The organism is Microbispora sp. NPDC049125 (assembly GCF_040802045.1).
Lineage (GTDB): Bacteria > Actinomycetota > Actinomycetes > Streptosporangiales > Streptosporangiaceae > Microbispora.
Window position 1 is genome coordinate 54,587 of record NZ_JBEZDW010000014.1, and the last position, 55,111, is coordinate 109,697.

A 55,111-nucleotide genomic window follows, 5' to 3' on the forward strand; every position below is an offset into this window, starting at 1 on the left:
TACACCCGGAACGCCCTCCATCAATTGCCGGATTTCTTCAAAACGATCGCGCTGAGCCGCATCTCCGGTCTGCTGCGGCCGGGTGGAGTCCTGCGCTTACATGACCTCATTTACGATTTCCAACCGGCCGAGGCGGAAGAGGTCCTCGACCGGTGGTTCGCCGGCGCGGCCACGGACCCGGCGGAGGGGTACACCGCACAGGACTACGCCGAGCACGTGCGTACGGAATTCAGCACCTTCCGCTGGCTGCTCGAGCCGATGATCGAGGCCGCGGGTCTGCAGATCGTGGAGTCGGTGTTCCACGGATCGCTGTTCGGCACATATACCTGCGTCAAGCCATGAGGATGAGGCGCCTGTCCGGCGTTGGGGCGTCCAGCCTGCGCGGATACACCCGCGTCCCGCAGGCCGCTGGGCGGCTTTTCACCCAGGGCCACCGCGTCGGAGGGCCGCGTCAGGTGTAGTACCCCTCCACAGGAATACGCGCCTCGTCGAAGAGGGCGGGGCCTTCGGCCGGAGCGTCGCGGAAGCCGGTGCCGGGCGGCTGAAGGCCGGCGAGCTGCTCGCCCGACAGGGCGTAGACGACGCGGCCGAGGCCCGAGCGCGCGATGGCGCCGGCGCACATCCCGCAGGGCTGGCAGCTGGTGTAGAGGGTGGTCGCGGCCGCCGTGGCGGGGTCGAGTTCCCGTGCCGCCCAGCGGGCCAGTTTCAGCTCCGGGTGGGCGGTGATGTCGCGGTCGGTGAGCGAGGTGTTGTGGTCTTCGGCCAGGACGGTGCCGTCCGGCCCGGCGAGCAGCGAGCCGAACGGCGGGTTCCCCCCGGCCCGTGCCGTCGCCGCCAGCTCGATGGCCCGGCGCAGGTGCTTCTCGTCGTCGTGGGTCACGGTTGCTCCTTTGCTCCTCGGGTTACTTTACGGAGTGGGAGAAAGCGCCGAATCAAGGGGAGACATGCTCATGAACTTGTCTGCTGACAACGTGAGCAATGGTCGCTCCAGCGGAGAGCCGCGGACATCGCAGTCCGGGTGTCGCACAACGCGCTGCTCCCACTGGCGGTGATCGTCTTGTTCGGCTTCCACGGTGAGACGAACGACGACGCGGCGCCCGGCTTCACCTTCGGGCTCGCCTGGCTGGCGCACATAGCCGTCCACCGGGCGCCGGCCCGGCCGCCGAGCATCCAGCCCGAGCCCTCCGAATAGCGAAATCAGCCGGCCCGGAACGAGGCCGTCCGCCGTGTCCTCCAAATCGCCGGACAAGGCGGTACGGTGGAAGCCCGCGAAAGGAAATCGTGATGCTCACGATTCTGCTGATTTTCGCTCCCCTCATCGCTCTGATCGTCTGGGCCGCCGTATTCGACCTGAAGAGACGCCGCCGTGGCACGCCCCTCTCCGGCCACGACATCGGTTCCGCGGCCTGGCGGGCCCGAGGGGACGCCGAAGGACGTGGCGGGGGCGTCGACAATGCGGGCGGGAGTGCCGTCGGCCCCTGAAGCCGCTGGAAAGCCCGGCCGAGGGCCTTCCGGGCGGCGCGAAAACGGCTTGACCACCTGGCGGCAGGCCGGATAGAACTACTCGCTGTCCCCGGCCGCCGATGGCCGGGCCTGAGCTGCGAGAGGAGGGATAAGCCGATGCGTGCCATGACCATTGTGCCCACTCCCTCCTGGGGTACGGCGGACCGCTGACCTCGGGACGGGCGGGCACACCTTGCGTGAAGGAAAGTGCCTTGACCCAGAACGACCTGATCATGCGCCCGATCACCGGGCGTGAAGAGCTCGATCTTTTCCGCCGCCTGCCGTACGTCCTCAACGACGAGCTGGCGGACGATCTCGACGCCGGCCGCCGGAGGCCGGAGTGGATGTGGATGGCTCTGCGGGGCGACCGTCTCGTCGCCCGGCTGGCCTGGTGGGCGCGGAACGCCGGCGACCCGCCGTTCATACTCGACACGCTCGACCTCGACGAGGCCGTGCCCGCGTCCGAGCGCCTCGACATCGGCGCCGGGCTGCTTGAGACGGCGATGGCGGCGGTCCTCCCGGCGGGCCATCATCCGCCGGAGTACAGCCGGTTCATCCCGCCGGGATGGCGTGACGACGAGGTGGCCAGGCGCGTCGTCGACGATCGCATGGCCGTCCTCGAACGGACCGGCGCCCGGCTGTTCGTCGAGCGGCTGCGCCTTGAGTGGCGTTCCGGTACGCCGGTTCCCCGGCCGAGCGGACGCCTGACGTTCCGGCCGGTCGGCGCCCGGGAGGAGCTGGTCGAGCTGATGACCCGCGTCCTCGACGGCACCCTCGACGCGCACAGCCGGGCCGAGCTGGCGGCGATGCCGGCAGCCGCCGTGGCGGCCGAGCAGTACGACAGCGAGCTTTCGCAGTACCCCACCCCGCGCGACTGGTGGCGGATCGCGACGTCGGCCGCCGGCGAGCCCGTGGGGTTCGTCATCCCGGCGCGCAACAGCTACAACCCGATCATCGCGTACATCGGCGTCCTGCCGGAGCACCGCGGGCGGGGTCACATCGACGATCTGCTCGCCGAGGGGACCAGGATCCTCGCGGAGCAGGGCGTCCCCCGGATCAGGGCGTCCACGGACGTCGGGAACGTCCCGATGGCCCGGGCGTTCCAGCGCGCCGGCTACGTCAACTTCGAGCGGGAGATCAACATGTCCTGGAGCTGACCGGACCCCCAGTGGCGTGGCCGAAGTACCCATAGGGGCTCAAGCGGGCCCGTACCCCGTCGCCGACCGGCCGCGATGGCGGTGACGCTCGTCGGGAGGGCGGGTGTCGGCGAGAGCGTCGGCGACCGAGTCGAAGACCGGGAACAGGCGGGCCAGGTTCGTCCAGCGGAGGATCCGCAGGACCTGGCCCGTAGGCCCGATCAGCGCGAGGTCGCCGCCGCTGCCGCGCACGTAGTGCACCAGCCGCACGAGCAGGCCGACGCCGGTCGTGTCGATGAACCGCAGCTCGCTCAGATCGAAGGCGAGCCAGGGGCCGTGGGCCTCGACCAGTGCGAGAAGGGGCTCGCGGAGCCGGCGCACCGAGTGGAGATCGAGCTCTCCGCGCAGCCCGACCACGGTCCATCGGGTGTCGGAAGAGGTCTGTACCGTCCACGTTTCCACGGTGGTTCCCTTTCGCTTCCTCGCCGTGGACACGCTGACCGTGCCGTACGAGTCACGAAGCGCTCAGGGCACGGAAGCGCTTCGATCGACTGGCCCGGCCAGCGCCCGGATAAACGCTGGAGAGGCTATTTCTTGCTCAGGGTAACAACCTTTTTCCTCAGCGTCGATCGAGTCGCCGATCAAGAAAGGCCGTTCCACGCATTAGCGAATTGAGAGCTATCGTCACCATTTATGGGGATTAGTGGGGCGATTCGGGGGCGCCTCGTCCTGGCCGCGGTGGTGCTCGGGCTCGCCGCCGGCTCGGCGCCCGTGAACGAGGAACTGGCCAGGGTGGTGTCGATCGCCTACGCCGCGCAGGGGAGCATGCCGTACTCCTGGGGCGGGGGACACGCGACGCGGCCGGGGCCGTCCAAGGGGACCTGCCGGGGCTACCACGGCGCGATCACGCCGTGCCCCGCCGCGCGCACGCGCGGGTTCGACTGCTCGGGCTTCACCCGATGGGTCTACGGCCTGGCCTTCGACGGTGACGTGCTCGGCAGGGGCAACACCGACGACCACATCAGAAGGCTGCGCCGCGTCGACGTCGCGCAGCCCGGCGACCTCGTCTTCTACGGCAACCGGCGGAGGACCCACCACGTCGGCGTCTACGTCGGCGGCGGCAAGATGATCGACGCGTTCGCCACCGGAACGCGGATCAGGATGGACGACGTCTCCGCGCTTCCCGACCTGCTGGGCTACTACCACTATTCCGGGTGAGCGAAGTCCGCAGATTCTGTCGCCGTCTGATGCCACGCTCACTGCGGAGGAACGGTTGGCGTTCGCCAGGTGTGGTCATGAACCCGATCCGTATGGGACTGGTGTCATTTTGAGATAGCCATGGGAAAATCCGATAGCTTGTTCCCCTATGGACAGGCGATGGGTGGGGCCCGACGGGTACGAGATCGTGCCGGCCGAACGCGGCGGTCGCCAGGTGCTGCGAGTGCGGCGGGACGGCTGGCTCGTCGCCGACTGCGTGTCGGTCGAACAGGTCGCCCGTTATGTCGACCTCGCGGATCTTTGTGAGGTCGTCACGCTGCCCACGCGCGAACGCGAGGTGCGAAGCGCCGCCTGGTAACCCAGGTCAGAGGCGTAACTCCGCCGGGCTCTGGGCACCAGTGTGCTGTGGGGGAACCGATGCGCCTGCCCGACGCGCCCGACGCGTGCCCGCCCGTGCCGTCCCGAGGGCCGGCTCCCGGACCGGCGAACAGGCCGGTGAATGGGCCGGTGAACGGGCCGGCAGACCTGACACCAGAACCGGCGAGCGAACCGGCAGGCCCGACATCCGAACCGGCACGTGATCCGGCGCCGCCCGTATGGGGACGTGGGGTGGCACCGATCACGGCGATCCGGTCTCTGACGGCTGTGTCCCTGCTCGGGCTGGCGGTGGCCGCCTGCGGCGCGCCGCAGGCCACCATGGCCGACCGGCCGCCCGGAGCCGCGCCCGGCGAAGCACGGCAGGCCGCGCCCGTGGAGCAGGGCGGGGTGGTGCCCGGCCAGCCGCCCGTCTACGTCCTCAACCTTCACGGCGCCGAGAAGAGCGGCAGGCCCGACCAGCGCCCCGCGAGGCTGGTGCTGTCGGAGTTCAGCTCGATGAGCGGGGTCACCTGGCACACCTGGGGTCCCACGAGGGCCACCGGCGCGGGCAAGCTCAGCGGCACCTGGTGCCTCCCTCAATGCATGGACACGCCGTACGACGCGGAGGTGACGTTGAGCAACGTCATGCCGGTCAAGGGCAAGGGCTACTTCACGAGGTACCGGATCGAGAGCGATCTGCCTCAGGCGCAGCGGCCTGACGCGGATCTGAGCGGCGTCCTGCCGACGCCGTGAGGCGGGTGGCACGCGCTCGCGGAGGGGAGCTCGGCGCCGCGATTTGATTTCGCATCGGTCCGCGTGGCCGTGTATGGTTACACCTGTCCGCGACGCGCGAGCGGCGGACACGCCCCTATAGCTCAGTCGGCAGAGCGTCTCCATGGTAAGGAGAAGGTCAACGGTTCGATTCCGTTTGGGGGCTCTGGTCGGAGAGTCCTGTCTGAGGTGTTTCGGACGGGGCTTTTGGCTTGGTGGGGGGTCCTCACCCTCACTGGAACACCGATCTCGATCATGGCCGATCCCGCTGCGCGGAGAGCCGTCCGGGTCGGGTATCCTTGCGAGGCCGGTCCCTGTTTTCCCGGTCCAGGCGGAGTAGCTCAGTCAGGCAGAGCAAGCGGCTCATAATCGCTGTGTCGCCGGTTCAAGTCCGGCCTCCGCTACCACCCTTGCCAGGCGCCTGCCGAAGGCGGCCCTGGTCTGGGTTGTCCAGTAGTCCCGAACGCAGAAAGGCACTCCCACGTGGCTGCCACAGACGTTAGGCCGAAGATCACGCTGGCCTGCCAGGAGTGCAAGCACCGCAACTACATCACGCGGAAGAACCGGCGCAACGACCCGGATCGGCTTGAGCTGAAGAAGTACTGCCCGAACTGCAAGACCCACCGCGCGCACCGCGAGACCCGCTAGGTCCCGGCCGGGCGGCGCTTCGCACCGCCCGTCGCGCGGCGCCCCGCGTTCGCGGGTGCTGTTCAGCGTCACTTCAGGGCATCTCCGTACGTACGACCGGCGTTCCTTCGTGGGACGCCGGCTTGTCGTGTCCGCACAGACCGGTGACAGGTGTGCGCCGGCATGGATCGACAGGCCGCGGTCGCCCCGCGCCCGCTACGGTGGAATCTCGCCGGAGGCGGCGGTCGCCGTGCGACGACGGCCGAACCAGCTCTGTTACCGTCGGCCTCGACAGCACTTCCGCGCGCGAAGGAGCAGGGGCCCGATGGCTTTGAACCGTGATTTCGTCGGGCGGACGTATGAGGCGTCCGCATCCTACGAGGTCAGCCGCGTCAAGATCAGGGAGTTCGCCGCCGCGATCGGCGACCAGAACCCGATCTACCACGACAGGGAGGCCGCCATCGCGGCCGGGCACCCGGACGTGGTCGCGCCTCCCACCTTCCCCATCGTGTTCAGCCTCGGGAACACCGGAGGCGCGCTCGCCGACCCCGAGCTCGGGCTCGACTACTCCATGGTGGTCCACGGAGAGCAGCGGTTCGAGTACCAGCGGCCGATCTACGCCGGGGACGAGCTGATCTGCACCTCGACCATCACCGAGATCCGCGGCGTCGGCCGCAACGAGTTCCTGACGTTGCGCAGCGACATCACCACCGTCTCCGGCGAGCCGGTCTGCCGGACCTACAACACGATCGTCGAGCGCGGAGGGGCTGCGTGACCATGGCGGCTACGGTGAAGTACGACGAGGTGGAGGCCGGTCAGCAGATCCCGGCCGTCGAGTACCAGGTCCGCCGGGTGAACCTCGTGATGTACGCGGGCGCCTCCGGCGACTTCAACCCCATCCACTGGAACGAGCGGTACGCCAAGGCCGTCGGCCTTCCCGACGTCATCGCGCACGGCATGTTCACGATGGCCCAGGGCGGCCGGTTCGTCACCGACTGGGCGGGCGACCCCGCCGCCGTCGTCGACTACGGCGTCCGCTTCTCGTCCATGGTCGTCGTCCCCGACGACGACAGTGGCGCGACCATCGTCGTCAGCGGGCTCATCGAGGAGAAGCTCGAAGACAAGCGTGTGGTGGTCGTGCTCACCGCCAAGTCGGGCGACGCCCGCGTCCTGTCCAAGGCCCGCGCCGTCGTTCAGCTCTCCTGAGCGCCTCGCGGCGACCAGGAACCGCGTCCACCGCGCCCGCCGGGGTGGCTCTGGTTCGACGCGTTCTCCGGCCGATTGACCTCGGCGTCAATGGGTAGCGGTCGGAACGTGAGCGAGCGAATCAATGACACCAACCGGCTCGATGGCGAGACCGAGGGCGCGGTCGACGAGCCGGTCACCACTCAGGGGGAACGCGGCGACACGGCCGGGACGGCGGCGCAGAGCCAGGCGCCCGAGTACGCCCATGACGCCACCGGACCCGCGGTGCCGCCGCCTCGGGCGGAGAACGCCAGGGACGCCGCCGGCGCGGCGGGAGAAGACACCATCACCGAGGCCAAGCAGGACATCGCGCCCGGCGGCACGATCGAGACGGCGCTGACCCCGTCGGGGACCGCGTCGATGGTGGCCTCGCAACTGCTGTGGGACGGCAGCTCGGCGACGTCGAGAATCGACGAGTCCATCGCGGCCGCGCTGCCCGACGAGGAGGCGAACTCCGACAAGGACGCGAACCCCGAGGAAGGGCCGCGCTGACACACCTCCCAGCCGGGGGAGGAGGACCCCGCCGGACAGGGCCTTCCCTGCCGGCATTCGGCGGCCGTCCCGCTCTTCCGGCGGGACAAGGCGCGGCGGGACGAGACCTGCCCCGCCGGGCCGTTCCGGATGCGCGAGCTCGCAGGAGCGGGCGATGGCCCGGAGGAGTTCAGAGGGCCTGCGCATCGGCGACGTCGTCGCGACGGGGGGTGAGCCGGCGGCCCGCCCAGCCCGCGGCGGCGGCCAGCGGCCACAGCCGGGTGGCGAGATTGCGCGCGGCGATGCCCCTCCAGGTCGCCGGAATGAGCAGTGCGGCCCCCCGGGTGACGTTCTGCTGCTTCGGCTCGGTCAGGACGCTGTGCCTCGTCTGATACCGCCGGAAGGCCGACTCGTGGTCGTCCGGCGCGGCCCCCATCTCGGCGGCGAGGGTGAAGGCGCCCGCCATGGCGAGGGTGGATCCGTCGCCGAACAGGGACACGCATGACGAGGCGTCGCCGAGCAACGCGACCCGGCCGTTCCACCACTGCCGCACGGTCGCCTTGCTCACCGAGTCGAAATAGAGCTCGTCGGCCTCCCGTACGCGCGCCAGCAGTTCGGGCACCCGCCACGCGGCGGAGGCGTACGCGGCGGCCAGCAGCCGTTTGTGCTGCTCGACGTCGCCGTGGCGGAAGTCCGGCACCTGCGGGCTGCGATACATGAAGGCCGCCACGCCGCCGTGCGAGGGGTGGACGGCGACGGCCCGGCCGGGCGTGTTGTACATGACCATCTCCTGCCCGTGACCGGCCGAGCCGTCGAGGGGCAGCGTCGCGACGTACAGTCCCATGTGCCGCACGAAGTCCTGCTCGGGTCCGAACGCCAGCCGGCGCACGGTCGAGTGCAGCCCGTCCGCCCCGACGACCAGGTCGAAGCGGCGTGGCGCCGCGCGTTCGAAGGTGACGTCCACCCCCTCCGGATCCTGGCTCAGCGTGGCGATCGAGTCGCCCAGTAGCAGCTCGACGTCGTCGCGGGCCGCCTCGAAAAGGATGGTCGCGAGATCGCCGCGCGGGATCTCCACCTCACGGCTGCCGGTCGCCCGCCGCAGCGCGCGCGTGTCCACCCTGCCGACTCTCCTGCCCCTCCCGTCGACCAGCGTGATCCCGGTGACCCGCGTGGCCGCCTCGCGGAGGCGGGGCATGACGCCCATCCGGTCGGCGACCCCCACGGCGGGGCCTCTGACGTCTACCGGGCTGCCACTGGACCGGAGCGCCGCCGCGCGTTCGACCACGGTGACGTGGAACCCGTGCCGGGCCAGCCAGTACGCCAGTGTCGGGCCGGCGATGCCGGCTCCCGAGATCAATACCGTCCGCTGGTTCATGTGCCCTCCCGTTTCATACTGACCATCGGTCAGTTGAGACGGTACTTTACTGTCCATCGGTCAGGCAACTGCTAGGCTCTGAGCCGTGACGGAGGAGAGGGCCTCAGACACCCGCGCGCGCATCCTGGAGGTGGCGCTCGACGAGTTCGCGGCACGCGGCTACCACGCCACGTCGGTGCGGCGGCTCGCCGAACGGGTCGGCGTGACGAAGACAGCCGTGCTCTATCACTTTCCCGGCAAGGCCGACATCGTTGCCGCGCTGGCGGCGCCGTTGCTGGCCGACCTCGACGCGGCGATGGCGGCGGCGGATCTGCCCGACACCCGGCGGGCGCGATGGGCGGCGATCGAGGGTCTGCTCGAAGTGCTGCTGGCTCACAGGTATCTGCTGCGCATGAACCTCTACGACCTGGCCCTGGCCTCGTCCGGCTCGGTCTTCCAGCGCTTCCGTGACGGCATGATACGGGCGAACATCCTGGTGGCGGGGCCAGGGGCCGGCTTCACCGAGCGGGTGCGGGCCTCGCAGGCGATCGCGATGCTCGCCGATCCGGTGGTGCTGTTCGCCGACGTCCCGGACGCGCGCCTGCGCGCCGCCGTCCTGGGCGGTGTGCGCCGCTTCCTCGCTTCAAGCGGCCCAGGTCCGGACGACGGCCCGGACGACGGCCCGGACGGCCCGGACGGCCCGGACGGCTCGGACGGCTCGGACGGCGTGGCGAATGCCGCCACGACGGGTGGGGCTGCCTCGACTGACGGGCCCGCCGGGACCGGCGGATCCGTCGTGCGAGCCAAGCGCGCCAGGCGGGGGAGGCCCGGCGTCATGGACGCGGCCATGGCCGAGACGGCGCGGCGCATGTACGACGAGGGGAGCGGCGTCGCCGAGATCGCGTCGGCCCTCGGCGTCTCCCGTGCCACCGTCTACCGGCACCTTTCGCACACCGGCTAATTATGAGACATTTATGAGAGATTAATGAGACGCCGTCGGAGCCGTGTGTCTGTTCCGGGAGGCGTACACGTGCGGGAATGATCACCGCCTCTGGGGCGCGTCCTGACTATTGTGTTCGTCGGGACGTTCCGGATGCTCCGGGGCGGCATTTCACTGGCATCACCGGCCGCCGTCCCCGCGCATTCGCGGGAGACGCGGTGTCGCGGGAGACGCCGTGAGGACGCTGAGGAGATCGATGGCTGACCGGCTGACAGGGGTGCGGCTCGCGCCGTACACGACGTTGCGGGTGGGCGGCCCGGCCCGGGCGTTCGTCGAGGCGGACGGCCAGGACGACCTCGTCGGGGTCGTGGCGGAGGCCGACCGCGAGGGCGAGCCGGTGCTGGTCCTCGGCGGCGGCAGCAACCTCGTGCTCTCCGACGACGGCTTCGACGGTCTCGTTGTCAGGGTCGCCTGCCGCGGCGTGGACATCACCGGCGACGGCGACCGGGTCACGGTGACGGCTCAGGCGGGGGAGGACTGGGACGCCCTCGTCGCCCGCTGCGTGGCGGAGGGCCTGGCCGGGGTCGAGTGCCTGTCGGGCATTCCCGGTCTGGTCGGCTCGACGCCGATCCAGAACGTCGGAGCCTACGGACAGGACGTCTCCCAGACGATCACCACGGTGCGTGTCTACGACCGCATGACGGGGGAGACCGGCGACCTCACCGCGGCCGAATGCGGTTTCGCCTACCGGCACAGCGCGTTCAAGCAGGACCCGGGGCGGCACGTGGTGCTCGCGGTGACCTACGCCCTGGAGCGTTCGGAGCTGTCGGCGCCCGTGGCGTACGCCGAGCTCGCCGGGCGGCTGGGGGTCGACATCGGCGAGCGGGTGCCGCTGGCCGAGGCGCGGGACGCGGTGATCGAGCTGCGCCGGGGCAAGGGCATGGTGCTCGATGACGACGACCCCGACACTCGCAGCGCGGGATCGTTCTTCACCAATCCGGTCCTCGATTCCGAGCAGGCCGCCGAGCTGGAGCTGCGCGCTCCCGGCCATCCCCGCTGGGACACGCCGGACGGCATGGTCAAGGTGCCCGCCGCCTGGCTGATCGAGCACGCCGGGTTCCCCAAGGGGTACGAGAAGGGGGCGGTCCGCATCTCGACCAAGCACACGCTGGCCCTGACCAACCCGTCCGGCTCCGCTGGAGCGGCCGACCTGCTCGCGCTGGCCAGGGAGGTACGGGACGGCGTGCGCGAGAAGTTCGGCGTGCTGCTGGTGAACGAGCCCGTCATGGTGGGCATGGCCCTCTGACCCCCGTGAGCGCTCCCTGAGCTCCGGGTGAGGGCTCTCTGAGCTCCCGGTGATCGCCCCCGGCCCGGATGGGACCGCTGTGTGAGCCCGCGTACGTCGCCCCGGCGGAATCAGCACCAGGTGGCGGCCGTTAAACTGACACAGAAACACCGAAGGGGAGTAGTCCGAAATCCACTGATCGACATACTGGCCCGAGCCTTTCCCGCTCGAACGCCCGGTCGTGGAGCCCTCGTGGCGGACGAGACCTTCGGCCCGTCAGGCATGCCCCTCATGCTGCCGGGCCGAGGTCGTGCCCGGACTCCCGGGTGTCGCACGCCGGCCCGGTCGCGCACCGGAAAGGCGCTCAGTGCAAGCCCTCTGGATCTCCCTCGTCGTCATCTTCGTGGCGGAGCTCGGTGACAAGAGCCAGCTCATGGCCCTCACGTTCGCGACACGGTTCAAGCCGCTGCCCGTGCTGGCCGGGATCACCGTCGCGACGGCGCTCGTGCACCTCGGCAGCGTCGCCCTGGGCCGGGTGGTCGGCGACGCCCTCCCCACCACCGCCATCTCGGTGGTCGCCGGTCTCGCGTTCCTCGGCTTCGCCGCCTGGACCCTGCGGGGCGACGAACTCACCGACGAGGAGTCGAACAAGGCGGCCAAGACGACCCGCAACGCGTTCATCGCCGTGGGCGTGGCCTTCTTCCTCAGCGAGCTCGGCGACAAGACCATGCTGGCGACCATCACCCTCGCCACGCAGCACGGCTGGTTCGGCACGTGGGTCGGCTCGACGGTCGGCATGGTCGCCGCCGACGCCCTCGCCATCCTCGTCGGCCGTATCCTCGGCACCCGCCTGCCGGAGAAGTGGATCCGGTACGGCGCCGCCGCCGCGTTCGCCGTCTTCGGGGTGCTGCTGCTGGTGGAGGCACTGGTGGCATGACCGCCCCCGCGGCGTCCCCGGGCCGCCATCCCAAGTCGGCGTCCCGAGTCAGTGGGGCACGCTCAGTCGAGCAGCGCCATCCGGTGGGCCGCCGCGGCGGCCTCCCCGCGGGTCGACACGCCGAGCTTCGGCAGCAGGTTCGAGACGTGGACGCTCACGGTCTTGGCCGAGATGAACAGCTCGGCCGCGATCTCCCGGTTGCTCCGCCCCGCCGCGACCAGGCGGAGCACCTCCAGCTCGCGCCGGGTCAGCGCGGCCGGTTCGTGGGCGGCGCCGGGCTGTACGGGATCGGTGAGCGCGGCGCCGACGCGGCGGGCCAGGGTGTCGATCCGCCTCACCAGGGGGACGGCTCGCAGGTCCGTGGCGAGCGGGAGCGCCTCGCGCAGCCGCGCCGAGGCGCCCTCACGGTCGCCGGAGGCGGCGGCTGCTCCGGCGGCGTGCAGCAGCGCCTTCGCCTGGACGTAGGGCCGGCCGAGGCGCTTCCACGCGGCGGCGGCGGCGTCGTACTGGCCCCGGTAGACCATGCGGAAGGCGTCGCCGACCGGACCATCCACGTCCATGTCGCCGCTCAGCTCGTCGCTTCTGGCCCGTACGGCCGCGGCCTGGGCGGGGGCGACGGAGGCGGCCGCCTCGCAGACCAGCGCGATGGAGGCGAACAGCCGCCAGCCCAGCATGGCCTTCTTCGACGGCGGGTTGTCCAGCGCGCGCATGGCGACGTCGAGCGCCTTGACCGGCTCCCCCTGAAGGAGGTGCAAGGCCATGAGTAGGCGGGTGTTGTTCGTCCGCTCCTGCGCCCACTCCTCCCCGTACAGGGAGAAGCCTCCGACCTCGGCGAGGAGGTCCTGGGCGAGATCCTCCTCGCCGCGCGCGATCGCGATGTCCGCCCGGACCCGCAGAAGATGCCCCCGGTTCCGCAGCGTCGGGTCCATGGTGACGGCGCGCTCGATGACCGCGACGGCCTCGTCCCAGCGGCCCAGTGACTCCAGCGCCTCCGCCCGGTTGTTGGCGATGAACACGCCCTGATGGCGGTATCTGCCGTACTTGCGGGCCAGCCGCTCCCCCTCCAGGGCCATCTCGACGGCCTGCTCGGAGCGGCCGAGATTGTCGAGGGCGTCGACGTTGTTGGCGAGCGCCCGCAGCACGATGCGCGGGGACTTGAGGCGGGCCCCGATGGCCCGGGCGCGCTCGTTCGTCGTGATCGTCGTTTCCAGGTCGCCCGATATGGAGTGGCCGAGCGCCAGGTTCATCAGCAGGTCGGCCTCCTGGACCTCGTCACCGACGTCCCGGGCGACGCGCAGCGCCTCCTGGATGACGGTCGTGCCCTCGACCACCTGACCGGCCATCATCAGCAGCGTGCCGAGCCGGCCGAGGACCAGGGCGCGGGTGTCGCTGGGGGTGGGGACGAGCCGCTCGGCGTGCCTGAGGGCGTCGATCGAGCCGGGCTTGCCCTTCTGGAACCGGATGTTGGCCATCCGCACCATCAGCTCCGCGACGCGCTCGGGCGCGTCATGCTCGTCGAGCTCGGCGAGCGCGCCCTTGACGAACTTGAGGCTGCGCTCCATGTCGCCGCCGACGTACGCGGCCTCCGACGCCCGCTCCAGGACCGTGCAGTGGTCGGCGCCGATCCGCTCGGCGGCGTCAGGCACCTTGTCCCACAGGGTCAGCACGCGTTCGAGGAGCTGGATCTGCTCGGTGTAGGCGAACGACTTGGCCGCCTTCTCGGCCGCCTCCCAGGCCGAGATCAGCGCCCACAGGTCGTTGCGCGCCGAGAACCAGTGGTGGGCGATCTCGATGGCCGCCCGGCCCGGCGGCACCATGGTGCGGTCCCGATCGATCTCCTCGGCGTAGCGCGCGTGCATCCGCGCGTGCTCGCCGGGAAGCAGCTCGTCGTGCACGGCCTCGCGGATCAGGGCGTGCCGGAAGGCGTACGCGCGGCCGTCGGCGACCTGCAGGACGTTGGCCGCGATCGCCGGCCGCAGGGCGTTCTCCAGATCGACGTCGGACAGTGCCCCGACCGCGGCGAGCAGGGCGTGGCCCACCCGCACGCCACCGGCGGCCATGACCCTGAGGACCCGCTGGGTCTCCTCGGGCAGCCGCTCGACCGAGCCGATGATGAGGTCGTGGAGCGAGTCGGGGAACGAGCCGTCGCCCCCGCAGTCGAGCAGCGCCTCCACGAACAGGGGGATGCCGCCGCTGCGCTCGAAGACCATGTCCACCCGGGCGAACTCGGGGGTGACGCCGAGGATCCCGGCCATCTGGGCGGCGACCTCGTCCTGGGTGAAGCGGGGCAGGTCGAGGCGTACGACCCCGTCCACCCGGTTCAGCTCCGCGATCACCGGCCGGAGCGGATGCGTGCGGTGCAGCTCGTCCGACCGGTACGTCATGACCATCAGGATCGGTGACGCCGTGAGGTTGCGGCTGAGGAAGGCGATCAGGTCGCGGGTGGACCGGTCGGCCCAGTGGATGTCCTCGATCACCAGGACCACCGGCCGCCGTTCCGCGAGCCGTTCGAGCAGGGTGAGGATCAGCTCGAAGAGCCGGGCGCGCGCGGACTCCGACTCGCCGTCGCCGCTCGGCTCGCCGAACTCGGGAAGCAGCCGGGCCAGGTCGCGGGCGGCGCCCTCCGGAAGGAGGGCGGCCACCTCGCTCGCGCCGGTCTCCCTGACGAGCTGGCGCAGCGCCGCGGTGAACGGCGCGTAGGCGAGGCCTTCGGCGGACAGCTCCACGCAGCCCCCGATGAGCACGTGGGCGCCGTCCCGCCCGGCCTCCTCGATGAAGCGGGAGGTCAGGCGCGTCTTCCCCACGCCCGCCTCCCCGCCCACCAGGACCGCCGCGGTGGCCTGCTTGCGAGCCTGGTCGAAGGCCTCTCCCAGAATCTCGAGTTCTGCGTCCCGCCCGACGAAGACGGGGCTCACCGCCCGGCGCGTCATGTCGTTAAGCATGTCATGGCCTTTGCGTGGGCTTCGCCTGGTTTTTCGGTAGGCCCCCCGGCCTTTCGTTCATGGCGCAACCATGGCGCAAACCCTTCGTACGGCCGCCTTCCGGTATGCGGGCGGCCGTTCACGGGGGCCTGCGGGCCCGGCCGGGAGGGAGGGTCCGGCCGGGCCTTCTGACGCGTCTCATGAGGTGCGGAGCTTGCCGAACGCCGCGCGCAGCCGGCGGTGGCCGGAATGCTGGTGCGACGCCTTCCGCTCGGCCCGCGCCTGGCGCGCGAGACGGTAGGTGGCGGCCTCCTCCTGGAGCTCGGCCGCACGGTTGATGGCGAATTGGTACTGAAGCTCGGGACCCATCGTGGTCTCCTGACCTGTCGTCCTCGTGTGGTGTTTCCCTTACACACTCAAGGTTCGGTCTAAGACCCCTCCCACCACATCGGGCGGATGCCCTATCTCCCGGGCGTCCTTGGACGTAGGACGTCTAAGGCGGCCGTAAGACCGCCTTAGGCGGCATTTGGCGGTGTTCAGACGCCGGTTCGGACGGCCCGGGACCGCGGCAGGAACGGTGGCGGGGACGGCGGCGGGGACGGCGGCCCGGAAGCGCTCCGGCCATAGATGCCGAAACGAGCGGCGGGTTTCGGCTCCGGTCGGTTTGGAATCATTCGGACTGGTCGGCGATGCTGGACCCGTGTCAACTATGACTACTCCGCTCGCGGAGGTCGCCACTTCCAACTCCACGTTGCGGGCCTTCCTGCACGGCCTGCCCGGCGTCGACCGGGTCGGCGCCGACGCACGGGCCGCGACGCTGAGCACGCGATCCATCAAGACCACCGCAAAGCAGCAGGCCATCGACCTCGCCATCCGGATGGTGGACCTCACCACCCTTGAGGGCGCGGACACTCCCGGCAAGGTCCGGGCGATGTGCGCCAAGGCCGTCAGGCCCGACCCGACCGACGGCTCCGTGCCGTCGGTCGCGGCGGTCTGCGTGTACCCCGACCTGGTCGCCACCGCCGTGCAGGCCCTGCGCGGCTCGGGGGTGAAGGTGGCCTCGGTCGCCACGTCGTTCCCCAGCGGGCGGTCCTCCCTGGAGGTCAAGGTGGCCGAGACCGAGCTGGCCGTGGCCGCCGGCGCTGACGAGATCGACATGGTGATCGACCGCGGCGCCTTCCTGGCCGGCGACTATCTGAAGGTCTTCGAGGAGATCGCGGCGATCAAGACGGCGTGCGGCCGGTCCCATCTCAAGGTGATCCTGGAGACCGGCGAGCTGGCCACGTACGACAACGTGCGCCGGGCGTCATGGCTGGCGATGATCGCGGGCGCCGACTTCATCAAGACCTCGACCGGCAAGGTGTCGCCGGCGGCGACGCTGCCCGTCACGCTGGTCATGCTGGAGGCGGTACGCGACTTCCTGCGGCAGACGGGACGCAGGGTCGGCGTGAAGCCGGCCGGCGGCATCCGCACCACCAAGGACGCCGTCAAGTACCTCGTGCTCGTCAACGAGACGGCCGGGCCGGACTGGCTCGACCCCGACTGGTTCCGCCTCGGCGCGTCGTCGCTGCTCAACGACCTGCTCATGCAGCGCCAGAAGATGGCCACCGGCCGGTACGCCGGTCCCGACTACTTCACCCTGGACTGAGGGCATGTTCGAATACGCACCCGCGCCCGAGTCGCGGGACATCGTCGACATCAAGCCGTCGTACGGCCTGTTCATCAATGGCGAGTGGGCCGAGTCGCAGGGGGAGGAGCGGCACAAGACCGTCAACCCGGCGACCGAGGAGGCCCTGGCGGAGATCGCCTGGGCGAGCGAGGCCGACGTCGACCGGGCGGTCGAGTCCGCCCGCAAGGCGTTCGCCACCTGGTCGGCCCTGCCGGGCGCCGAACGGGCCAAGTACCTCTTCCGGATCGCCAGGATCATCCAGGAGCGCGCCCGCGAGCTGGCCGTGCTGGAGTCGCTCGACAACGGCAAGCCGATCCGCGAGTCCCGGGACGTGGACCTGCCGCTGGTCGCCGCGCACTTCTTCTACTACGCGGGCTGGGCCGACAAGCTCTCCTACGCCGGGTTCGGCCGGAGGCCGACAGGTGAGCACGGCGGTCCCGATCCCCGGCCGCTCGGTGTGGCCGGGCAGGTCATCCCGTGGAACTTCCCGCTGCTCATGCTGGCCTGGAAGATCGCCCCGGCGCTCGCCTGCGGGAACACGGTCGTGCTCAAGCCCGCGGAGACCACCCCGCTCACGGCCCTCGCCTTCGCGGAGATCTGCCGGCAGGCCGACCTGCCGCCCGGCGTGGTCAACATCGTGACCGGCGCGGGCGAGACCGGCGCCGCGCTCGTCCGCCACCCGGGGATCGACAAGGTGGCGTTCACCGGATCCACCGAGGTCGGCCGGAACATCGCCAGGAGCGTCGCGGGCTCGGGCAAGAAGGTCACGCTGGAGCTCGGCGGCAAGGCCGCCAACATCGTGTTCGAGGACGCGGCCCTGGACCAGGCGGTCGAAGGCATCGTCACCGGCATCTTCTTCAACCAGGGCCACGTGTGCTGCGCGGGCTCCCGGCTGCTCGTCCAGGAGTCCGTCGCGGAGGAGCTGCTCGACGCGCTGAAGCGGCGGCTGTCCACGCTCAGGCTGGGCGACCCCCTGGACAAGAACACCGACATCGGCGCGATCAACTCGGCCGCCCAGCTCGCCAGGATCCACGAGCTGTCCGACTCGGGCGAGGCGGAGGGCGCGGAGCGGTGGTCGCCCGCGTGCTCGCTGCCGGACAAGGGGTTCTGGTTCCCGCCGACCCTGTTCACCGGCGTTTCGCAGTCGCACCGCATCGCCCGTGAGGAGATCTTCGGGCCGGTGCTGTCCGTGCTGACCTTCCGCACCCCGGCCGAGGCCGTGGAGAAGGCCAACAACACGCCGTACGGCCTGTCGGCCGGCGTGTGGACGGAGAAGGGCTCGCTGATGCTGTGGACGGCCTCGCGCCTGCGCGCCGGCGTCGTGTGGTCCAACACGTTCAACCGCTTCGACCCCGCGTCGCCGTTCGGCGGTTTCAAAGAGTCGGGCTACGGCCGCGAGGGCGGGCGCCATGGTCTGGAGGCCTACCTTGCGGTGTGACGGCACGGCCGGCCACGGCCACGACGAAGACCGGGAAGGGGGCGGGCGGTCCGGCCGGTGCGATGAGCGACGCCGCCGCCGCCTCGTCCGCCGCGCCTCGGCGGGAGCCGGCGAGGGGTATTCGCGGGGCCGCCGCTCGCGGCGTTTCGCCGTACGCCGGGGGTGGTTCGCCCATCGGGGCGGCGTCTGCCGGTGCGGGCAGACCTACCAGCCGGCCCGTCCACTGGAGATTGGATCCTTCGATGAGTGAGCGCCTGGCGGTGCGCAAGACGTACAAGCTGTTCATCGGCGGGGCGTTCCCGCGGTCGGAGAGCGGAAGGTCGTATGTCGTGACCTCCTCCAAGGGAGACTTCCTGGCCAACGCGTCGCGTGCGTCGCGCAAGGACGCCAGGGACGCGGTGTCGGCCGCCCGCAAGGCGTTCCCCGGCTGGTCGGGCGCGACCGCGTACAACCGCGGGCAGATCCTCTACCGGATCGCCGAGATGCTGGAGGGCCGGCGGGCGCAGTTCGCCGCCGAGGTCGCCGACGCCGACGGCGTGGGGGCCAAGAAGGCCGGCGAGCTGGTGGACGCGGCGATCGACCGGCTGGTGTGGTACGCGGGCTGGTCGGACAAGATCGGGGCGGTCCTGGGGTCGGCCAACCCGGTCGCGGGGCCGTACTTCAACCTGTCGAGCCCCGAGCCGACGGGGGTCGTGGCCGTCGTGGCGCCGCCGGCGGGGCCGCTGCTGGGCCTGGTGAGCGTGATCGCCCCGGTGATCGTCACCGGCAACACCTGCGTGGTCATCGCCTCGGAGCGGGCCCCGCTGCCGTCGATCACGCTGGCGGAGGTGCTCGCCACCTCCGACCTGCCGGGCGGCGTGGTCAACATCCTCACCGGCTCGGCGGCCGAGATCGCGCCGTGGCTGGCCGGCCACATGGACGTGAACGCCGTCGACCTGACCGGCGCCGATCCCGAGCTGGCCGTGACCTGCGAGGAGCTGGCGGCGGAGAACCTCAAGCGGGTGCTGCGGCCGCCGGCGGGCCGGGTCGACTGGCTCGCCGATCCGGGGATCGGACGGATGTCGGCGTTCCTGGAGACGAAGACGGTCTGGCACCCGATCGGCACGTGAGCGCACCGGGTGACGGTCAGCCGCGGAAGAACAGCTCGGCGACGGTCACCCGGTAGTGGTAGCGCGTGCTGACACCGATCAGCATCGTGATCCAGCTGTCCTCGTTGACCCGGTAGACCGCGCGCTCCCGGAGGAGGGCGGGGTTCTTGGGCGTGTGCCGCATCGCCAGCTCCCCGGCGATGGACCGTGCCTCCTCCCGGCCTCCCTCGACCTCGTAGATGTCGGAGATCCGCCATTCCTTGCGGTCGCCGAAGCCGCCGACGTTCTCCTCGATCAGGACACGCCACTCACTCATGCCGTGATCATTCCACCGAACGGCCAGGAGGCGTCATCAGGCGCGGCTGAGAGTCAGCAGGAGCTCGGCGTTGGACCCCGTGCCCTTGAGGGTGGCGAGGAACTGCTCGAAGGACTCCTGGTCGTGCAGTGCCCGGCGGAGCTTCCACACCAGGGGAAGCTCGGCGGGGTCGAGCAGCAGTTCCTCACGCCGCGTGCCGGAACCGAGGACGTCCACGGCCGGGAAGACACGGCGCTGGGCGAGGCTGCGGCTCAGCCTCAGCTCCATGTTGCCGGTGCTCTTGAACTCCTCGAAGAGGTTGTCGTCCATCCGGGAGCCCGTCTCGACGAGCGCGGTGGCGAGGATCGTGAGCGAGCCGCCGCCCTCCACGTTGCGCGCGGCGCCCAGCAGGCGCTTGGGCGGATAGACGGCGCGGGCGTCGATGCCGCCGGTGAGGACGCGGCCGCCGCCCGGCGCGGCGTTGTTGTACGCCCGGGCGAGCCGGGTGATCGAGTCGACCAGCATGACGACGTCGTGGCCCAGCTCGACCAGCCGCTTGGCCCGTTCGACGGCGAGCTCGGCGGCCATGATGTGGTCCTGCGCCGGCCGGTCGAACGTCGAGGCGATCACCTCGCCCCTGATCGACTCGCGCATGTCGGTGACCTCCTCCGGCCGCTCGTCGACGAGCACGACCATGAGGTGGCAGTCGGGGTGGTTGGCGGTGACGGCGTTCGCCACCGCGCGCAGGATGAGCGTCTTGCCGGCCTTGGGCGGCGCCACGATCAGCCCGCGCTGGCCCTTGCCGATCGGTGCGATCAGGTCGATGACCCGGCTGGACGTGCCCCCGGAAGGGGACTCCAGGCGCAGCCGCTGGTCGGGGTGGACGGGGACGAGTTCGGCGAACTCGGGGCGCGGCAGGCCCGGCGACTCGCCGTTCACGGTGTCGACGGCGGTCAGCTTGCCGCCTTGGGCGGTGCCGTTGACGACGTCGCCGCGTCGCAGCCCGTGGAGGTCGACCAGGTCGGCCGGGACGGCGACGTCCTTCGGGCCGGGCAGGTAGCCGTGGGCGCGGACGACGGCGCCCTTGGGGGTGACGTCCAGCAGGCCGGTGACGGCGACGGCGCTCGGCAGCGGCTTCGCCGTACGAGGGGAACGGGCCCGGCGCTCGGTGGCGCGGGGTGGAGCGGTGGTGACCATTGTCATGGTGACTCCTGGAGAGGAAGGGTCCCCGGAGAGGGGATGTCGCGGGCCGGTGGCCACGAGGGGCACGAGCCCCGGAAAACACGAGGCCACGAGCCCCGGAGAGCAGGCCCGGAAGGCGGGCCGGAGAGCAGGCCTCGTAAAACAGGCCTCGTAAAACAGGCCTCGTGAAGCAGGATCAGGGTGCGCGGACACGTCCCCCCCGGATCGCCGCTCCGGATCGCCGCCCTGGACGCCGTACGGTGACGGGCCGTGTGGCGGCAGGACTGACAGCGGGAACGACGTACGGCGAGAACGGCGTGCCGCGCGAGGTGGACCACGGGATGCCCGGAGCGACGTTCGGAAGACCCAGGCGATGTGGTGGAGTCCAGTGAAGATCACTTGGTCCGGAGGACCGCCCGCATGTGCCGTGAGGCCAGAACCATGCGGTTCACCGCCGACTATAACAGACGCGATAACGATGGCCGCCGCTCATTGATTCCCGGCGGCCATCGGGCGTGGCGCGTCTACCGGGCTTGCAGGGCGTCGAGAGCCACCGCCATGGCGATGACCAGGCGACGGTCCAGGCGCGGGTCGTGTATCTCGATCGCGTAACGGTCGCGCAGCCCCCACTTGCGGTCCACGGAGAAGGCGATCGAGGCGCCGATGCTGAAGTCGAAGTGGTACGGCAGCCAGGACAGCGAGTCGGAGAAGCGGCGGAGCACCGCCACCATTGCGTTGCGCTCCTTGCCGGTGAGGGTGGGCAGGCCGGGCTGCTGGAGGTTCCACGTGGATCGCAGCAGCGACCGGGCGAAGTCCTTGCGGAACATGCCGATCGGCGTGCCCGCGTGGTCGAGGACGTCGTACTCGCCCGCGAGGTCCAGCACCTTGCGTGCCTTGAATCCGGCGAGCGCCTGCTGACGCGACTCGTCGGTGTAGAGGGTCACCTGCTCCTTGAGCGCCAGCCGCTTCTGCTCGGCGAAGGCCACGACCGGTCCCTCGCCTCCGCCGGGGTCGGCCACATGGACGACGTACCTGTTCACCATCATGGTGATCTTCTGGCGCAGGAGCAGTGTGGTTTGCGCCTGGAGGGTCGAGATGTCCATGTAAATCTCCCAAGAGTGCCTGTTGCCTCCCTATATGCCCTCATCCAGCGGAAGATCACCAGGGAGATCGCGCGGGATCGCCGCAGGGCACGAGTTTCCGCGCCCAAGCGCCGGCGGCGGCTCCATCTCTACCACGCGCGGCGCGGGCGCGCGTGGATCAGGTGCGCCGAGGTCGTCCAGATGTGACCCAGTCGACGCCGATCGGAGGCTCGCAGCCGGATGAACGCGGGCCGGAGCGGTGTTGTGGCGTGGAGTCGGCGGTGCCCCGTCTTTGCCGGAATCCGGAAATACCGGGTGGGGCAACTGCCGTGCTTCGGGCATCGTGCCGCCCTCGGTCGGGGAGCGACGATTTTCCCGGAACGTAGGACCTTTCGCGGCGCCCACGCCGACGGAAGTCGTACAGGCTCAAGGGGTGGGGATGTCTCGGGGATTGCGATGGGCTCTGGGGCTCGGCGCGGCAGCGCTGGCGGTGGCCGTCCTCAGGGGCCGGCTCCCCGGCGGGGACGAGGTGCTGCGGGCCGTTGCGGGGCTGGACGCCACCTGGCTGACCGTCGCCGTCGCCGCGGAGGCCATGTCGATGGCGACCTTCGCGCGGCTGATCCGCCGGCTGCTCGCGGTCGGGGGGACGCGGGTGCCGCTGCCCCGTGCCGTGGCGCTCACCTACGCGAGGACCGCCGTGTCGAACTCGCTGCCCGCCGGGCCCGTGCTGTCGATCGCGTACGTCACCCGCCAGCTGGGCCGCCTCGGGGCCGGCAAGCCGCTGATCACCGCCACGCTGGTCCTCAGCGGCGTCTACTCCACCGCGACCTTCGGCGTGTTCGGTCTCGTCGCGCTGCTGGCCGAGCCCGCCACCAGGACGGTCGTGTTGGTCGCCTCCGTCCCCGTGCTCGCGATCGGGGCGGCCCTGGTCCGGCTGCGCCTGCCCGCTCTGCTCGGCTGGGTGCGGCGTCGCAGCCCGGCGACGTTCGAGCAGCTGAGGGCCGCGCGCGAGGCGATCAGGCCCGCGGGCCGCGACCGCGTCGTGCTGACCACGCTGGCGCTGGCCAACTGGGCGCTCGACATCGCCTGCCTCGGCGCGGTGTGCGCGGCGGCGGGGGTGGAGATCGGGCCGCAGACCATTCTTTTCGGGTACGTCGCCGCCAAGCTCGCGGCGGTGCTCGCGCTGGTCCCGGGAGGGCTCGGCGTCGCCGAGATCGGCCTGGGCGCCACCTTCATCGCCGCGGGCATGAGCGGGGGCGCGGCGGCGGCCGTCGTGCTGCTCTACCGGCTCATCTCGTTCTGGGCGGTGCTCGTGGCCGGGTGGTTCGCCTGGCTGCTGCTCCTCGACGGCGTGCGGGCGCGACTCGGCGTCGCCGGTCATCGACTGGGAACGGTGCTGCTCTGGATCACCAAGGCCATGGAGCCGTGCACCTACCTCTACGGCTACAGAGACCTGCCGCGCGAGATTTCCCACCCCTGAGGGCGGATCAGGGTTTTCTCAGGGTCTGTGGTGGAACGGGATGCCGGCAGCCACTCGTTGGACCGGATGACGAAGGGGGCTAGAAATGTACCGATCAAGGCGGCACAAGGTGATCGCGGGCGTCTGCGGAGGCATCGGGGAGCGGTTCGGTATGCCGCCGACCCTTGTCCGGGTGCTCTTCCTGCTTTCCTGCCTGCTGCCCGGCCCGCAGTTCGTGGCGTACGTGATCATGTGGATCTTCGTACCCCAGGCGCCGGTCGCGTCGGAGCACGGGTACCAGCACAGCAACCGGTGGTAGGCGTCTCCTCGGGGCCGTGGTCCTCCGCCGCGGGCGGGACGGCCTGGGCGCGCCGGCGCCCGGGCCGCGCCCTATGCTCGCAGGTGAAGAGGTGACGAGACTATGCAGGAACGGCCCCTGGCACTGATCCAGGATGACCTGGTCGACTACGAGAAGGCCATGGAGCGCATGGCCGCGCTCGTCCAGGAACGGCAGGACGACGAACGGCCTGACACACTCTGGCTGCTCAGCCATCCGCCGGTCTTCACCATCGGCAAGCGGACCCTCGAGTCGCACCTGCCCGATCCGTCGTACGGGATCCCCGTCGTGCCCACGGGCCGCGGCGGACAGCTCACCTACCATGGGCCGGGCCAGCTCGTCGGCTACCTGATCGTCAAGCTGCGCCAGGGCGAGGGCGTGGTCGACTACATCCGCGAGGTGGAGCTGCGGCTGGTGGACGCCCTCGCGAAGCTCGGCGTCCCGGCCGAGCGGCGCGACACCCCGCCGGGCTCTGAGCTGCTGACGGGAGTGTGGACCCGGAACACGGGCCGCAAGATCGTCTCGATCGGCATGCGCTCCAGCCGGTCCGTCACGAGCCACGGCTTCGCCCTCAACGTCGACGGCGACCTCACCCCGTGGGATCTGGCCATCCCCTGCGGAATGCCCGAGGTGGAGATGACCTCGGTGGACCGGGAGCTCGGCCGCGCCTCCATGGACGAAACCCGTCGCCTGGTGGCAGAGGCCTTCGACGCCCGCTGATCTGCCCCGTTCCTCTGGGCGGCCGTTCTTCGTGCCCCGCCGACGCGCGGGCGGCCCTGCCTGCGCCCCCGCTCGCCTGCGTCCGGGCCGTACGGCCTGCCCGGACAGGCAGGCCGTACGGAGGGGTGGGAGGACGGGAAGGGCTCAGGCGACCGGCTTCGGCTGGTCGACGTCGTCGATGTCGTCGACCGTGCGGCGGGGGCCGGTGAACCAGTGCTTGGCCGACAGCTGCCACCACAGGGCGATGCCGATGAGCACGGCTCCCAGGGCGAGGGGTGCGTAGTTCACGGACGTCCAGGCGAAGTCCTTGTCGCCGGGGACGCCGGCCGGCGCGATGGGCAGGATGAAGTAGATCGAGATGACGGCGATCTCGATCACGGAGATCCAGCCCAGCACCTTGTACTTGCGGCCGAGGGTCCATGGGCCGGGCTGGAAGGAGTCCCCGGCGCGGAGCCTGAGCCAGATGGGGATGAGGAACGCCAGGTAGAGGCCGATGACGGCGATGGACACCACCGCGAGAAAGGCGACGGGGGTGGCGCTGCCGGGAGGGGCGTAGAGGGCGGGCAGGGTGATCAGCAGCGCGACCGCGCAACCGCCGAGGATCGCGTTCACCGGCGTCCGGTTGCGGTCGACCTTCGACCACAGCCGCCAGCCGGGAACGGCGCCGTCACGGGAGAAGGCGTAGGTCATCCGGGACATCGAGGTGACACAGCTCATGCCGCAGAAGAACTGCCCGATGGTGGAGATCCCGAAGACAACGGTGGCGAGCGGCGACGACAGCGCCGAGGTGAAGATGGCGCCGACGAAGCCGAACTCCTTGTTGATGGCGTCGACGTCGGTCGCGGCGAACAGGAACGCGAGCAGCAGGATCCAGCCGCCGATCGCGGAGTAGAAGATCGACTGCCAGAGCCCCTTCGCCGCGGACCGGGCCGCGCCGTGGGTCTCCTCCGACACGTGGGCGCAGGCGTCGAAGCCCGTGATCGTGTACTGGGTCAGCAGGAAGCCGAGCGGCAGGACGTAGAGCCAGAACGACGCCCCGGAGGAGCTGTCGCCGAAGCCCGAGTTGTTGAACCGCTCGAACAGGAAGCCGATGTCCTGGTGCTTCGACGGGCCGAAGATCAAGATGAGCACGACCACCGCGGCACCGAAGACGTGCCACCAGACCGACACGTTCTGGAGCAGGGAGATCAGCCGGTGGCTGTAGATGTTGATCAGCGCGTGCAGCACCAGGATGATCGCGAAGAGCAGGAAGGTCTGGTGCAGGGCGTTGCCCGCGGCCCAGCCGTCGCTGAACCGGCCGATCACGATGTTGAGGAAGGTGGCGCAGCCGTAGTCGACGGACGCGGTCACCGCGATCAGGCCGACGAGGTTGAGCCAGCCGGTGAACCAGCCGTGGATGGGCTTGCCCAGCTTGGCGGCCCACCAGTAGATGCCGCCCGCGGTCGGGTAGGCCGAGACCAGCTCCGCCATGCAGAAGCCGATGATGAGGATGAAGGCGGAGATCAGCGGCCAGCCGACGGAGATCGCCAGAGGGCCGCCGTTGTTCCAGGCCTGGCCGAAGGTGGTGAAGCACCCGGCGAGGATCGAGATGATCGAGAAAGAGATGGCGAAGTTGGAGAACCCGCTCCATGTACGGGCGAGATCTTGCCGGTAGCCGAGCTCCGCGAGTCGCTTGGCGTCGTCGTCGAGGGCTTGCGCCATGAGGCCTCCTCTAGGGGGTGCGGGGGGTCCGGCCGCCGACCATGTCGATCAGGCGGCCGAAGCTGGGATCGTCGACATCGCGTACGGCTTGCCCGAACTTGTCGGCCGCCTCACCGTCGTAGTCGAAGTCAGGAAGGGCGCGGTCGCGCACCAGGCCCTGGTGGACGGCGAACCACAGCGTCCATGTCAGGTTCGACATGATCAGGTTCAGCCGCACTTGGCCGGCATACGCGCCGTCGCCGAAATAGGCGTGCGTGAGCCGCTCGACCTGATCGGGGTCGAAGTCGGCCTCCGCGGCGATGTCGCCGAGCTCGAAGCAGGGATCGTTGTCGCCGGACAGCTGGTAGTCGACGATGCGGACGCCCTGGGGCGTGGCGATCAGATTCTCGGCCAGCAGGTCGTTGTGGCAGGGCACGGACGGTAGCGGCCGCCGGGCGAGCGCCCCCTCGATCTCGCTCGCCACCGGCAGGAGATCCTCGTAGCCGGGGGGAGTGGCCAGGCCGTGAGCGCGGCACAGCCCCAGCAGCTCGTCGAGCTTGCGGAAGATCGAGAACTGGTTGACGAACCGGGGCCCGGCGTGAAGCCGGCGGCACGCCACGGCGACCCCGTCGATCATCTCGGGACGCCGGAGGGACGGGGCGTCGAGGGTGATCCCCTCGATGTACTCGAGGACCATCGCGCCGGGCAGCACCTGAACGACTCGGGGCCCCACGCCGGTCGAGGCGGCCCGTACGGTGTTGGCGATCTCCTGGTCGAGCGGGATGCCGAGACCGGCTTCGGTGATTCTGGGGTCGAGCACCCGCAGGAGCCAGCGGTCGCCGTCCTCGGTGTCGAGCCGCGCGATGTGGTGGCTCAACCCGCCTTTGATCGTCGTGGAGACGATCGGCCGGCCGGCCCAGGCCGTGACGAGATCCAGCGCGTCTTTGACGGGATCTGGCATGCCCGGCTCCTTTTGGTCTACCTTCAGACCATTGATCCGATTGTGTGGGCCGGGTGTTACAGGACGGTACCAATGTCGCAACTTCCAGTAGAAGCCCGCGCGGTCGTCATCGGAGGCGGGGTGGCCGGGTGCAGCGTCGCCTACCACCTCGCGCGGCTCGGCTGGACGGACGTCGTCCTGGTCGAGCGGCACGACCTCACCGAGGGCACGACCTGGCACTCCGCCGGCTTCGTCGGTCAGCTCCGCTCCACCGTCACACAGACGCGCATGATCATGTACTCGGCCGGGCTCTATCCGGAGCTGCGCGAGCTGACGGGCCTCGACCCGGGCTGGCACGGCGTGGGGGGGCTCCGCCTGGCGACCACACCGGAACGCCTTGAGGAGCTCGTACGGCAGGCAGGGGCGGCGGAGACGTACGGGCTGGACCTCGAGATGCTGGATCGGCGTGGGACCTCCGACCGGCTGCCGCTGCTCGAAGTGGGCGACGTGCTCGGCTCGCTGTGGCTGCCCGGTGACGGGTGGCTCGACCCGGCCCGCCTGGGCCGCGCGCTCGCCGAAGGCGCCCGAGCGCTGGGCGTGAAGATCGTCACCGGGGCCGAGGTCACCGGGGTCGACGTGCGTGACGGCCAGGTGCGCGCCGTACGGCTCCGCATGGCGGAGGAAGCCGGCTCCTCGGACGGCGCTCGCGTCGCCGGGATCGGGGGAGCCCCGCGAGCGGAGGAGGCTCCGCAGACCCGGGGTCTCGGGCACGGCGACTGGGTCATCCGTACGGAAACCGTCGTGAACGCGGCGGGCGCGGCCGCCGGAGTGGTCGGGCGGATGGCCGGCGTGGACGTGCCGATCGTCCCGATCAAGCACCAGTACGTCGTGACCGCGCCGATGGGGGTTCCCGCCGGCACGCCCACCGTGCGGGATCCGGACAACATCGTCTACTTCCGTGAGGATGAGGGCGGGATCCTGGTGGGCGGATACATCAGGAGCCCGCAAATCTGGGACACCGAACGGCCGCTCGCCGAGCCCCGCACGCTCTTCGCGCCTGATATGGAGAAATTTCAGGAATCGTGGGAGTCGGCCGTGCGCCGTGTGCCCGCCCTCGGCCGCGTCGCCTCGCCCCGATCCCCATCGAACGGCTATCCATCGAACGGGTCCCTGCCGAGCCGAGCCCTTTATGACGGTTTCCCCTCGAACGGCTCGGCCTCGGCGCTGGAGACGGGGGCCGAATTCCGGAAAGTGGTTCACGGGCCGGAGGCCTTCACCCCGGACGGCGAGTTCCTGCTGGGTGAGACCACGGTTCGCGGTTTCTGGGTGGCGGCGGGGTTCTGCGTCCACGGGCTGGCGGCAGCCGGCGGAGTCGGTAAGGTGATGGCGGAGTGGATCGTCGGCGGACGCCCGGAATATGACGTCTTCGGCATGGACATCGCCCGTTTCGGCGCTCATGCGCGTTCGGCTCGCTGGGCGAGGGACAGGGCGCTCGACTCCTACAGCAAGTACTACGACATCGTCTATCCCGGCGAGGAGCGCCTGGCCACCCGCCCGCTGCGCCGGTCACCCGCCTGGGTGCGGCATGCCGAGCTCGGCGCCGCCTTCGGCGAGAAGGCCGGCTGGGAGCGCGTGAACTGGTACGACAACGACAACGACCACGACAACGACCACGACGGCGATGGCGGCGGCGGTGATGGTGGCAGTGGCGGCGATGCCCGTGGACACGCAGGCGCCGGGGCGTACCGTCCGGACGGCTGGGCGGGCAGGATCTGGTCGCCGGCGATCCGGGAGGAGTGCCTGGCGACCGGAAGCGCGGCGGGGCTGTTCGACCAGACGTCCTTCGCGAAGCTGGAGGTGACCGGGCCGGACGCGCTGACCACGCTGCGGCGGCTCTGCGGCAACTCCGTCGACCGGCCGGTGGGCTCGGTGGTCTACACGCAGCTGCTCAACGAGGGGGGCGGCATCGAGGCCGATGTGACCGTCACCCGGCTGGCCGGAGACCGGTTCCGGTTGATCACGGGCACCGCGTTCGGTGTGCACGACGCGGGGTTGCTGCGCCGTCACGGCCTGGCGGTGCGCGACGTCACGTCGGCCTACGCGTGCTACTGCCTGTGGGGTCCACGGGCGTACGACATCCTCGCGACGCTGACCGGGGACGACCTGACCTTCGGCCACATGCGGGCCCGGGAGATCAGTGTGGCCTACGTCCCGGTGCTGGCCCAGCGCGTGACGTTCGTCGGCGAGTTCGGGTGGGAGCTCTACTGCCCCACCGAGTACGGCCTGACGCTGTGGGACGCCCTCATGGAGGCAGGCGTCCCGTACGGGATGCGGTCGGCGGGCTACCGGGCGCTCGACTCGATGCGGCTGGAGAAGGGCTACCGGGTCTGGGGGCTGGACATCACCCCCGAGACCACTCCTGCGGAGGCGGGTCTCGGCTTCGCCGTACGGCAGGAGCGACGGGCGGAGCTGCCCGCGCCCCGCTCGACGCTTCGCTGCCTGGTACTGAACGGGATGCCGGACGGCGGGATCGTTCGGGATGTCTGCGTGGGCGGCGAGCCGGTCCGCCTGGACGGCAGGCCGGTCTCCCGCGTGACCAGCGGCGGGTACGGCCACCGCGTCGATCTGTCGATCGCCTACGCGTACCTGCCGGTGGAGGTCGAGCCGGACGCCCGCGTCGAGGTCGGGGTGGACGGCCGCTGGACCGCCGCCCGGGTGGCGAGCGAGCCCCTCTACGACCCGGAAGGGGCGAGGATCAAGGCCGAGCCGTGGAAGCGTCACGCTGGATGAGCGCCTCCCGGACACTGCTCTCGAAAGGCTGCGAGGGCGACGATCCGCGACACTCCACCGGTCCGGCCGCCTGCATACGTGACAAGGCTCGATGGCCTCTGTCAGGCACCACAAGTGCCGTGAGAGCAACAGCCCGGCCACTGCCGGTCGAGGAACAGTTCGGTCACTTGATCAGGGGGGCAGCTCGCCCCGGGTGGGCAGTCCCTGCCACGCGCTCGGGCTCGCCACGGCGAAGGCGGCCAGCGAGATGCCCCGCTTCAGCCGGTCGGCGGGGTGGAGCCCGTCGAGGAAGGCGCTGAGGTAGCCGGCCACGAAGGCCCCGCCGACCTCGGTGGGATCGACGGCGGTCACCGGGGCGGCCTGGGTGTCGTAGCGCAGGCCGTCCACGGTGGCGCTGGCGCCCTTCGCCCCCCGGGTGACGACCAGTTCGGGGACTCCTCCGATGACGCTCTCCACCAGCATGAGCTCATCCTGCGTCGCGAACAGGATGTCGGCCGACGTGGCGAGCTCGGTCAGCGCCTGCCGGGCCTCGTCGACGCTCTCCCACAGGTGGGGCCGATGGTTCACGTCCACCGAGATCAGCACCCCGGCGTCCCGCGCCAGCTTGACGGCGTGGTGCACCGCGCTCCACGCGAAGCCGCTCAGGGCGACCGTGATGCCGGTGACGTGCAGGATCCGTGCCGACTGGATGGCCTCCGCCGGGACGTCGCCGGTGGACAGCCGCGACCCCGCGGAGCCCTCCCGGTAATGGACGACCTGCGACGAGCGGCCGATCCGCCGCTGGCGGACGACCAGCCCGGTCGGCGCGGTCTCGTCGACCCGGACCAGCGAGACGTCCACGCCCTCGCCGCGCAGCGCGGTCAGCGTGCGCACGCCCAGCTCGTCGACGCTGACCCGGCCCAGCCACGTCACCGCGTGGCCGAGCCGGGCCAGGCCGATCGCCGTCGTCAGCTCGGGGCCCTCCACGTCGAGGCGTGCGGTCCCGTCATGCCGGAGCCGGTCGGCCGAGACGACGCCCAGCGCCTCTCCGAGTGTGAACACCTCGGTCATGCAAGTCCTCTACGGATGATCGCCGGATTCCGGACAGCATGGCAGACGGATGATCGGGCCGGGAAGGCGCGGACCGTCAGCGGCTCGTCTGTGGCTCCTCAGCGGTTCCGCGGTGGTTCCGCGGGGCTCCTCAGGTGGCTCCTCAGGGTCTCGTCAGGAGCCGAACGCGTCGACGGCGGCCTGGCAGAACGCCTTGAGGTCGTCGGGCTTCCGGCTGGTGACCAGCGTGTTCGGGCCTCCGGTGCAGACCATGACCTCCTGGTCGACCCACGTCGCGCCCGCGTTGCGCAGGTCGGTCCGCAGGCTCGGCCACGACGTGACGGTGCGGCCGCGCACGACGTCGGCCTCCACCAGCGTCCAGGGCGCGTGGCAGATGGCCGCGACCGGCTTGCCCGCGTCGAAGAACTGCTTGACGAACCGTACGGCCTCCGGCTCCATCCGGAGCTCGTCGGGGTTGGCCACCCCGCCGGGCAGGACGAGCCCGTCGAAGTCGGCGGCGGAGACGTCCTCCGCCGTCGCGTCCACGGGGAACGTGTCCGCCTTGTCCAGATGATTGAACGCCTGGACCGCCCCGGGCTTGGTGGAGACCAGCTTCGGGACTCCGCCCGCCTGCTGGACCGCCTTCCAAGGCTCGGTGAGCTCGACCTGCTCGACCCCCTCGGGCGCGACGAGGAATGCGATCGTCTTGCCCTGAATCATCGTGCTCCCCTTTCGGCTGCGGTTTCGTGTTCGTCGACTCGCCTGCCCGTCAAGCCGCGATCTATGCCGCCCGATGGGTAGGGGAACCGTATGCCGATACACCTCGGGACCTCCGGGTGGCAGTACGCCGACTGGCGTGACCTGGTCTATTCGGGCCTGCCCCAGCGCCTCTGGCTGGAGCGGTACGGCGAGATGTTCGCCACCGTGGAGAACAACAACGCCTTCTACCGGCTGCCGAAGCGGGAGACGTTCGAGGCGTGGCGGGAGCGGACACCGGACGACTTCGTGATGGCCGTGAAGGCCAGCCGATTCCTCACCCACGTCAAGCGGCTCAAGGACCCCGAGGAGCCGGTCGACCGGCTGATGGGCGTGGCGGAGGGCCTGGGCCCCAAGCTCGGCCCGATCCTCCTCCAGCTCCCGCCCACCCTGCGGGCCGACCCGGAACGACTCCGGGCGTGCCTGGCCCGCTTCCCGCGCACCGTCCGGGTCGCCGTGGAGCCGCGGCACGCCTCCTGGTGGACCGGCGACGTCCGCGACCTGCTGGCCGAGCGCGGCGCCGCACTGTGCTGGGCCGACCGCCGGGGGCGGCCGCTCGGCCCGCTCTGGCGCACCGCCGGCTGGGCCTACCTGCGTTTCCACGAGGGAAGCGCAGGGCCGTGGCCCAGCTACGGCAAGCGTGCGCTGCGGAGCTGGCTCGACCGGCTGGGCGACGTCGACGACGCCTACGTCTACTTCAACAACGACCCGGGCGGCGCCGCCGTGCGGAACGCGATGACGTTCGCGGAGCTGGCCTCGGCGGCGGGGCGGGACGTCACGCGGGCCGGCTCCGCCGTGCCCGCCGCCGAGCGCTGATCCCGCGCATCCGCACGACCGGCGCCGCCGAGCGCTGATCCCGCGCATCCGCACGACCGGCGCCGCCGAGCGCTGCTCGCGCGCATGCATACGGCCGGGGTCACCGCGAGTTGATCTCATGCATGCACACGACGGGCGTCACCGTGCGCCGATCTGGTGGGAGAAGACACCACGGCGGTACGGCTCTCGCGTGAGAGCCGTACCGCCGCGATTCGGCGAGCGCCCCCTTCTTGGGTGATCAGGGGACCGGCGGGCCCGTCAGCCCCGGTGGCCGGGGTCAACGGCGGAGCGGCGGCCTCCGGCCACCAGGTGGTCGGTCGGGGCCTGCTGGGAGGGAATGGAAAGGCTGTGACGGCCGGTCGTGGTGCCCTCGTCCCGGTCGTCGACGCCGTCACGGTCGCGGTCGACGCCGGCCGGGCGCCGCAGGGGGGCGGTGGGACCCGCGGTGCGGTCGTCCACCCCGTCTCCGTCCCGGTCGACGGCAGTAGCGGCGTCAGGGGTGCCGGGGGTGCTCTCCAGCCGGCGCTCGAGATCGCGCTTCTCGGCCTCAAGACGGGACACGCGGTCCCGCTCGGCGAGCCGGGCCTCACGCAGCTTGCGCCGCTTCACAGTGGAGCGGCGCATGCCGGCCATGACCATGAGCAGGCCGATCACGAACACCGCGGCCGTCGCCGCACCGGCGATGAACAGCTCGAAGGGGCTGAGGTTGAACGTCCTGTCCATGACGTCGATCGGCAGCGTGTTGGCGGTGTCGTTCAGCGACACCTCGATCACGGCGCCCGCCGCGACCAGGATCAGAAGAAGACCAAGCAAGACCATGAGACCTCACTCCTGGGCTGATGCGATTCGTGGGCGTTCCTGGGCGCTGTCCGACTGCCCCGTGAGGGCCGGATCATGTGCGTTCCGGTCCGGCGGCACCCGGAAATGCTGAAGACAATGCCGTCGGGACGCTTCGGGCTCGTTTCGCGTAAGACGCCGACGGCCCGCCGAGTCGTACAAAATTTGGTGATTTACACCCCGTTCACACCTGGGTAAATGCCGCGAAATGGCCATTGGGCACTCTCCAACGTGGCGGACGAGTGCCGCTCCGCCTCGTTCCGCCTCGCTGTGAAGGGATCGACGTGACCTACAAGGCCGAGTACATCTGGATCGACGGCACGGAGCCGGCCGCGAAGCTGCGTTCCAAGACCAAGGTCCTCGCCGACGGCGCCGAGCTGTCGGTATGGGGTTTCGACGGTTCCAGCACCAACCAGGCCGCGGGCAACGCCTCCGACTGCGTGCTCAAGCCTGTCTTCTCGTGCCCCGACCCCATCCGCGGCGGCGACGACGTGCTCGTCCTGTGCGAGGTCCTGCTGCCGGACATGACGCCGCACCCCACCAACACGCGCGCCCTGCTGACCTCGGTCGCCGACCAGTTCGCCGACCAGGAGTCCTGGTTCGGCATCGAGCAGGAGTACACGTTCTTCAAGGACGGCCGTCCCTACGGCTTCCCGGTCGGCGGCTTCCCCGGGCCCCAGGGCCCGTACTACTGCGGCATCGGCGCCGACGAGGTCGTCGGCCGTGACATCGTCGAGGCGCACCTCGACGCCTGCATCGCGGCGGGTCTCGCGATCTCCGGCATCAACGCCGAGGTCATGCCCGGCCAGTGGGAGTTCCAGATCGGCCCGGCAGGTCCGGTCGAGGCCTCCGACCACCTCTGGCTCGCCCGCTACCTGCTCTACCGGATCGCCGAGGACTACGGCGTCTCCGCGACCCTCGACCCCAAGCCCGTCCAGGGCGACTGGAACGGCGCGGGCGCGCACACGAACTTCTCCACCAAGGCCATGCGGGAGAGCTACGACCCCATCGTCACCGCGTGCGAGGCCCTCGCGGGCCGTGCGCTGGAGCACATCAAGGGCTACGGCCACGGCATCGAGCAGCGCCTCACCGGCCGCCACGAGACCGCGCCGTGGAACGAGTTCAGCTACGGCGTGTCCGACCGCGGCGCCTCCGTCCGCATCCCATGGCAGGTCGCGCTGGACAAGAAGGGCTACATCGAGGACCGGCGTCCCAACGCCAACATCGACCCGTACGTCGTCACCCGCCTGATCGTCGACACCTGCTGCTCCGCGCTGGAGAAGGCCGACCAGGTCTGATGCGTCCGTGGCTCCCGCCCGTCCGGATGGGAGCCACGCCTTCGTCGAACGGAAGTCGAACCGGGAGGCGAACCGGGATAGGGAACGGCCGATTCAGGCGCTCCAGGGACGGCCGCCCATGTCTGGGACGCCGGAGAACCGGGAGATACGCAACGATCATCACCCGATCCGCTGCGTGACGGTTTCGGGTTTTTCGCGCGATTTGCGGCTTGTCAGATGATTATTCGCTCTTGCATTGTGGTGCCGAACATCATCGGCAATGGGGGAGTGGATGACCGGACCGGTCGCCTCGGACTCTGACTCACCGACCGCCTATCCGGTGTACGCGAGGACCGGCCGGCTCGACGACCTCCGGTCGACGGAGTACTCCTACCTCGACGAAAGCGGTCACATCTACCTCGACTACACCGGATCCGGGTTGCCGTCGCGCTACCAGCTCCGCGCGCACGCCGACCGTGTCAGCGGCGGCTGCTTCGGGAACCCCCACTCGGAGAACCCCACGTCGAGCGCCTCCACCGTGCTCGTGGAGCGGACCCGCGAGGCGATCCTCTCCTACTTCAACGCCTCTCCCGACGAGTACGCCGTCGTCTTCACCTCGAACGCGACCGGCGCGTGCCGGATCGTGGGCGAGTCCTACCCCTTCACGCCCGGGTCGCGTCTCGTCCTCACCGCCGACAACCACAACTCGGTCAACGGGATCCGCGAGTACGCCCGCGCCAAGGGCGCCACGGTGTCCGCCGTACGGCTGACGCCGCCCGAGCTGCGCGTGACCGACGAGGACCTGAGCGCGGCACTGGGGACGTCCGGCCGCGGACTGTTCGCCTTCCCCGCCCAGAGCAACTTCAGCGGGGTGCGGCATCCGCTGAGCTGGGTCTCCGTCGCGCAGTCGCGGGGGTACGACGTGCTGCTCGACGCCGCCGCCTACGTGCCGGCCAACAGGCTCGATCTCAGTGAGATCCACCCGGACTTCGTCCCGGTGAGCTGGTACAAGGTCTTCGGTTACCCCACCGGCGTCGGATGCCTGATCGCCCGGCGGGAGGCCCTCGCGCGGTTGCGGCGGCCATGGTTCTCCGGTGGCACGATCAAGGCGGTCAGCGTCCTCGGCGACTGGCACGTCGCCGCCGAGGACGAGGCGGCCTTCGAGGACGGCACGCTGAACTTCCTGTCGATCCCCGATGTGGAGGTCGGCCTCCGCTGGGTGACGGACATCGGCGTCGACGTCGTCCACGACCGCGTCACCGCCCTCACCGGCCGGCTGCTCGACCGGATGGCGGAGTCGCGCCACTCGGGCGGCGCGCCGATGTTCCGCGTCTACGGGCCACGGCGCACCTACCGGCGGGGTGGCACGATCGCGTTCAACTTCCTCTCGCCGGACGGCCGGGTCGTCGACGAGCGCGCGGTGGCACGTGCCGCGGCCGCCGCCGGGATCTCGCTGCGGACCGGCTGCTTCTGCAACCCGGGCGCCGGCGAGGGAGCCTTCGCCATCGACGAGGAGCTGCTGAAGGGCCCCTTCGCCCACCCGAGCCTGTCGCTGGACGACTATCTGCACGCGCTGGGGCTGCCGAGCGGCGGCGCCGTCCGGGTCTCCTTCGGGATCGCCTCGAACACGGCGGACCTGGACGGGTTCCTGCGGTTCGCCATGGAGAACTATCAGGACCGGATGCCGGACGACACCGGTCTCGGCCCCCGGTTGCGCTGCTGAAGCACCAGGCAGGCCGTCACGAGGAAGACGACGGTGAAGCCGCCCAGAAGGGCCCAGTCGAGAGCCACCGGGCGGGAGAACGTGTCGCCGTACGACGCGAGCAGCGGCGGGCCCAGCGGAGACCCGCCACGGGCCCACAGATCCTCGATGCCGATGCTGCCGCCCAGGCCCTCGAACGCCCACCGGTTGGACATCGCGTAGCTCAGCACCCGGCCCGCCGTCGCCATGACCGGCACGGGGAGGATCGCCCCCACGAACAGCACCTGCGGGAAGCAGAGCATCGGCAGGGCGATCGCCGCCTGGGCCGGATCGGAGACGGCCGCCGAAGTGAGCAGCCCGAGGGCCAGCGCCGCCGCCGACGACAGCACGAGGGTCACGAACAGCCTGCCGTACGTCGCGGCGTCCCCGGCGGGGAGCCGGTCGAGACCGCGCAGGACGGCGAGCATCAGGGCGTCGGCCACGGCGAGCAGCGGCAGCAGCACGGCCGCCTTGGCGAGCACGTACGCGCCGATGCTCAGGCCGGCCAGGCGCTCCCGGCGCAGGATCGCGAACTCCACGCAGATCTGCAGCAGGCCGTACGCGAGGCCGAAGAAGAACCCGCCGAAAGCGATCCAGAAGAGGGTCATCACGGTCGTGCTCGGGCTGGGACGCGCCGGGTCGAAGGCGCCGGGCTGGAACAGCACGGCGAACATCACCAGCACCATGAGGGGCGAGCCGGCCAGGATCGCGAGCGTGAGGCGGTTGCGGAGCAGGATGTCGAGATTGCGCCGCGTCAGCAGGAGCCACTGCCGCAGCGGCCCGATCCGCTCCGCCCGACGCGCCTGCTCCGTCACTCCTCTCGGATCTGCCGAGTCTGCCGGCTCTGCCGGTTCCAGCGGCTCGGCTGCCGCCGGCGCGCCGGACCGGCTGTTCGCGAACCGCTCACCCCACTCCTGGGGGTCGCCGCCGGCGAGGACCTCGTAGATCTCCCCGATCTCCGCCGCCTCGAAGTACCGCAGGGCCTCGGAAAGCCCTCCGTAGAAGGCGAGATGGCCGTCTCGCGCGAGGAACGCGATCGCGTCGCAGTGCCGTACGTCCGAGGGGTTGTGCGTGGTCAGCACGACGGTGGTGCCCTCGTCGGCCAGCCGGCGCAGCAGCCGCATGAAGTTCGCCGCCGTGGCCGGGTCCAGGCCCGATGTCGGCTCGTCCAGGAAGAAGACCCGCGGCCGGGTGAGCAGCTCGACCGCGATGCTGGCCCGCTTGCGCTGGCCGCCGCTCAGCGACCCGACCGCCACGTCCGCCCGGTCGGACAGATCGAGGGCGTCCAGGACGTCCCGGATCGACTTGTCGATCTCCGCGGCGGCCGTGCCCTTCGGGAGCCGCAGCCGTGCCGCGTACGCCAGGGTCCGGGCGAGCGGCAGCTCGCGATGGATGATGTCGTCCTGGGGGACGTAGCCGAACGTGAGCGGCTCGTCGTAGCGGACGGAGCCCTCGGCCGGTGGCCGGATCCCGGCGAGGGCGTCGAGGAGCGTGGTCTTCCCCGCGCCACTGGCTCCGGCGATCGCCACCAGCTGTCCCGGCTCGATGGTGAGCGTGACGTCGCTCAGCGTCCGGCGGTCTCCTCCGGCTCGCTGGGAGACCGCGACGGCCTCGATACGCATGATCACCTCTGGGGGGTCGGAGCTGGTCGCGTCCAAGTCTGGTGGATGGTTCGCCTGGCGGGCACCCGATGGTCAGGTCGACGACGCCTGACACTTCTATGGTCCCGGCCATGACCATGATCCGTAAGAGCGTGGCCGCCACCCTCGCCGTCCTCACGGGCGGTACGGTTGCCGCTGTGCTGCTGCAGCCGAGTCCCGCGAGCGCCGGGCGTGACCGCGAACCCGTCGTGATCGGCCATAGGGGCGCCAGCGCCCTGCGCCCCGAGCACACCCTGCTGTCCTACGAGACGGCGATCGCCCTCGGCGCCGACTTCATCGAGCCCGACCTCGTCTCCACCAAGGACCACGTCCTGGTCGCCCGGCACGAGAACGAGATCTCGGCCACGACCGACGTGGAGAACCACCCCGAGTTCGCCGCCCGGCGGGCCACCAAGGCGATCGACGGCGTGCCGGTGACCGGCTGGTTCACCGAGGACTTCACGCTGGCCGAGCTGCGCACGCTGCGGGCCGAGGAGCGCGTCCCCGACCTGCGCCCGGAGAACGCCGCCTTCAACGGCCTGGCGCAGATCCCCACCCTCGACGAGGTCGTCGAGCTGGCCCGGCGGCACGGCGTCGGCGTCTACCCCGAGACGAAGCACCCGACCTACTTCGACTCGATCGGCCTCTCGCTGGAGGAGCCGATGCTGGAGGTCCTCACCCGGCACGGCTGGCGTGGCCCGCGCGACCCGGTCTTCATCCAGTCGTTCGAGACGGCCAACCTGCGCGCGCTGCGCGGCCGGACCAAGCTGCGGCTGATCCAGCTCGTCAACGCGTCCGGCGCGCCGTACGACCGGGTGGCGGCGGGCGACCCGCTGACCTACGACCAGATGGTCACCCCCGCCGGGCTCAAGGATGTGGCGTCGTACGCGGACGGCGTTGGCGTGGCGACCTCGCGGATCGTGCCGGTGGGGCCGGACGGCCACCTCCTCGCGCCGACGACGCTGGTCCAGGACGCCCACCGGGCGAAGCTCGACGTCCACACCTGGACGATCCGCGACGAGAACTCCCAGCTCCCGCTGGACTTCCGGCTCGGCGACCCGGCGAACCCGGCGTACGCCCGGGCGACGGGGAACGTCGCCGGGTGGCTGTCGTCGCTGCTCGACCTCGGCGTGGACGGCGTCTTCGCCGACAACCCCGGCACCGCCCGGGCCGTGCTGGCCGGCCGCGACCGCGCCTGACGACCGGCTCCTCCCCGCCCGGCCCCTGATGCCTTGATGTCCGGGGCCGGGCTCCTGCTGGGGCGCCAATTTGACAATGATTTTCATTGACGGCACGATTTCGGGAAGGATCCGTGCTTATAGGTCGTTGCCCACGTCGACCTCTGATGTCGAAACCTGTGAGGAGCCCGCGTGCTCTCGCCGCCAGCAAGGGCGTTGCCGTCCGCCGTACTTCTCGTCCTGTTAACGGGCGGCTGCGCGGCGACGAACGCGTCGGCGACCTCCGCCGATCCCCCCGGCACGCTCAAGGTCGTGGCGACCACGACGCAGATCGCGGACTTCGCGCGCAACGTCGGCGGCGACAAGGTGAGCGTCCACCAGATCCTCAAGCCGAACGTCGACCCGCACGACTACGAGCCGTCGCCTCTGGACATCCAGGCGATCTCGGAGGCCGACGTCGTCGTGAAGAACGGCGTGGACCTGGAGAGGTGGCTCGACCCCGTCATCGCCGCGGCCGGATTCGAGGGGCCCGTGGTCGACGCGAGCCAGGGCCTGCGGATCCGCAAGGGCGACGGGTCGCGGGAGGAGGCGGCCGGGGACCCGCACGTCTGGCACGACCCGCGGAACGTCAAGCTCATGACGGCGGCCATCGAGAAGGCGTACGCCGCGGAGGACCCCGCCGACGCCGCGGCCTACCAGGCCAACCTGGCCGCCTACAACGCCAAGATCGACGCGCTGGACGCCGACATCGCCGCGAAGATCCAGTCGATCCCCGCCGACCGGCGCAAGCTGGTGACCAACCATGACGCGCTGGGCTACTACATCGACCGCTACAAGCTGACGTTCGTCGGCTCGATCATCCCGAGCTTCGACACCTCGGCCGAGTTGTCGGCCAGCCAGATCTCCGACCTCGTGACCAAGATCAAGGCGGCCGGCGCGACGGCGGTGTTCTCGGAGGCGTCGCTCCCGCCCAAGACAGCCGAGACGATCGGCCGGGAGGCCGGCGTGCGGGTCGTCGCGGGTGAGGACGCGCTGTACGGAGACACGCTGGGCCCGGACGGATCGGCCGGGGCGACCTACCTCCAGATGGAGGAGCACAACACCGACACGCTCGTGAACGCCCTGAGGGGGACGGCCGCATGACGGAGCCGAGCATCATCAGGGCCCCGCGGCCCGCCGGCAGCGAGGCGACGCTCCTGCTCGACCACGCCAGCGTCGCGTACGGCGACGTGCCGGTGCTCGAAGAGCTGCACGGCACGGTCTACGCCGGTGAGGCCGTGGCGCTCATCGGCCCGAACGGCGCGGGCAAGTCGACCCTGATCAAGGCCGTGCTCGGGCTGGTCCCCACCGTGCGCGGCAAGATCGAGGTGCTCGGCACCTCCCCGGCTCAGGCCCGCCGCGACGTCGCGTACGTGCCGCAGGCCGACACCCTCGACCCCGACTTCCCGGTCTCGGTCGAGCAGGTGGTGATGATGGGCCGCTACCGGAAGATCGGCTGGCTGCGCCGTCCCTCGGCCGAGGACCGCGAGCGGTCGGCGCGCGCGCTGGAGCGGGTCGGGCTGAGCGGCCGTGCCCGCGACCGGTTCGGCACGCTGTCCGGCGGGCAGCGGCAGCGCGTGCTGCTGGCACGGGCGATCGCAGCCGAGCCCCGGCTGCTGCTGCTCGACGAGCCGTTCAACGGGGTGGACGCGGTCAGCCAGCACGCCCTGCTGGAGGCCATAGCGGCGCTCAAGGCGCAGGGCGCCTCCGTGGTCATCAGCACCCACGACCTCGCGATCGCGCACCTCGCGTGTGACGAGGTCTGCCTGCTCAACCGCAGCCAGTTCGGCTTCGGCCCGACCGGCGACGTGCTGACGCCGGAACGGCTGCGCGCGACGTACGGCGGGCGCGCGCTGGAACTGCGCGGCGACCGGGTGATCGTGACCCAGACATGAGCCTGTTCGAGCCGTACCACCTGCCGTTCATGGCCCGCGCGCTGGCCGAGCTGGTCATCCTGGGCGCCCTCGCGGGCACTGTCGGGGTGCTCGTGCTGCTCCGGCGGCTCGCGTTCGTCAGCGACACCCTGACCCACACCGTCTTCCCCGGCGTGGTCATCGGCTACCTGATGGCCGGGGACGGCGGCATCTTCTGGGGCGCGCTCGCCGCCGGAGTGGTGACCGCCGTCCTGCTGACGCTGTTCACCCACCGCCGCCGGGTGAGCGAGGACGCCGCGCTGGCCATGCTGCTGACCACCCTGTTCGCGGTCGGCGTCGTGCTGGTCTCGCGGCAGACCGGCTACACCTCCGACCTCACCGCGTTCCTGTTCGGCCGGGTGCTGACCGTGACCCCGGAGCAGCTCGCGCAGACGGGCATCGTGACCGTCCTGGTCGTGGCGCTGCTGGCGGTGCTGCGTCGGCCGCTGGCGCTGCGCGCGTTCGACCCGGAGGGCGCCCGCGCGGCCGGTGTCCGGGTCGGCCTGCTCGATCTGGTGCTGAACGTCGTCATCGCCCTGGTGGTCGTCGCCGCCGTCCGCGCCGTCGGGACGATCCTGGTGATCGCTCTGCTGATCGTGCCCGCCGCCGCGGCCCGCGCCCTGTCGGACCGGATCGCTGTCATCGTGCCGGCGGCCTGCGTCATCGGCGCGGCAGGCGGCTGGCTCGGGCTGTCGGCCAGCTACGAGGCGTCGGTCGGCTACGGCCTGCGGCTCGCCTCCGGCGGGACGATCGTGCTCGTCCTCGTCGTGATGTACGGCTTGGCGTCCGCCGCCGGGCTGGTCAGGAGACGGATGGGCCTCGCCCGGGCGAGGGGCGTCGCCGCGCTGGAGGGAGCCGGATGAGCTGGTTCGACTCCACCGTCCACCGCGCGCTCATCGAGGCGGCCCTGGTCGGCGCGCTCGGCGGCGTCGTGGGGGTGTTCGTGGTCGTCCGGCGGCTGCCGTTCTTCACGATGGCCCTCACCCACGCCACCTTCCCCGGCGTCGTCATCGCCGCGCTGCTCGGGGTGAACCTGTACCTCGGGGGAGGGGCGTTCGGCCTGCTGGTCGTCCTGGCCGTCCTGGCGTTCAGCCGGGGGCGCGGGCAGGACTTCACCGCCGCGACGGGCATCGCGCTGTCCGGCGGGTTCGCCCTCGGCGTCGTGCTCGTGTCGGCGCAGGACGGCTTCTCCAAGGACCTCACCGCCTACACCGTGGGCGACATCCTGTCGGTCGGCACGGCCGATCTGGCCACGACGGCCGCGGTCGCCGTGGTGGCGGCGGCCGTCCTCCTCGTGGCGGGCAAGGAGCTGCTGCTCGCCGCCTTCGACCCCGCGGGGGCGGCGGCCGCCGGTCTGCCCGCCGTGCTGCTCGACTTCGTCCTGCTGGCGGTCATCGAGGTGACGGTGGTCGCCACCGTCCCCGCGCTCGGCGCCATCCTGGCCGTGGCGCTGATCGTCGGCCCGGCCGCGACCGCACGGCTGCTCACCGACAGGATCGCGCTGATGTTCCCCGTCGCGGCGGCCCTCGGGGTGGCCTGCGGCCTGGCCGGCGTGTGGGTCTCCACCCAGTGGGACGTGGCGGCCGGCGCCTCGATCGCCCTGCTCGTCGGCCTGGTCTTCGGCCTGGCGTTCCTCGGCTCGGTCGTACGCGGCCGGGCGCACCGCCCCGTCCCCGCCTGAAGCCGTCATCACACGCGGCGGGCCTGGAACCGCCGCGGTGACGCTCAGAGGTGGACCACGCTGCCCAGGTGGTCGACGTCGTCGGCGTGCTCGTCGTCGAACCACACGCCGCCGGTGGCGAGGTAGCGGAACCGGTGCACGCCCGCAGGGAGGATGACCGACACGGTCCGGGTGCCGTTCCTGCGGCGGGTCAGCTCGTGACGGCCGGGCAGCCAGCCGTTGAAATCGCCCACCACGCTGACGACCCCTTCAGGCTCGTCGACGGGAAGGGCGAAGGTGAGCCTGGTCTTATGTCCGAAAAGCCGCGTTCGCTTGAGCATCGATCCTCCCTCAGGGGCCGGAATGCCCATAGCCTGACGTGCCAGAACCTGTGGAAGAAATGGGACACGCGGTGCGTAACACAATATTCATCGATATTTATGCCGCCATGAGGATATGGTTTCGGCCCTGAGGGGATCGCGGGCGGAACCGGGCAGACTCAGGACGAGCGGCCGACTCCGCACAGGGACCAGACGGGCATGTCGCGACCACGCATGGGGGGCGCTTCGTCCTCGGGGTGCCAGTCGTCCAGCGGCACGAGGCCCGGTTCCTTGATTTTGAATCCGTCGAAAAGCTCGCGGATCCGTTCCCTGTCGCGGAGCGTCATCGTGACGTTGGTCCCCCGGTAGACGGACGCTCCCAGGTGCGCGGCGCCGGCCCGCTCCTCGTCCGTCGCGTGCGACATGACCAGGTAGCTGCCCGGCGGCACGGCGTCGCACAGCCGGGCGATCTTCTCCTCTGGCCGGTCGCCGTCGGGGAGGAAGTGCGTCACCGCGACGAGCAGGATCGCCACCGGCTCGGAGAGGTCGATGACCGAGCGCAGGCCGTCGTCGGCCATGATCTCCTCGGGCCGCCGCAGGTCTCCCTCGACGGTGACGGTGCAGGTGGCGCCGGACATGGCGCGGGAGTGCGCGAGCACGACGGGATCGTTGTCGACGTACGCGACCCGGGTGCCGGGGTCGGCCTCGGCCGCGACCTCGTGGACGGTCCGGCCCTCGGGCAGCCCGCTGCCGATGTCGACGAACTGGCGGATCCCCGCGTCGGCGGCGAGATGGCGTACGGCCCTGTGGAGGAAGGCCCGGCTGCGCAGGGCCAGCTCGCGGGCCTCGGGCGCCACCGTCAGGAGGCGCTCGGCCGCGCGCCTGTCCGCGGGGAGGTTGTCCTTGCCGCCGAGAAGGTAGTTGTACATGCGCGCGGCGTTCGGAATGTGCGCGTCGATGCCGGGAAGCACGTCGGGATCCATGTCCCACCGCGTCGCCCGGTCATCGGTCACCCGTCGTCTCCGTACAGCTGAGTGAAGAACTTGGTGCGAGCATAGAATCCTTCGGTGAGAATTTAAACGAAGAGGCCTTCGCTGCGGCGAACTTCCCGAATGCGGGCTTGGCTCTGCCGGGCAGACCTCTGTTCGCCACGGCCAGCGCGACGAGTGGCAGCGGAAGCACGGCGGTCCATATCCGGTGGGCTCCCGGCCAGCGGGGATCGCTCTGCAACGGCCACATCCACAGGTCGGCCGTCAGGAAAAGCGTGAGCACCAGAAGGGCCAACTGGGCCGCCGCTCCGACGAGGGCGGCCGTGCGACCGTGCGCGGGACGCAGCCGTACGGCGACGGCGGCACCGGACAGCCCCGCGAGCACGCAGGTCCCCGCCTCCAGGCTGACGTCACCGATGAGCAGCGAGGATCCCTTCGGCAGCGAGACGATCATGATGGCCAGGGCTGCGCACCACGCGGTGAGCGCCGCTCCCGCGGCCAGGGCCGTCCGCATCCACATACGCAGCCACCGGGGCACGGGCAGCGGCAGCGTGCCGTACGCCATGGGGTCGACGAGGCAGAACCCGGCGGCGGCCCCGAGCACCGCGGCGGACAGGCGCAGCAGCACCAAGGCGTCGCAGGTGACGACCGTCCCGGAGACAAGGGCGGTGGCGCCCAGCAGCCCGAGGGCCGTCGCGGCGGCCCAGGCGAGCGGGGCCCAGTCGGCGGCACGCAGGAGCGGGCGGAGGAGAAGCAGGGCGGTGCGGATCACGAGCATGCCCTCCGTTCGGCGTCATCGGGGTCTGGGGTGAGGCCGAGCAGCGGGAGCCCCTGCTCGACCGTGGTCTTCGGGTCCATGAGCGTCGACCAGTTGGCCCACACCCGTTCACGCGCGTCAGGGCGACGGACCAGCCGTTCCGCGTAGCCGTAGAGGCGCTCCGCGGCCCGCCGCTCGGAGTCCTCCGTCTCCGCCCACGACAGGGCGGCGGTACGCACCGGCCCGGCCTGGCCACCGAGCCACAGGGCCACCAGCGTGCGGGCCTGCCCCCACGCTGCGCATCCCGGGGTGCCCTGGTAGACGTGGATGTTCGAGGCGCCGTTATGGGGATCGGTGGTGAGCATCCGGTACCAGACCAGGGGCAGACCGGCGACCTCGGCCGCCACCTGGCCCCCGAGCCACGCCTGCGACGTCCGCTCCACGCCGTTCCTGCCCCAATCGAAGAACGGCCCGGAGAGATGCGCCCACCGGGGCGGCAGGGCCGTCATTCGCCTGACCCCCATGGAGACGAAACCCACCCGCTGCCGGATCTCCGGCACCCGATCCCGGGCGGCGGGCGGGATCGCCGCCACAACCGGATGTACGGCCTGTGACCAGAGCGGGATCCATCGTTGGTATCCCGGATAGGCGCAATAGCGGACACGGTCGACATCCCGGCAGTGGTGCGCGGAAGGCAACATGAGGGGCGCCAGCGCCTCAGCCGGTGCGAAATGGGCGCCCGCGACCGCGGTGGCCCCCGTGGGCACCGCGACCGCCAGCCCGGTGACCACCGCGAGAGCCCGCCGGAGCCGCAGCCCGTGGCGGCACATGCCCAGCCCGGCGAGGAGCAGGGTCGCGGCGAGGAGATAGACGAGATGGGCGGCCGACGGCCGGGGGGCGACGAAGACCGGCACCTCGTGGTGCACGATCACCGGGAGCAGGGCGGCCCATGGGCTGCCCTCCCGTCCCAGCTCGATCGGCACGGCGAAGGCGAAGACGGCCACGGGCCCGGCGACGAGGCTGGGGAGCCAACGGCCAAGCGCCACGCCGAGGACGGCTCCCAGCGCCGCCGCCACCGGCCCGGTCAGTGCTTCCCACGGGTCGAACCGGCCCGCCGCCGAGGTCGGCAGCAGGCTCAGCAGGTGGACGGCCGTCGCGACCCCCGCGACCCCGGCGGCGACGGCCGGAGTGGCGACGATGAGCGCTCTCGTCCGCGCCGGGGCCCGGACCGGCAGGGCCCCGAGCATCTCCGGCATGCCGTGCCGCCGCTCGCGCGTGGTGGCGATGTTCGCCGCCATCAGCGCCGCCGCGGCGACGATCAGGCCGGCGTAGCTCGCGTCCATGGTGACCACCGACCAGTCGGGAACGCGGAACCATGTCTGCCAGGTGCGCAGAGCGACCGTCAGCGCGGCGGCCCCCCACAGCAGCGGGCTTCTCAGCAGGCGCGCCCCCTCGAAGCGCATCAGGCTCACCGGTCCCGTGCCGGGCCGCCCGGCCGTCCGTCGCCGGCCCGTCTCCGGGTGAGGCCGCCGGGCCGTCGCCGTCACGCCGCTCACGCCGCACGCTCCGAGGCCGGGCCGACCAGGAGCAGGTAGCCGTCCTCCACCGTCGGCTCCGCCGGTTCGCCCCCTTCGGGGACCTCACCGATCGTGCGGTAGCGGCCGTCGGCCGTACGCCAGAAGAGCGCGCCGGGCTCGGGACGGACGCCGGTCATGCTCACCCGTCCGGCGGCGACGGCGGCGAGGCCGCCGGGCGTGCCGTCGAACAGCACCCGCCCGGCGTCCATCACCACCACGCGCTCGCACAGGGCGGCGACGTCCTCGGTCTGGTGGGTGGACAGCAGGACCGTACGGCTCTCGCCGAGCTCGGAGACGAGCGCGCGCAGCCGCAGCCGCTGCTCGGGGTCGAGACCGACCGTGGGCTCGTCGAGGACGAGCAGCCGGGGCTCCCCGAGCAGTGCCTGGGCGAGCGCGAGCCGCTGCCGCATGCCTCCTGACAGCTTGCGCACCTTGGTCGCGGCCCGATCGAGGAGGCCGACCTCACCGAGGACCCGGCGCACCTCCCGGTGGCGCTCGCGCCGGTCGGTCATCTCCTTGAGGATGGCGACGTAGTCGAGGCTCTCGAACGCGGTGAAGTGGGGATAGAACCCGGGATCCTGCGGAAGGTAGCCGAGGCGGCGGCGCAGCTCGGTGCGTTCCGCGTGGGACCGGGGGTCGAGGCCGAGGACGCGCACCTCGCCTGTGTCGGGCGCGAGGGTCGTCGCCAGGCAGCGCAGCAGCGTCGTCTTGCCCGCGCCGTTCGGGCCGAGCAGCCCGGTCACGCCGCGCCCGAAGGCGAGGTCGAGCCCGTCGAGCACGATCCTGCGGCCGTAGCGTTTGCCGAGGCCGCGGACGCTCACGGTCGCGACCTGGGTGGGAGGTGGCGGGGCGGGCGTTGTCACGGATGTCACCTGGGCTCTCCTGGGTCGAGGTGGTGGCGCCGGAGGTAGAGGACGAGGGCGAGGAGCGCCGCGGCGCAGCCGTACGCGACCTGCGCCCCCGGCTGGAACGGCAGCGAGCGGTCACCCGTCGCGGCCCCCACGGCCGTCACCACCCCGACCCAGCAGGCGGCCAGACCCGCGGCGGCGACGGGGAGGGGCAGCCGGGTGCCGAGCGCCAGTGCGCCGGAGGTCAGTGCGAGCGCGGGCAGCAGCCAGGCCGCGCTCATCGGGGTCATCACGGGCAGCAGGGGAACGGCCAGCCCCGTCAGCACGAGCGCGGTGACGAGGGCGGCGACGGACCTCAGCAGGAGCAGCGGCGCGCCGGCCATCGGGGTGGCGGCGTACGACTCGTGGGCGGGATCGGCCCACGGGCCGTACGCGAGGGCGATGCCCGCCGGGGGCAGCACCGGCGCGAGCGTCAGGAACGCGAGCAGTCCGCCGGGCGCCAGATGCGCCGCCGCCACGCCGAACCCGAGGGTCACGGCCAGGGCGGCCAGCCAGGCCCGGCTCAGCGTGGGCGTCGCGACGAGAACGCGGGCGAGATGCTCGGGGACGCCCAGGCGCCGCGAGGCGCGCTCGGCCAGGCTCTGACGGGGCCGTACGACCTCGTCGGCGACCCGCTCCCACGACGCCGCCAGCCACTCCTCGTCGGGGGGCACCGCCGTGCGGCAGGGACCGCACCGGGCGAGGTGCGCGTCCACGGACATGACCTGGACGGGGTCGAGCGCTCCGCTCAGGTAGCGGTCGAGCAGCTCGGCGGGGACGTGCCAGTCAGTCATGCGAGCTCCTCCCTCAGCCGGGCCTTCGCCCGCATGAGACGGGTCTTCACGGTGCCCTCGGGGACGCCGAGCAGCCGGGACGCCTCGCGGACCGTGAGGCCGTCGAGGACGGTGGCCTGGATCACGGCCCGGAGCTCGGGAGACAGGCGGGCCAGGGCCGCGCCGAGGTCGCCGTGCTCGATGCCGAGCAGCACGCTGTCCTCGGCCGACGCCACCGGGCTGCCGATGTCGGCGTCGGGGACGGAGGCCGAGGCGATCCAGTTGCCGCCGCGCCCGCGGAGGGCGGACGCCAGCCGTCGCGCGGCGATCGTCCAGATCCACGCCGCCGCGTCGTCGCCCTGAGGGGAGTAGCGGGCGGCCCCGCGCCACACCGCGACGAAGGTGTCCTGGATCGCGTCGTCGACCAGGTCGGGGTCGGAGCACCGGCGGAGCAGGCGGCCACGCAGCCACGGCGCGTGCCGCCGGTGCAGGATCCGCAGCGCCTCGACCTGCCCGGCCGCGACCGCCTCGATCAGCTCGTGGTCGCCGTCGCCGTCGCCGGGCGCGGGAGGCGGCGGGGGCGGGCGTCTCCGGTGCGGCGGGAGCCTCAGGGGGAACGGGCGCATGTTCCGTCTATCGCCGGGCGACCCCCGATCGGTTCATCTCACCCTTCCCGTCACCGTTCAGGTCACCGTGATCGGATGGGCCAGGACGGAGTTGTGGCAGTAGCCCAGGGCGTTCCAGGGGGTGGCCTCCGGCTGGGTGCGGCCCTGGTCGTCGGTGGCTCGGACGCGCAGCACGTGGTCGCCGGGTTCGGCATCCCAGCGGAGCTGCCAGCGGGCCCACACTCCCGGCGCCGAGCGCGAGGTCAGTCTGGCGGGATGCCACGGGCCCCCGTCGATCCGCCAGCCGACGGCGGCGACGCGGTGCTCGCCCGCGTACGCCCGTCCCCGGATGACCTGCGGCCCGGACGCCAGGTGGGCCGGCCAGGGCAGCTCGACCAGGCTCGCGACGGGCACGCCCTCGATGGGCGCCGGCGTGTGGCTTCCCGGGGTGATGAGCACGTAGTCGTCGGTGGTCCACGGCACGCGCGGGAGCCGTGTGGCGACCTCGATCCTGGTCACCCATTTGATGCTGGCCGCACCCAGCCAGCCGGAGACCACGACCCGGGCCGGATGGCCGTGATCGGCGGGGAGCGGCTCGCCGTTCATGGCGAGCGCGAGCAGCGTGTCGTCGGCCAGGGCCTTGCGCAGGGGCATCGGCCTTCGGGCGTGCGCCGCGTCCAGTCCTTCGGGGGTGACGGCGCGGGCCTCGTCGGCGATGCCCGCCGGGGCGAACAGGTCCCGCAGGCGTACGCCGGTCCACTCGGCGGTGCCGATCGCCCCGCGTTCCCAGGCGACCCCCTCGAAGTGGTGGCCGGTCTCCGCGCCGAAGAGGGCGCGCCGGTTGCCCGCGCATTCGAGTGTGCGGACGACGGAGACGAGCGGGAAGCGGCGCCACAGCTCGTCGTAGGTGTAGACGAGGGGCCGGCGCAGCCCGTCACCCTCGACGCGCAGCGTCCAGGTGGCGGCGTCCACCAGTGGAGTCGGGGCGTGGTTGCGTACGAAGAACCGGTCGATCGGCGTGATGTCGCCGGGGATGCGGTCGGGTCGGGTGCCGTAGTCGAGCCCGGTGCCCGGATCCTCCATCAGGTCGGCGGGGGTCGGCTTCAGCACGCCCGCGGCGTGGCGGGCTTCCGTGATCGCGGCCGTTCCTGCGGTGCGGCGGCTCTGTCCGGGCATCGGCGTTCCTCCTGCTCGGCGAGGGGGAGGAGTGGTGAGAGGCATTCCCAGGAGGCTTGCTTCTCACGCTACGCCGGCCTCACGCGGCGGTCTCCACCGCCGCCGGACGCCTCAGCCCCAGGGCACATCGCCGCGCACCGGACGCGCGCCGAAGGCGTGCCGACGGACGTGTCGAGGGGCCTGTCGAGGGGAGCGTGTCGGGGCGTGTCGAGGGGGCGCTCAGCCCACGTGCCTGCTCGCCCGGCTGGCGTGGTCCTGCGCCCAGGTGGCGAGGCGGGCCCACCGCCGCGCGGACGCCAGACGGTGCGCGACCCGGGCGTCGTCCGCCGCGCGGTGCAACTCCGACAGGCGCTCGGTGGCCAGGGAGTAGTCGTAGAACATCGTGCTCTCCAGATCCTTCTGTAACTGCCTTTTTCATGTTCGTCAGTGACAAAAATAGTCTACCGATCGTCACTGGTCAAATGCGATTGGACGGTTACGAAGCCCTGAATTGCGGAGGAACGACCGGTTAGAGTGTCGTGCGATCAAGGACCGGCCGGATCCGCCGGCCACGGGTGGACGGGGGCGGCAGTGGACTTCCTTGTCTGGGTGATCCTCGGCGCCACGATTCTCGTGCTGGTCAGTGGATTCGCGGCGGCCGCGCGGCGGCTGCTGGGCCTGCACTTCGGACTCGTCAGGACGCTGCTCGGCGGCGGGCTGGCCGTGCTGATCGCCGGGCCGGTGAGCAGGGCGATCGCCGGCTCGGTGTCCAAAGACGAGGCGGGGATCACTCCCTTGTGGTTCCTCGTGCTCGCGACCGCCTGCGCTCTGCTGGCCTCGATGCTCTTCCTGGTGGTCGCCGAGGCGCTGGTGCCGACGGGGTCGGTCCCCGGGCCGGTCGAGCTGGTCCGGTCACTGCGCGGCCGTATCCGCCGCTCCCGTCGCTACCTGCGGATCAGCCGGATCCTCATCCGCCACGGCCTCGGGCCGTACCTGCGGGGGCGTGACCCGGATCTGGCCGCCCCCTCGGCGCGCGCGCGGCTCGCCCGCTCGCTGCGGGAGGCCCTCGACGAGGCGGGCGTCACGTTCGTCAAGCTCGGGCAGGTGATGTCGACCCGCGGCGACCTGCTGCCCGTGGAGTTCGTCGAGGAGCTGCGCCTGCTGCAGGACAAGGTGGCCCCGGCGCCGTGGGAGGAGGTTGAGCGGGTGCTCGTGGCGGAGCTCGGCGGGCCGGTCGAGGAGACGTTCGCGTCGTTCGAGCGGGAGCCGCTCGCGGCGGCCTCGATCGCCCAGGTCCACATTGCCCGGCTGAGGACCGGCGGGACGGCCGCGGAGCCTGGCGGGGAGTCGGGCGGGGAGTCGGGCAGGGAGGTGGTCGTCAAGGTGCAGCGGCCGGGTGTCGCCTCGCTCGTGGAGCGCGACCTCGACATCATCGCCCGCCTCGTCCGCACCGCGGAGCGGCGTACGCGCTGGGCCCGCGCGATCGGGCTGGGGGATCTCGCCCGGGGGTTCGCGCAGGCGCTGCGCGAGGAGCTCGACTTCCGGATCGAGCTGACCAACATGGCCGCCGTCGCCGCGGGGGCGGGCGCCGGGACCGTGCGCGTGCCCGTCCCGGATGTCGAGCACAGCAGCCGGCGGGTGCTCGTGATGGAGCGTCTCCACGGCACGGCACTCGGCACGGCGCTCGGCACGGCCGGGGGGCGGACCGGTGACCTCGACCGCGAGGAGCTGGCCAGGACGCTGCTCCACGCGCTGCTCGACCAGATCATGCTGCGCGGCGTCTTCCACGCCGACCCGCATCCGGGGAACATCATGCTGCTGTCCGGCGGCGGGCTCGCGCTGCTCGACTTCGGGTCGGTGGGCCGTCTCGACGCCTCGCTGCGGGCCGCGCTCCAGCGCCTGCTCGCGGCCCTGGACCGGGCCGATCCGCTGGGGGTCAGCGACGCGCTGCTCGAGGTCGTCCCCCGCCCGGACGAGATCGACGAGCGGGAGCTGGAGCGGGAGATCGGCCGGTTCATGGCCCGCCACCTGGTCCCCGGGACGGGCCCGGACGTCCAGATGTTCGGCGACCTGTTCCGGATCGTGTTCGCGCACGGGTTGTCGGTCCCGCCGGAGGTGGCCGCGGTGTTCCGGGCGCTGGCGACGATCGAGGGCACGCTGACACGACTGGCCCCCGGCTTCGATCTCGTCGAGGAGGCCAGGGCCTTCGCGGGACGCCATTTCGCCGCCCAGGCCGGCGACGGCGCGCGGATCCGGACGGCCGTCGAGCACGAGGTCGCCGCGCTGCTGCCGATGCTGCGGCGGCTGCCCCGCAGGGTCGAGCGGGTGGTCGGGGCGGCGGAGAACGGCAGGCTCAGCGTCAACGTGCGGCTGTTCGCCGACGCCAGGGACCGGCGGCACGTCACCACCCTGCTCCACCAGGTCCTGCTCACCGTCCTGGCCGCGACGACGGGGATCATGGCGGTCCTGCTGCTCGGCGCGCCCGGCGGGCCCCGCGTGACCCCGGGTGTCGGCCTCTTCCAGTTCCTCGGCTACAACCTGCTGGTGGTCAGCGCGATCCTGGCGCTGCGGGTGCTCGTCGTGATCTTCCGCGAGCCGCGGGACTGACCCGGTCCCGGAGGCCGGTCAGGAGACGTCGCGTTCCCGTCGCGCCGCGTCCGCGCCGAGCACGGCGTCGAGGAGGCCGGGGAACAGCGCGTCGAGGTCGGCCCGCCGAAGGGCGTTCAGCTTGGCGGTGCCCCGGTAGACCTGGCTGATCAGGCCCGCCTCGCGCAGAACGCGGAAGTGATGGGTGCCGGTCGACTTGCTGACGACCAGCTCGATCGCCGAGCATGCGGCTCCCTCCCCTTCGGCGAGGCCGGCCAGGTAGCGCACCACCTGGAGCCGTACGGGGTCGGAAAGGGCGTGCAGGACGGCCTCCAGGCTGATCTCGTCCCGTTCGGGATGGGCGAGTGTCCGGGGCTGGGAGGGGCTGGCGGATCGACTGCTGGGTGACACATTTGCTCCTCTGTGACCGTCTCCGCATTGTACGACGACTCTCGTAGTTTGACAGATGCCGTACTACGATGCTTATCGTATAAGCATTTCCCGCCCCCCTCGGAAGGAGCTCCTCGGTGAGCGCGCTCTTCGAACCCTTGACGCTGCGGACCCTGACCATTCCCAACCGGGTCTGGATGTCGTCGATGTGCCAGTACTCCGCGCCGGTGGAGGGGCCTGACCAGGGCGTTCCCGGTGACTGGCACCTCACGCACCTCGGCGCCCGAGCGGTGGGGGGAGCGGGCCTCGTCATGACGGAGGCGACCGCCGTCACCCCCGAGGGGCGGATCAGCCCGGCGGATCTCGGGCTCTGGAACGACCGACAGCAGGAGGGCTTCGCCCGCATCGCCCGATTCCTGCGCGAGCACGGTGCCGTCCCGGGTGTGCAGCTGGCCCACGCCGGGCGCAAGGCGTCCACGGACGTCACGTGGCGCGGCGGCGCTCCCGTCGGCCCCGACCGGCATGGCTGGCGGCCCGTCGGGCCCAGCCCGATCCCCTTCACCGACGCCCACCAGGTGCCGGCCGAGCTGACCCTCGACCAGATCCAGGGGGTGGTGGAGAGCTTCGCCGCCGCGGCGCGGCGCGCCCTGGCCGCCGGCTTCCAGGTGGCCGAGGTGCACGGCGCACACGGCTACCTCGTCCACCAGTTCCTCTCGCCGTACAGCAATCACAGGACCGACGCGTACGGCGGCTCCTTCGAGAACCGGACGCGGTTGGCGCTGGAGGTGGTCGACGCGGTGCGGGCGGTGTGGCCGGACGACCTGCCGGTCTTCTTCCGCGTCTCGGCCACCGACTGGCTCAGCGAGAACCCCGAGGACGGCAGGCAGGGCTGGACCGCGGACGAGACCGTACGGCTGGCCAAGGTGCTGCTGACGCACGGCGTCGACCTGCTCGACACCTCCACGGGCGGCATCGCCGTCGGGGCGCGCATCGCCACCGGGCCGGGATACCAGGTGCCGTTCGCCGCACGGGTGAAGGCCGAGACCGACCTGCCCGTGGCGGCGGTCGGCGAGATCACCGATCCGCACCAGGCGGAGGAGATCGTCGCCTCCGGCCGGGCGGACGCGGTGCTCATCGGCCGCGAGCTGCTGCGCGAGCCGTACTGGCCGAACCGGGCCGCCCGCGAGCTCGGCGCGACCGGCCGCTGGCCCGACCAGTACCACCGGGCCGTCTGATCCGGCCTCCGGGCCCTCGGGAGCCCCTGCTTCGGGAGCCTGAGAGGGCCCGGCGCGGTGGGCTACCCGCGGGGATCGCCGGGCGGCTCGTGGGCCTCCGGGTCGCGCGCGAGGACCGACCGGCCGCCGTCGACCGGCACGGTCGCACCGGTGACGAAGGCGGCGCCGTCCGACAGCAGGTACGCCACGACGTCCGCCACCTCCTGGGCCGTGGCCACCCTGCCGAGCGGGTGCAGCCGTCCCATCTCGTGCTCGACCTGGGCGGCCGTGCCGGCGTCCAGCGAGGCGAGGAAGGCCTCGTAGCGCTCCGTGGCGACCGAGCCGGGGGCGACGGCGTTGACGCGGATTCCGCTCGGGCCGTACTCGACGGCGAGCGCCCGGGTCAGGCCCTCGATGCCCGCCTTCGCCGTGACGTACGGCGTGCAGCCGGGGACGGCCCGCCTCGCCTGGTGTGAGGTGACGTTGACGACGGCGCCGGGTGTGCCGGCGGCGAGGAAGCGGCGGATCGCGGTCGCGCAGCCGACGACGGGGGCGTTGAGGTTGGTCGCGATGAGCTCGATCATGTCCCGCGTGGACGCCGTGTGCACCGAGGCGTCCCGGAACACGGCGGCGTTGTTGACCCAGCCCGCCAGCGTGCCGGCGGACTCCGCCAGGTCGGCGGCCCGCTCGGCCGCCCCCTCGTCCGCCGCGTCGCCCGTCACGGCCATGACGCGGGGGCCGGCGGGATGCCCGTCGATCCACGCGAGCGCGGCGGCGTCGAGCTCGATCGCGACGACCGCGCCGCCGTCGGCGAGAAGCCGCTCCACCACCGCCCGCCCGATGCCGCGCCCGCCTCCGGTCACCACGTAGGAAGTAGTCATGGCCCACCGCTGACCACCGGCACCGGGATGAAACCACCGAAGTGTCCGTCAGGTCGCGTGATGAGCGCATGAGCCTGGGCGCGTGCTCGCATCCCTTGGCCTGGGGGTACCAGCACCCTTGGCCGATGTGGCGCAGAAGCGTGTAATCCCCCATATGGATCGCGCGATCGCATCGCTCGCGGGACGCGGCCTCTTCGCCGGCCCGCTCGTCGAAGGAGCGGGATGAGCCTGTCGGGTTTCTGGCTGTCGCTGGAACTGCGCCGCCGGTGGCGGGCGCTGGCCGTGCTCGCTCTGCTGATCGCCTTCGCTTCGGGCACCGTGCTCGCGGCCGTCGCGGGGGCCCGCCGGGGGGACACGGCGGCCGACCGGCTGGCGGCCGCGACCAGGGCCGCGACCGTGGTGATGCGGCCCTTCGATTCGGACGCGCGGTTCTGGGCCGCGGTCCGCGCCCTCCCCCAGGTGGAGGCGCTCACGACCCTCCCCGCGATGGCGTTCGGCGTGGACGACCTGCCCGACACCCGGAGCGGCCTCACGCTCCCGCCGGGCGACGCGGAGCTCTTCCGGACGATCGAGGTTCCGGTGATTCTGGACGGCCGGCTCGCCGACCCCGGGCGGGTGGACGAGGTCGTCGTCACCTCGCTGTTCC

Annotated in this window: 57 protein-coding genes and 2 tRNA genes (2 of these 59 cut by a window edge); 34 read left to right on the forward strand and 25 right to left on the reverse strand. The window is 71.4% G+C overall.

The genetic code is table 11. The features are described from left to right. On the forward strand, positions 1-342 hold the 3' end of the coding sequence (locus AB0B72_RS18035) for a class I SAM-dependent methyltransferase (protein WP_367739926.1). Its footprint begins 342 nt before the window's first position; 342 of the gene's 684 nt are visible here — the last part of the coding sequence; the start codon falls outside the window, past its left edge; it ends in the stop codon at positions 340-342. A 109-nt stretch (positions 343-451) separates the two neighbouring features. On the opposite strand, the gene AB0B72_RS18040 is transcribed toward AB0B72_RS18035, so the two are convergent. Further along, positions 452-880: a nucleoside deaminase gene (locus AB0B72_RS18040; RefSeq protein WP_367739927.1), complete on the reverse strand. Its 429-nt coding sequence runs from the start codon at positions 878-880 to the stop codon at positions 452-454. A 138-nt stretch (positions 881-1,018) separates the two neighbouring features. Here AB0B72_RS18040 and AB0B72_RS18045 point away from each other — a divergent pair, with 138 nt between their 5' ends. From AB0B72_RS18045 to AB0B72_RS18055, 3 genes are all read left to right on the forward strand, one after another. After that, positions 1,019-1,192, forward strand: coding sequence for a hypothetical protein (locus tag AB0B72_RS18045; RefSeq protein WP_367739928.1), 174 nt, complete (start codon positions 1,019-1,021; stop codon positions 1,190-1,192). Between the two features lie 92 nt (positions 1,193-1,284). Then, positions 1,285-1,482 (forward strand): hypothetical protein, encoded by a 198-nt coding sequence (locus tag AB0B72_RS18050; RefSeq protein WP_367739929.1) that lies wholly within the window; start codon positions 1,285-1,287, stop codon positions 1,480-1,482. Between the two features lie 233 nt (positions 1,483-1,715). Further along, the gene (locus tag AB0B72_RS18055) at positions 1,716-2,660 is read left to right on the forward strand and encodes a GNAT family N-acetyltransferase (RefSeq protein ID WP_367739930.1); all 945 of its coding nucleotides are present in this window, start codon (positions 1,716-1,718) and stop codon (positions 2,658-2,660) included. Positions 2,661-2,699: 39 nt separating this feature from the next. Here the strand turns inward: AB0B72_RS18055 and AB0B72_RS18060 are convergent, their stop codons facing one another. Then, the gene (locus tag AB0B72_RS18060) at positions 2,700-3,101 is read right to left on the reverse strand and encodes an STAS domain-containing protein (RefSeq protein ID WP_367739931.1); all 402 of its coding nucleotides are present in this window, start codon (positions 3,099-3,101) and stop codon (positions 2,700-2,702) included. Between the two features lie 231 nt (positions 3,102-3,332). On the opposite strand from AB0B72_RS18060, the gene AB0B72_RS18065 reads away from it, so the two are divergent. The 9 genes from AB0B72_RS18065 to AB0B72_RS18105 all read left to right on the forward strand — a co-directional run bounded on the left by AB0B72_RS18065 (position 3,333) and on the right by AB0B72_RS18105 (position 7,349). Then, the gene (locus AB0B72_RS18065; protein ID WP_367739932.1) at positions 3,333-3,857 is read left to right on the forward strand and encodes a C40 family peptidase; all 525 of its coding nucleotides are present in this window, start codon (positions 3,333-3,335) and stop codon (positions 3,855-3,857) included. A gap of 148 nt (positions 3,858-4,005) precedes the next feature. After that, a complete protein-coding gene (locus AB0B72_RS18070) occupies positions 4,006-4,215 on the forward strand; it encodes a transposase (protein WP_367739933.1) in 210 nt (69 codons plus the stop codon). A 251-nt stretch (positions 4,216-4,466) separates the two neighbouring features. Next, positions 4,467-4,967 (forward strand): hypothetical protein, encoded by a 501-nt coding sequence (locus AB0B72_RS18075; RefSeq protein WP_367739934.1) that lies wholly within the window; start codon positions 4,467-4,469, stop codon positions 4,965-4,967. A gap of 111 nt (positions 4,968-5,078) precedes the next feature. Next, positions 5,079-5,151: transfer RNA gene (locus tag AB0B72_RS18080), tRNA-Thr, on the forward strand. Positions 5,152-5,315: 164 nt separating this feature from the next. Continuing rightward, positions 5,316-5,392 (forward strand) — tRNA-Met (locus AB0B72_RS18085). A 76-nt stretch (positions 5,393-5,468) separates the two neighbouring features. After that, entirely contained in the window at positions 5,469-5,633 is a 165-nt protein-coding gene (gene rpmG, locus AB0B72_RS18090) for a 50S ribosomal protein L33 (protein WP_036325591.1), read from the forward strand. A gap of 304 nt (positions 5,634-5,937) precedes the next feature. Further along, positions 5,938-6,387, forward strand: a complete 450-nt coding sequence (locus AB0B72_RS18095; RefSeq protein WP_367739935.1) for a MaoC family dehydratase N-terminal domain-containing protein — start codon at positions 5,938-5,940, stop codon at positions 6,385-6,387. 2 nt (positions 6,388-6,389) lie between these two features. After that, a complete protein-coding gene (locus tag AB0B72_RS18100) occupies positions 6,390-6,818 on the forward strand; it encodes a MaoC family dehydratase (protein ID WP_367740041.1) in 429 nt (142 codons plus the stop codon). A gap of 108 nt (positions 6,819-6,926) precedes the next feature. Continuing rightward, a complete protein-coding gene (locus tag AB0B72_RS18105; protein WP_367739936.1) occupies positions 6,927-7,349 on the forward strand; it encodes a hypothetical protein in 423 nt (140 codons plus the stop codon). 169 nt (positions 7,350-7,518) lie between these two features. Here AB0B72_RS18105 and AB0B72_RS18110 read toward each other — a convergent pair whose 3' ends face one another. Further along, the gene (locus AB0B72_RS18110; RefSeq protein ID WP_367739937.1) at positions 7,519-8,703 is read right to left on the reverse strand and encodes an FAD-dependent monooxygenase; all 1,185 of its coding nucleotides are present in this window, start codon (positions 8,701-8,703) and stop codon (positions 7,519-7,521) included. An 85-nt stretch (positions 8,704-8,788) separates the two neighbouring features. On the opposite strand from AB0B72_RS18110, the gene AB0B72_RS18115 reads away from it, so the two are divergent. The 3 genes from AB0B72_RS18115 (at position 8,789) to AB0B72_RS18125 (ending at position 11,844) form a co-directional block, all read left to right on the forward strand. After that, complete coding sequence (locus tag AB0B72_RS18115) at positions 8,789-9,643, forward strand: TetR family transcriptional regulator (protein ID WP_367739938.1); 855 nt, start codon at positions 8,789-8,791, stop codon at positions 9,641-9,643. A gap of 235 nt (positions 9,644-9,878) precedes the next feature. After that, positions 9,879-10,928, forward strand: a complete 1,050-nt coding sequence (locus AB0B72_RS18120) for a UDP-N-acetylmuramate dehydrogenase (protein WP_367739939.1) — start codon at positions 9,879-9,881, stop codon at positions 10,926-10,928. Positions 10,929-11,274: 346 nt separating this feature from the next. Beyond that, positions 11,275-11,844: a TMEM165/GDT1 family protein gene (locus tag AB0B72_RS18125; protein ID WP_367739940.1), complete on the forward strand. Its 570-nt coding sequence runs from the start codon at positions 11,275-11,277 to the stop codon at positions 11,842-11,844. Between the two features lie 62 nt (positions 11,845-11,906). On the opposite strand, the gene AB0B72_RS18130 is transcribed toward AB0B72_RS18125, so the two are convergent. Together AB0B72_RS18130 and AB0B72_RS18135 are read right to left on the reverse strand one after the other, a co-directional pair. Beyond that, on the reverse strand, positions 11,907-14,774 hold the full coding sequence (locus tag AB0B72_RS18130; protein ID WP_367739941.1) for an AAA family ATPase: 2,868 nt from the start codon (positions 14,772-14,774) through the stop codon (positions 11,907-11,909). 189 nt (positions 14,775-14,963) lie between these two features. Continuing rightward, positions 14,964-15,134 (reverse strand): hypothetical protein, encoded by a 171-nt coding sequence (locus AB0B72_RS18135; RefSeq protein WP_367739942.1) that lies wholly within the window; start codon positions 15,132-15,134, stop codon positions 14,964-14,966. Positions 15,135-15,474: 340 nt separating this feature from the next. On the opposite strand from AB0B72_RS18135, the gene deoC reads away from it, so the two are divergent. From deoC to AB0B72_RS18150, 3 genes are all read left to right on the forward strand, one after another. After that, positions 15,475-16,413, forward strand: a complete 939-nt coding sequence (deoC, locus tag AB0B72_RS18140; protein WP_367740042.1) for a deoxyribose-phosphate aldolase — start codon at positions 15,475-15,477, stop codon at positions 16,411-16,413. A gap of 4 nt (positions 16,414-16,417) precedes the next feature. Further along, on the forward strand, positions 16,418-17,872 hold the full coding sequence (locus AB0B72_RS18145; protein WP_367739943.1) for an aldehyde dehydrogenase family protein: 1,455 nt from the start codon (positions 16,418-16,420) through the stop codon (positions 17,870-17,872). A gap of 242 nt (positions 17,873-18,114) precedes the next feature. Continuing rightward, the gene (locus AB0B72_RS18150; RefSeq protein WP_367739944.1) at positions 18,115-18,981 is read left to right on the forward strand and encodes an aldehyde dehydrogenase; all 867 of its coding nucleotides are present in this window, start codon (positions 18,115-18,117) and stop codon (positions 18,979-18,981) included. A 16-nt stretch (positions 18,982-18,997) separates the two neighbouring features. Here the strand turns inward: AB0B72_RS18150 and AB0B72_RS18155 are convergent, their stop codons facing one another. From AB0B72_RS18155 to AB0B72_RS18165, 3 genes are all read right to left on the reverse strand, one after another. Further along, positions 18,998-19,276, reverse strand: coding sequence for a hypothetical protein (locus AB0B72_RS18155; protein ID WP_367739945.1), 279 nt, complete (start codon positions 19,274-19,276; stop codon positions 18,998-19,000). 36 nt (positions 19,277-19,312) lie between these two features. Then, entirely contained in the window at positions 19,313-20,458 is a 1,146-nt protein-coding gene (gene rho / locus AB0B72_RS18160; RefSeq protein ID WP_367739946.1) for a transcription termination factor Rho, read from the reverse strand. Positions 20,459-20,961: 503 nt separating this feature from the next. Continuing rightward, positions 20,962-21,540, reverse strand: a complete 579-nt coding sequence (locus tag AB0B72_RS18165) for a hypothetical protein (protein WP_367739947.1) — start codon at positions 21,538-21,540, stop codon at positions 20,962-20,964. Positions 21,541-21,958: 418 nt separating this feature from the next. Between AB0B72_RS18165 and AB0B72_RS18170 the strand changes: the two genes are divergently transcribed. From AB0B72_RS18170 to lipB, 3 genes are all read left to right on the forward strand, one after another. Further along, entirely contained in the window at positions 21,959-22,999 is a 1,041-nt protein-coding gene (locus AB0B72_RS18170) for a YbhN family protein (RefSeq protein WP_367739948.1), read from the forward strand. A gap of 85 nt (positions 23,000-23,084) precedes the next feature. Continuing rightward, positions 23,085-23,297, forward strand: a complete 213-nt coding sequence (locus AB0B72_RS18175) for a PspC domain-containing protein (protein ID WP_367739949.1) — start codon at positions 23,085-23,087, stop codon at positions 23,295-23,297. Between the two features lie 102 nt (positions 23,298-23,399). Then, a complete protein-coding gene (gene lipB, locus AB0B72_RS18180; protein ID WP_367739950.1) occupies positions 23,400-24,035 on the forward strand; it encodes a lipoyl(octanoyl) transferase LipB in 636 nt (211 codons plus the stop codon). 144 nt (positions 24,036-24,179) lie between these two features. On the opposite strand, the gene AB0B72_RS18185 is transcribed toward lipB, so the two are convergent. Next, positions 24,180-25,736 carry an amino acid permease gene (locus tag AB0B72_RS18185; protein WP_367739951.1) on the reverse strand — a complete coding sequence of 519 codons (1,557 nt, stop codon included), beginning with the start codon at positions 25,734-25,736 and terminating at the stop codon, positions 24,180-24,182. Positions 25,737-25,746: 10 nt separating this feature from the next. Further along, positions 25,747-26,676, reverse strand: a complete 930-nt coding sequence (locus tag AB0B72_RS18190) for a phosphotransferase (protein WP_367739952.1) — start codon at positions 26,674-26,676, stop codon at positions 25,747-25,749. 72 nt (positions 26,677-26,748) lie between these two features. Here AB0B72_RS18190 and AB0B72_RS18195 point away from each other — a divergent pair, with 72 nt between their 5' ends. Beyond that, entirely contained in the window at positions 26,749-29,445 is a 2,697-nt protein-coding gene (locus AB0B72_RS18195) for an FAD-dependent oxidoreductase (protein WP_367739953.1), read from the forward strand. Positions 29,446-29,616: 171 nt separating this feature from the next. On the opposite strand, the gene AB0B72_RS18200 is transcribed toward AB0B72_RS18195, so the two are convergent. Together AB0B72_RS18200 and AB0B72_RS18205 are read right to left on the reverse strand one after the other, a co-directional pair. Next, positions 29,617-30,495 (reverse strand): sugar kinase, encoded by an 879-nt coding sequence (locus tag AB0B72_RS18200; RefSeq protein ID WP_367739954.1) that lies wholly within the window; start codon positions 30,493-30,495, stop codon positions 29,617-29,619. A 153-nt stretch (positions 30,496-30,648) separates the two neighbouring features. Beyond that, positions 30,649-31,194, reverse strand: coding sequence for a type 1 glutamine amidotransferase domain-containing protein (locus tag AB0B72_RS18205; RefSeq protein ID WP_367739955.1), 546 nt, complete (start codon positions 31,192-31,194; stop codon positions 30,649-30,651). Between the two features lie 90 nt (positions 31,195-31,284). Between AB0B72_RS18205 and AB0B72_RS18210 the strand changes: the two genes are divergently transcribed. Next, positions 31,285-32,046 carry a DUF72 domain-containing protein gene (locus AB0B72_RS18210; protein ID WP_367739956.1) on the forward strand — a complete coding sequence of 254 codons (762 nt, stop codon included), beginning with the start codon at positions 31,285-31,287 and terminating at the stop codon, positions 32,044-32,046. 258 nt (positions 32,047-32,304) lie between these two features. Here AB0B72_RS18210 and AB0B72_RS18215 read toward each other — a convergent pair whose 3' ends face one another. Then, positions 32,305-32,865 (reverse strand): hypothetical protein, encoded by a 561-nt coding sequence (locus AB0B72_RS18215; RefSeq protein WP_367739957.1) that lies wholly within the window; start codon positions 32,863-32,865, stop codon positions 32,305-32,307. Between the two features lie 302 nt (positions 32,866-33,167). On the opposite strand from AB0B72_RS18215, the gene glnII reads away from it, so the two are divergent. Then, entirely contained in the window at positions 33,168-34,181 is a 1,014-nt protein-coding gene (gene glnII / locus AB0B72_RS18220) for a glutamine synthetase (RefSeq protein WP_367739958.1), read from the forward strand. A gap of 271 nt (positions 34,182-34,452) precedes the next feature. After that, positions 34,453-35,883, forward strand: a complete 1,431-nt coding sequence (locus AB0B72_RS18225; protein ID WP_367739959.1) for an aminotransferase class V-fold PLP-dependent enzyme — start codon at positions 34,453-34,455, stop codon at positions 35,881-35,883. On the opposite strand, the gene AB0B72_RS18230 is transcribed toward AB0B72_RS18225, so the two are convergent. Continuing rightward, positions 35,832-37,523: an ATP-binding cassette domain-containing protein gene (locus tag AB0B72_RS18230; protein ID WP_367739960.1), complete on the reverse strand. Its 1,692-nt coding sequence runs from the start codon at positions 37,521-37,523 to the stop codon at positions 35,832-35,834. The genes AB0B72_RS18225 and AB0B72_RS18230 overlap by 52 nt on opposite strands. Positions 37,524-37,633: 110 nt before the next feature. Between AB0B72_RS18230 and AB0B72_RS18235 the strand changes: the two genes are divergently transcribed. From AB0B72_RS18235 to AB0B72_RS18255, 5 genes are all read left to right on the forward strand, one after another. Continuing rightward, complete coding sequence (locus AB0B72_RS18235) at positions 37,634-38,740, forward strand: glycerophosphodiester phosphodiesterase (RefSeq protein ID WP_367739961.1); 1,107 nt, start codon at positions 37,634-37,636, stop codon at positions 38,738-38,740. A 171-nt stretch (positions 38,741-38,911) separates the two neighbouring features. Beyond that, positions 38,912-39,862 carry a metal ABC transporter substrate-binding protein gene (locus tag AB0B72_RS18240; RefSeq protein WP_367739962.1) on the forward strand — a complete coding sequence of 317 codons (951 nt, stop codon included), beginning with the start codon at positions 38,912-38,914 and terminating at the stop codon, positions 39,860-39,862. Further along, on the forward strand, positions 39,859-40,653 hold the full coding sequence (locus AB0B72_RS18245) for a metal ABC transporter ATP-binding protein (protein ID WP_367739963.1): 795 nt from the start codon (positions 39,859-39,861) through the stop codon (positions 40,651-40,653). The genes AB0B72_RS18240 and AB0B72_RS18245 overlap by 4 nt, the downstream gene beginning before the upstream one ends. Next, positions 40,650-41,534, forward strand: a complete 885-nt coding sequence (locus tag AB0B72_RS18250) for a metal ABC transporter permease (RefSeq protein ID WP_367739964.1) — start codon at positions 40,650-40,652, stop codon at positions 41,532-41,534. Before AB0B72_RS18245 ends, AB0B72_RS18250 begins: the two co-directional genes overlap by 4 nt. Further along, positions 41,531-42,352: a metal ABC transporter permease gene (locus AB0B72_RS18255; protein WP_367739965.1), complete on the forward strand. Its 822-nt coding sequence runs from the start codon at positions 41,531-41,533 to the stop codon at positions 42,350-42,352. The genes AB0B72_RS18250 and AB0B72_RS18255 overlap by 4 nt, the downstream gene beginning before the upstream one ends. A gap of 44 nt (positions 42,353-42,396) precedes the next feature. Here AB0B72_RS18255 and AB0B72_RS18260 read toward each other — a convergent pair whose 3' ends face one another. The 9 genes from AB0B72_RS18260 to AB0B72_RS18300 form a co-directional block, all read right to left on the reverse strand. Beyond that, on the reverse strand, positions 42,397-42,672 hold the full coding sequence (locus AB0B72_RS18260; protein WP_367739966.1) for an isoamylase early set domain-containing protein: 276 nt from the start codon (positions 42,670-42,672) through the stop codon (positions 42,397-42,399). 158 nt (positions 42,673-42,830) lie between these two features. Further along, positions 42,831-43,664: an SAM-dependent methyltransferase gene (locus AB0B72_RS18265; RefSeq protein ID WP_367739967.1), complete on the reverse strand. Its 834-nt coding sequence runs from the start codon at positions 43,662-43,664 to the stop codon at positions 42,831-42,833. Then, the gene (locus AB0B72_RS18270) at positions 43,654-44,418 is read right to left on the reverse strand and encodes a hypothetical protein (protein ID WP_367739968.1); all 765 of its coding nucleotides are present in this window, start codon (positions 44,416-44,418) and stop codon (positions 43,654-43,656) included. Before AB0B72_RS18270 ends, AB0B72_RS18265 begins: the two co-directional genes overlap by 11 nt. Continuing rightward, the gene (locus AB0B72_RS18275) at positions 44,409-45,953 is read right to left on the reverse strand and encodes a hypothetical protein (RefSeq protein ID WP_367739969.1); all 1,545 of its coding nucleotides are present in this window, start codon (positions 45,951-45,953) and stop codon (positions 44,409-44,411) included. The genes AB0B72_RS18270 and AB0B72_RS18275 overlap by 10 nt, the downstream gene beginning before the upstream one ends. Further along, positions 45,950-46,846, reverse strand: coding sequence for an ATP-binding cassette domain-containing protein (locus AB0B72_RS18280; protein WP_367739970.1), 897 nt, complete (start codon positions 46,844-46,846; stop codon positions 45,950-45,952). The genes AB0B72_RS18275 and AB0B72_RS18280 overlap by 4 nt, the downstream gene beginning before the upstream one ends. Continuing rightward, a complete protein-coding gene (locus tag AB0B72_RS18285) occupies positions 46,843-47,655 on the reverse strand; it encodes a zf-HC2 domain-containing protein (RefSeq protein WP_367739971.1) in 813 nt (270 codons plus the stop codon). The genes AB0B72_RS18280 and AB0B72_RS18285 overlap by 4 nt, the downstream gene beginning before the upstream one ends. Then, complete coding sequence (locus tag AB0B72_RS18290) at positions 47,652-48,260, reverse strand: RNA polymerase sigma factor (RefSeq protein WP_367739972.1); 609 nt, start codon at positions 48,258-48,260, stop codon at positions 47,652-47,654. Before AB0B72_RS18290 ends, AB0B72_RS18285 begins: the two co-directional genes overlap by 4 nt. Positions 48,261-48,317: 57 nt before the next feature. Further along, on the reverse strand, positions 48,318-49,415 hold the full coding sequence (locus tag AB0B72_RS18295; RefSeq protein ID WP_367739973.1) for a sulfite oxidase: 1,098 nt from the start codon (positions 49,413-49,415) through the stop codon (positions 48,318-48,320). A gap of 219 nt (positions 49,416-49,634) precedes the next feature. Further along, on the reverse strand, positions 49,635-49,796 hold the full coding sequence (locus AB0B72_RS18300; RefSeq protein WP_367739974.1) for a hypothetical protein: 162 nt from the start codon (positions 49,794-49,796) through the stop codon (positions 49,635-49,637). A 189-nt stretch (positions 49,797-49,985) separates the two neighbouring features. Here AB0B72_RS18300 and AB0B72_RS18305 point away from each other — a divergent pair, with 189 nt between their 5' ends. Further along, a complete protein-coding gene (locus AB0B72_RS18305; protein ID WP_367739975.1) occupies positions 49,986-52,001 on the forward strand; it encodes an ABC1 kinase family protein in 2,016 nt (671 codons plus the stop codon). Between the two features lie 18 nt (positions 52,002-52,019). Here AB0B72_RS18305 and AB0B72_RS18310 read toward each other — a convergent pair whose 3' ends face one another. Then, on the reverse strand, positions 52,020-52,391 hold the full coding sequence (locus AB0B72_RS18310; protein ID WP_367739976.1) for an ArsR/SmtB family transcription factor: 372 nt from the start codon (positions 52,389-52,391) through the stop codon (positions 52,020-52,022). Positions 52,392-52,507: 116 nt separating this feature from the next. Between AB0B72_RS18310 and AB0B72_RS18315 the strand changes: the two genes are divergently transcribed. Then, the gene (locus AB0B72_RS18315; protein WP_367739977.1) at positions 52,508-53,605 is read left to right on the forward strand and encodes an NADH:flavin oxidoreductase/NADH oxidase; all 1,098 of its coding nucleotides are present in this window, start codon (positions 52,508-52,510) and stop codon (positions 53,603-53,605) included. A gap of 62 nt (positions 53,606-53,667) precedes the next feature. Here the strand turns inward: AB0B72_RS18315 and AB0B72_RS18320 are convergent, their stop codons facing one another. Beyond that, entirely contained in the window at positions 53,668-54,465 is a 798-nt protein-coding gene (locus AB0B72_RS18320; protein WP_367739978.1) for an SDR family NAD(P)-dependent oxidoreductase, read from the reverse strand. 222 nt (positions 54,466-54,687) lie between these two features. Here AB0B72_RS18320 and AB0B72_RS18325 point away from each other — a divergent pair, with 222 nt between their 5' ends. Continuing rightward, on the forward strand, positions 54,688-55,111 hold the 5' portion of the coding sequence (locus AB0B72_RS18325) for an ABC transporter permease (RefSeq protein WP_367739979.1). The gene runs 1,991 nt beyond the window's last position; 424 of the gene's 2,415 nt are visible here — the first part of the coding sequence; the start codon lies at positions 54,688-54,690; the stop codon falls past the right edge of the window.

Coding starts and splice junctions, on each gene's coding strand:
- AB0B72_RS18205 (WP_367739955.1), bottom strand. CDS start 31,194: ATGATTCAGGGCAAGACGATCGCATTCCTCGTCGCGCCCGAGGGGGTC.
- AB0B72_RS18260 (WP_367739966.1), bottom strand. CDS start 42,672: ATGCTCAAGCGAACGCGGCTTTTCGGACATAAGACCAGGCTCACCTTC.
- AB0B72_RS18225 (WP_367739959.1), top strand. CDS start 34,453: ATGACCGGACCGGTCGCCTCGGACTCTGACTCACCGACCGCCTATCCG.
- AB0B72_RS18245 (WP_367739963.1), top strand. CDS start 39,859: ATGACGGAGCCGAGCATCATCAGGGCCCCGCGGCCCGCCGGCAGCGAG.
- AB0B72_RS18050 (WP_367739929.1), top strand. CDS start 1,285: ATGCTCACGATTCTGCTGATTTTCGCTCCCCTCATCGCTCTGATCGTC.
- AB0B72_RS18295 (WP_367739973.1), bottom strand. CDS start 49,415: ATGCCCGGACAGAGCCGCCGCACCGCAGGAACGGCCGCGATCACGGAA.
- AB0B72_RS18200 (WP_367739954.1), bottom strand. CDS start 30,495: ATGACCGAGGTGTTCACACTCGGAGAGGCGCTGGGCGTCGTCTCGGCC.
- AB0B72_RS18255 (WP_367739965.1), top strand. CDS start 41,531: ATGAGCTGGTTCGACTCCACCGTCCACCGCGCGCTCATCGAGGCGGCC.
- AB0B72_RS18145 (WP_367739943.1), top strand. CDS start 16,418: ATGTTCGAATACGCACCCGCGCCCGAGTCGCGGGACATCGTCGACATC.
- AB0B72_RS18250 (WP_367739964.1), top strand. CDS start 40,650: ATGAGCCTGTTCGAGCCGTACCACCTGCCGTTCATGGCCCGCGCGCTG.
- AB0B72_RS18155 (WP_367739945.1), bottom strand. CDS start 19,276: ATGAGTGAGTGGCGTGTCCTGATCGAGGAGAACGTCGGCGGCTTCGGC.
- AB0B72_RS18100 (WP_367740041.1), top strand. CDS start 6,390: ATGGCGGCTACGGTGAAGTACGACGAGGTGGAGGCCGGTCAGCAGATC.
- lipB (WP_367739950.1), top strand. CDS start 23,400: ATGCAGGAACGGCCCCTGGCACTGATCCAGGATGACCTGGTCGACTAC.
- AB0B72_RS18165 (WP_367739947.1), bottom strand. CDS start 21,540: ATGGACATCTCGACCCTCCAGGCGCAAACCACACTGCTCCTGCGCCAG.
- AB0B72_RS18120 (WP_367739939.1), top strand. CDS start 9,879: ATGGCTGACCGGCTGACAGGGGTGCGGCTCGCGCCGTACACGACGTTG.
- AB0B72_RS18150 (WP_367739944.1), top strand. CDS start 18,115: ATGAGTGAGCGCCTGGCGGTGCGCAAGACGTACAAGCTGTTCATCGGC.
- AB0B72_RS18130 (WP_367739941.1), bottom strand. CDS start 14,774: ATGACGCGCCGGGCGGTGAGCCCCGTCTTCGTCGGGCGGGACGCAGAA.
- AB0B72_RS18110 (WP_367739937.1), bottom strand. CDS start 8,703: ATGAACCAGCGGACGGTATTGATCTCGGGAGCCGGCATCGCCGGCCCG.
- AB0B72_RS18270 (WP_367739968.1), bottom strand. CDS start 44,418: ATGCTCGTGATCCGCACCGCCCTGCTTCTCCTCCGCCCGCTCCTGCGT.
- AB0B72_RS18170 (WP_367739948.1), top strand. CDS start 21,959: ATGTCTCGGGGATTGCGATGGGCTCTGGGGCTCGGCGCGGCAGCGCTG.
- rho (WP_367739946.1), bottom strand. CDS start 20,458: ATGACAATGGTCACCACCGCTCCACCCCGCGCCACCGAGCGCCGGGCC.
- AB0B72_RS18215 (WP_367739957.1), bottom strand. CDS start 32,865: ATGGTCTTGCTTGGTCTTCTTCTGATCCTGGTCGCGGCGGGCGCCGTG.
- deoC (WP_367740042.1), top strand. CDS start 15,475: ATGACTACTCCGCTCGCGGAGGTCGCCACTTCCAACTCCACGTTGCGG.
- AB0B72_RS18195 (WP_367739953.1), top strand. CDS start 26,749: ATGTCGCAACTTCCAGTAGAAGCCCGCGCGGTCGTCATCGGAGGCGGG.
- AB0B72_RS18065 (WP_367739932.1), top strand. CDS start 3,333: ATGGGGATTAGTGGGGCGATTCGGGGGCGCCTCGTCCTGGCCGCGGTG.
- AB0B72_RS18285 (WP_367739971.1), bottom strand. CDS start 47,655: ATGACTGACTGGCACGTCCCCGCCGAGCTGCTCGACCGCTACCTGAGC.
- AB0B72_RS18135 (WP_367739942.1), bottom strand. CDS start 15,134: ATGGGTCCCGAGCTTCAGTACCAATTCGCCATCAACCGTGCGGCCGAG.
- AB0B72_RS18235 (WP_367739961.1), top strand. CDS start 37,634: ATGACCATGATCCGTAAGAGCGTGGCCGCCACCCTCGCCGTCCTCACG.
- AB0B72_RS18185 (WP_367739951.1), bottom strand. CDS start 25,736: ATGGCGCAAGCCCTCGACGACGACGCCAAGCGACTCGCGGAGCTCGGC.
- AB0B72_RS18230 (WP_367739960.1), bottom strand. CDS start 37,523: ATGCGTATCGAGGCCGTCGCGGTCTCCCAGCGAGCCGGAGGAGACCGC.
- AB0B72_RS18300 (WP_367739974.1), bottom strand. CDS start 49,796: ATGTTCTACGACTACTCCCTGGCCACCGAGCGCCTGTCGGAGTTGCAC.
- AB0B72_RS18290 (WP_367739972.1), bottom strand. CDS start 48,260: ATGCGCCCGTTCCCCCTGAGGCTCCCGCCGCACCGGAGACGCCCGCCC.
- AB0B72_RS18175 (WP_367739949.1), top strand. CDS start 23,085: ATGTACCGATCAAGGCGGCACAAGGTGATCGCGGGCGTCTGCGGAGGC.
- AB0B72_RS18320 (WP_367739978.1), bottom strand. CDS start 54,465: ATGACTACTTCCTACGTGGTGACCGGAGGCGGGCGCGGCATCGGGCGG.
- AB0B72_RS18210 (WP_367739956.1), top strand. CDS start 31,285: ATGCCGATACACCTCGGGACCTCCGGGTGGCAGTACGCCGACTGGCGT.
- AB0B72_RS18070 (WP_367739933.1), top strand. CDS start 4,006: ATGGACAGGCGATGGGTGGGGCCCGACGGGTACGAGATCGTGCCGGCC.
- AB0B72_RS18190 (WP_367739952.1), bottom strand. CDS start 26,676: ATGCCAGATCCCGTCAAAGACGCGCTGGATCTCGTCACGGCCTGGGCC.
- AB0B72_RS18095 (WP_367739935.1), top strand. CDS start 5,938: ATGGCTTTGAACCGTGATTTCGTCGGGCGGACGTATGAGGCGTCCGCA.